31 protein-coding genes and 1 pseudogene are annotated in these 42,425 nt (G+C 34.5%); 10 read left to right on the top strand and 22 right to left on the bottom strand.

Annotated features, from left to right (window positions below; translation table 11 throughout):
* Window positions 1-631: 631 nt before the first annotated feature.
* Window positions 632-814: pseudogene (locus EKM02_RS11995) on the bottom strand (IS1595 family transposase); the annotation flags it as partial.
* A gap of 137 nt (window positions 815-951) precedes the next feature.
* Between EKM02_RS11995 and EKM02_RS11990 the strand changes: the two are divergent.
* Entirely contained in the window at window positions 952-2,304 is a 1,353-nt protein-coding gene (locus EKM02_RS11990; RefSeq protein WP_126455466.1) for a DEAD/DEAH box helicase, read from the top strand.
* Between the two features lie 146 nt (window positions 2,305-2,450).
* Here EKM02_RS11990 and EKM02_RS11985 read toward each other — a convergent pair whose 3' ends face one another.
* Entirely contained in the window at window positions 2,451-3,563 is a 1,113-nt protein-coding gene (locus EKM02_RS11985) for a lactonase family protein (protein ID WP_126455464.1), read from the bottom strand.
* Window positions 3,564-3,745: 182 nt separating this feature from the next.
* Between EKM02_RS11985 and EKM02_RS11980 the strand changes: the two genes are divergently transcribed.
* From EKM02_RS11980 to EKM02_RS11965, 4 genes are all read left to right on the top strand, one after another.
* Window positions 3,746-5,674, top strand: a complete 1,929-nt coding sequence (locus EKM02_RS11980) for a BatA domain-containing protein (RefSeq protein WP_126455461.1) — start codon at window positions 3,746-3,748, stop codon at window positions 5,672-5,674.
* 111 nt (window positions 5,675-5,785) lie between these two features.
* Window positions 5,786-7,039: a dihydroorotase gene (locus EKM02_RS11975; RefSeq protein WP_126455459.1), complete on the top strand. Its 1,254-nt coding sequence runs from the start codon at window positions 5,786-5,788 to the stop codon at window positions 7,037-7,039.
* Window positions 7,040-7,043: 4 nt separating this feature from the next.
* Entirely contained in the window at window positions 7,044-7,382 is a 339-nt protein-coding gene (locus EKM02_RS11970) for a hypothetical protein (RefSeq protein WP_126455457.1), read from the top strand.
* 4 nt (window positions 7,383-7,386) lie between these two features.
* Window positions 7,387-8,037, top strand: a complete 651-nt coding sequence (locus EKM02_RS11965) for an alpha/beta hydrolase (protein WP_126455456.1) — start codon at window positions 7,387-7,389, stop codon at window positions 8,035-8,037.
* Between the two features lie 50 nt (window positions 8,038-8,087).
* Here the strand turns inward: EKM02_RS11965 and EKM02_RS11960 are convergent, their stop codons facing one another.
* Window positions 8,088-8,588 carry a hypothetical protein gene (locus tag EKM02_RS11960; RefSeq protein ID WP_126455455.1) on the bottom strand — a complete coding sequence of 167 codons (501 nt, stop codon included), beginning with the start codon at window positions 8,586-8,588 and terminating at the stop codon, window positions 8,088-8,090.
* Between the two features lie 11 nt (window positions 8,589-8,599).
* Window positions 8,600-9,364: an MBL fold metallo-hydrolase gene (locus tag EKM02_RS11955; RefSeq protein WP_126455454.1), complete on the bottom strand. Its 765-nt coding sequence runs from the start codon at window positions 9,362-9,364 to the stop codon at window positions 8,600-8,602.
* A gap of 94 nt (window positions 9,365-9,458) precedes the next feature.
* On the opposite strand from EKM02_RS11955, the gene EKM02_RS11950 reads away from it, so the two are divergent.
* The gene (locus tag EKM02_RS11950) at window positions 9,459-10,922 is read left to right on the top strand and encodes a TonB-dependent receptor (RefSeq protein ID WP_126455453.1); all 1,464 of its coding nucleotides are present in this window, start codon (window positions 9,459-9,461) and stop codon (window positions 10,920-10,922) included.
* Between the two features lie 145 nt (window positions 10,923-11,067).
* On the opposite strand, the gene bcp is transcribed toward EKM02_RS11950, so the two are convergent.
* The gene (gene bcp, locus EKM02_RS11945) at window positions 11,068-11,520 is read right to left on the bottom strand and encodes a thioredoxin-dependent thiol peroxidase (protein WP_126455451.1); all 453 of its coding nucleotides are present in this window, start codon (window positions 11,518-11,520) and stop codon (window positions 11,068-11,070) included.
* Window positions 11,521-11,597: 77 nt separating this feature from the next.
* Here bcp and EKM02_RS11940 point away from each other — a divergent pair, with 77 nt between their 5' ends.
* On the top strand, window positions 11,598-12,248 hold the full coding sequence (locus EKM02_RS11940) for an endonuclease III domain-containing protein (RefSeq protein ID WP_126455449.1): 651 nt from the start codon (window positions 11,598-11,600) through the stop codon (window positions 12,246-12,248).
* 287 nt (window positions 12,249-12,535) lie between these two features.
* Here EKM02_RS11940 and EKM02_RS11935 read toward each other — a convergent pair whose 3' ends face one another.
* The 8 genes from EKM02_RS11935 to EKM02_RS11900 form a co-directional block, all read right to left on the bottom strand.
* Entirely contained in the window at window positions 12,536-13,120 is a 585-nt protein-coding gene (locus EKM02_RS11935; protein WP_126455447.1) for an RNA polymerase sigma factor, read from the bottom strand.
* Window positions 13,121-13,457: 337 nt separating this feature from the next.
* On the bottom strand, window positions 13,458-14,213 hold the full coding sequence (locus EKM02_RS11930) for a family 16 glycosylhydrolase (RefSeq protein ID WP_126455445.1): 756 nt from the start codon (window positions 14,211-14,213) through the stop codon (window positions 13,458-13,460).
* Between the two features lie 6 nt (window positions 14,214-14,219).
* The gene (gene bglX, locus EKM02_RS11925; protein ID WP_126455470.1) at window positions 14,220-16,520 is read right to left on the bottom strand and encodes a beta-glucosidase BglX; all 2,301 of its coding nucleotides are present in this window, start codon (window positions 16,518-16,520) and stop codon (window positions 14,220-14,222) included.
* Between the two features lie 67 nt (window positions 16,521-16,587).
* Entirely contained in the window at window positions 16,588-18,231 is a 1,644-nt protein-coding gene (locus EKM02_RS11920) for a family 16 glycosylhydrolase (protein WP_126455443.1), read from the bottom strand.
* A gap of 91 nt (window positions 18,232-18,322) precedes the next feature.
* Window positions 18,323-19,918 carry a PKD domain-containing protein gene (locus EKM02_RS11915; RefSeq protein WP_126455441.1) on the bottom strand — a complete coding sequence of 532 codons (1,596 nt, stop codon included), beginning with the start codon at window positions 19,916-19,918 and terminating at the stop codon, window positions 18,323-18,325.
* Between the two features lie 20 nt (window positions 19,919-19,938).
* Window positions 19,939-21,417, bottom strand: a complete 1,479-nt coding sequence (locus tag EKM02_RS11910) for a RagB/SusD family nutrient uptake outer membrane protein (RefSeq protein ID WP_126455439.1) — start codon at window positions 21,415-21,417, stop codon at window positions 19,939-19,941.
* 11 nt (window positions 21,418-21,428) lie between these two features.
* The gene (locus EKM02_RS11905; protein WP_126455437.1) at window positions 21,429-24,473 is read right to left on the bottom strand and encodes a SusC/RagA family TonB-linked outer membrane protein; all 3,045 of its coding nucleotides are present in this window, start codon (window positions 24,471-24,473) and stop codon (window positions 21,429-21,431) included.
* A gap of 236 nt (window positions 24,474-24,709) precedes the next feature.
* Window positions 24,710-27,511 carry a triple tyrosine motif-containing protein gene (locus EKM02_RS11900; protein WP_317124989.1) on the bottom strand — a complete coding sequence of 934 codons (2,802 nt, stop codon included), beginning with the start codon at window positions 27,509-27,511 and terminating at the stop codon, window positions 24,710-24,712.
* 188 nt (window positions 27,512-27,699) lie between these two features.
* Here EKM02_RS11900 and uvrA point away from each other — a divergent pair, with 188 nt between their 5' ends.
* Window positions 27,700-30,495, top strand: a complete 2,796-nt coding sequence (gene uvrA, locus EKM02_RS11895) for an excinuclease ABC subunit UvrA (RefSeq protein ID WP_126455433.1) — start codon at window positions 27,700-27,702, stop codon at window positions 30,493-30,495.
* Between the two features lie 5 nt (window positions 30,496-30,500).
* Here uvrA and EKM02_RS11890 read toward each other — a convergent pair whose 3' ends face one another.
* From EKM02_RS11890 to EKM02_RS11860, 8 genes are all read right to left on the bottom strand, one after another.
* Window positions 30,501-30,800, bottom strand: a complete 300-nt coding sequence (locus tag EKM02_RS11890; RefSeq protein ID WP_126455431.1) for a hypothetical protein — start codon at window positions 30,798-30,800, stop codon at window positions 30,501-30,503.
* Window positions 30,801-31,001: 201 nt separating this feature from the next.
* Window positions 31,002-32,462 carry a lipopolysaccharide biosynthesis protein gene (locus EKM02_RS11885; protein ID WP_126455429.1) on the bottom strand — a complete coding sequence of 487 codons (1,461 nt, stop codon included), beginning with the start codon at window positions 32,460-32,462 and terminating at the stop codon, window positions 31,002-31,004.
* A gap of 41 nt (window positions 32,463-32,503) precedes the next feature.
* Window positions 32,504-33,793 (bottom strand): glycosyltransferase family 4 protein, encoded by a 1,290-nt coding sequence (locus EKM02_RS11880; RefSeq protein WP_126455427.1) that lies wholly within the window; start codon window positions 33,791-33,793, stop codon window positions 32,504-32,506.
* A gap of 2 nt (window positions 33,794-33,795) precedes the next feature.
* Entirely contained in the window at window positions 33,796-34,023 is a 228-nt protein-coding gene (locus EKM02_RS11875; protein WP_126455425.1) for a hypothetical protein, read from the bottom strand.
* Between the two features lie 4 nt (window positions 34,024-34,027).
* The gene (locus tag EKM02_RS11870; RefSeq protein WP_234423190.1) at window positions 34,028-34,501 is read right to left on the bottom strand and encodes a nucleotidyltransferase; all 474 of its coding nucleotides are present in this window, start codon (window positions 34,499-34,501) and stop codon (window positions 34,028-34,030) included.
* A gap of 6 nt (window positions 34,502-34,507) precedes the next feature.
* Entirely contained in the window at window positions 34,508-34,672 is a 165-nt protein-coding gene (locus EKM02_RS14815) for a hypothetical protein (protein WP_158614749.1), read from the bottom strand.
* 66 nt (window positions 34,673-34,738) lie between these two features.
* The gene (locus tag EKM02_RS11865; RefSeq protein WP_126455423.1) at window positions 34,739-37,159 is read right to left on the bottom strand and encodes a YfhO family protein; all 2,421 of its coding nucleotides are present in this window, start codon (window positions 37,157-37,159) and stop codon (window positions 34,739-34,741) included.
* Window positions 37,160-37,207: 48 nt separating this feature from the next.
* Complete coding sequence (locus EKM02_RS11860) at window positions 37,208-37,492, bottom strand: DUF4834 family protein (RefSeq protein WP_126455421.1); 285 nt, start codon at window positions 37,490-37,492, stop codon at window positions 37,208-37,210.
* Between the two features lie 123 nt (window positions 37,493-37,615).
* Between EKM02_RS11860 and EKM02_RS11855 the strand changes: the two genes are divergently transcribed.
* On the top strand, window positions 37,616-38,500 hold the full coding sequence (locus tag EKM02_RS11855; RefSeq protein ID WP_199878490.1) for a transporter: 885 nt from the start codon (window positions 37,616-37,618) through the stop codon (window positions 38,498-38,500).
* Window positions 38,501-38,642: 142 nt separating this feature from the next.
* Here EKM02_RS11855 and EKM02_RS11850 read toward each other — a convergent pair whose 3' ends face one another.
* A complete protein-coding gene (locus EKM02_RS11850; RefSeq protein ID WP_126455419.1) occupies window positions 38,643-39,575 on the bottom strand; it encodes a peptidylprolyl isomerase in 933 nt (310 codons plus the stop codon).
* A gap of 224 nt (window positions 39,576-39,799) precedes the next feature.
* Between EKM02_RS11850 and EKM02_RS11845 the strand changes: the two genes are divergently transcribed.
* Complete coding sequence (locus EKM02_RS11845) at window positions 39,800-42,319, top strand: M14 family metallopeptidase (protein ID WP_126455417.1); 2,520 nt, start codon at window positions 39,800-39,802, stop codon at window positions 42,317-42,319.
* Window positions 42,320-42,425 lie beyond the last annotated feature (106 nt).

Below are 42,425 nucleotides of genomic sequence, written 5' to 3'. Positions count from 1 at the left end.
GGAATAAGTGGCGACCTTTGCAGCGGAATAATTGGTGTACTTTGAAGCGGAATGGGTGGTGTACTTTGCAGCGGAATGGGTGGTGTACTTTGCAGCGGAATCGTGGTGCACTTTGCAGCGGAATATCCAATAAATACACCAAAAGGCATGGAGAGGATTAAAAATGCCATTATTTTAATATTGGAAAATACATATAAGGAATAAACTGTACACTGACAGAAACATTTCTGTAAAGGTTCAATAATTGATATCGATACTTGGAAAACTCTTGATAATAATCATTCTTAACGAAAACTAATCATTACAGGTAAAACTCCATAAAAGAAGATAGTAATAATATTAGAACAGCTAAGAAATTAGATCATGAATCCGCTAAGAATCTAATTGTAAAATGAAATATTCCGACAAAATTTCAATATTAAATAAAGACTTTAAAAATATTTAATATCGAGTAATTTACAGAAGATATTAAAAAATACAGATAAATATTTCGGACATCTGCCTACCATTTTTTTGCAGGCTTAAAAAATATTTCAAAAAATTACGTTGTAAAATTCTTTTTATTTTAATTCGAAAAAGTAGTTTTACACTTTTACGTTTTGTAGTAAAGTTGTGCATTGACCGCAAGTGGACTGACATGACTACCGCATTTTTTGTATTGAAATTTCAAATCTGTCTTACGAAAGTAATGTTTGGTATGTTTACATTTTTTACATATAATTCCCATTTCAAGCCGTTTGGCTTTGAATCCCTCAATACGCGATGCTTCATCAGGATATTTCTCGAAAAATTCAAGCAGGTTCGTAGCTCCCATTTAACAAGTTGATAGCCTAAGTATAAGCTGCTGTTAGCATTGTTACAAACGGATCGTCAAAATAAAATATATATTGATATTTATCGCTTTTAGAGCATTACTTTCAAAAAGACTATATTTGGAAAAAATTTAAACAAATGACTACTTTTGAGCAATTCAATCTTCCTAAATCCGTACAAAAAGCGATAGATGATTTAGGGTTTACAACGCCTACTCCTATTCAAGAAAAAACATTTTCTGTGATAATGTCAGGAAGAGATATGATGGGAATCGCTCAAACCGGCACTGGTAAAACATTTGCTTACCTATTGCCTTTGTTGAAACTATATAAATTTACTCCCGGTCATACGCCAAAAATAGTGCTGCTGGTTCCTACTCGTGAACTTGTTGTACAAGTTGCGGAAGAAATTGAGAAATTGACAAAATACATGTCGGTTCGTACTATTGGAATCTTTGGAGGTGTCAATATCAACACTCAAAAAAAAGCAGTATATGCAGGTTGCGACATACTAGTGGGAACTCCCGGAAGAATCATGGATTTAACGCTGGATAATGTGATTCGCTTTGAAGAAATGCAAAAACTGGTAATCGATGAGTTTGATGAAATGCTGAATTTAGGTTTCCGTACCCAATTGACCTCTATTTTGGCCATGATGCCTAAAAAACGTCAAAATATACTGTTTTCAGCGACAATGACGGATGAAGTAGATGCGATTTTGAATGATTATTTTGATTATCCTCAAGAAGTTACGCTTTCGGCATCAGGAACACCTCTGGAAAAAATCAAACAAATATCCTATCAGGTTCCTAATTTCAATACCAAAATAAACCTTTTAAAACACTTATTGCAAAACAACGAAGACATGAGTCGTGTGCTGGTGTTTGTCAATAATAAGAAAATTTCTGATATGGTTCACGAACGAATCGAGGAGGATTTTGAAGGTCAGTTTGGAGTAATTCACTCGAATAAATCACAAAATTATCGTTTGAGTACTATGGCTTCGTTCCAAGAAGGAAATTTACGAGGTTTGATCACTACTGACATCATGGCCAGAGGTTTAGATATTTCTAATATCACCCACGTTATCAATTTCGAAATGCCTGAATTACCTGAATTATACATGCACAGAATTGGTCGAACCGGTCGTGCAGATGCCACAGGAACCGCAATAAGTCTTATTGCGCCACGCGAAGAAGAATTTAAAGTAGAGATAGAAGTGCTGATGAATATGGTATTAGCCATTGAACCTTTCCCGGAAACAGTTGAAATCTCATCGAAATTAATTGAACCTGAAAAAGAGAGACAACCGATCAAGTTTATGATGAAAAAACAAAAACTTGACGGAGATGGCGCTTTTCAAGAGAAAAGTAAAAAGAATAAAAAAGTCAATTTAGGCGGCCCTGGGGTAACCAAGAAAAAAACACATGGTTCTGTAAATAGAAATATGCTAAAAACCAGAGATAAAAAGAGAAAAGACAAGAACAAATAAGATCAGTGTTCAGTTTCGAGTGTTCAGTTTCTAAATCCTGATTTTTTTCTGAAGATCGAGGTCTAAAGATAAAAACAAAAATAAATAGTAAAAAGTGTTGAAAAATAATTTTCGTTTTTCAACACTTTTTTTGTGAATTTTCAAGTTTAATTCTTTGTAAAAACCAAACAAACCGGCGAACACAAAACAATCTTTTTGCCAGTATCAGCAAGTAATCCAGTCTTTTTATTTCTTTTAAAAATCACTACATCATTGGTATATTGATTTGCTACCACAAGAAAATTACCCGTTGGGTCAATGGTAAAATTTCGAGGTCCTTTTCCTAAACTACTGGTTTGCCCTTTCAATAATAATTTTCCGTTTTTTAGAATTTCAAAAATGGTGATATTATTCGCTTCACCGCGATTAGAGGCATATAAAAACTTCCCGTCAGGTGAAATATGAATATCCGCAGCACTAAATGATCCTTTAAAATCTTCAGCTAAAATAGTCGTTTCATCAATCTTTGTCAACGTTCCGTTAGAATAACTAAATACTTTTAGCGTGCCGTCCAGTTCCTGTAATAAATAAACAAATTTACCATCATTGCTAAAGGTTAAATGTCTGGGTCCACTCCCAGATTTTACTGAGGTGCTGTCTTTTAATTCTAAAACAGTATGTTCAGCATTAGGATTATAAGCGTATGAATATACTTTGTCATTCCCTAAATCGTTAGACAAAACAAACTTTTTATCTGGAGAAAAATGAACCATGTGTACGTGCGGACCTTCTTGTCTTTGTGTATTAGTTCCTTTTCCATAATGTTGAATAACTTGCTTCGCTTCAGCTAGACTTCCGTCGTCATTTTTAGCAAAAACGGAAATAGTTCCCCCTGAATAATTAGCAACAATTACATTTTTATCGTCATTGATTATGTAACAAGGATCCGCACCCTTGGAGCTTTGCTTGTTGATTAAGTCTAATTTTCCTCTTGCTGAATTATAACTAAAAGAACTCACCGTACTTTCAGTCCCATTTTCGTTTACGGAATACACAAAATTATTATTTTTTGAAACTGTTAAATAACTGGGATTTAAAACCTTTTCAGTCGCATTTTTAAAACTGAAATCACCTGTGTTTGAATCAAAATCATATACATAAATCCCTTTACTGTCACAACTTTGGGTATAGGTTCCTATTAGTAAATTCAATTTGTTTTTTTGTGCATGAACACTTGTAAAAAGGAAGATTAATAGAAGAACCGCAAACGGCTTTTTCATGTTTTTAAAATTTATTAGAAAGCTAAAATACACAATATATTCCTAATGAATGTCACTAGTTTATTCCTTTGAAAAATTATAACAACTTCATCTAAAACTGTCAACAAATTTGTATTTTTGACTCCTGAAATTCAATGAACACCGTTGAAAACAAAATACAGTAAAGTAAACTCAACCTCAGAATGCATTTTAAACATCCCGAAATTTTATACTTTCTGTTCTTGTTGATTGTTCCACTTTTGGTTCATTTGTTTCAATTACGCCATTTCAAAAAAGAATATTTCACCAATGTTCGGTTCTTAAAAGCACTTTCAATTCAAACCAGAAAAAGCTCTAAAATCAAAAAATGGTTGCTTCTCGCCTGTCGTTTATTACTTCTAACTTGCCTTATTTTCGCATTTTCGCAACCTTTTTCCGAGTCCCAAGACAGCAAAAATGCCACCAATGAATTGTATATTATTTTGGACAATTCTTTTAGCATGCAAGCCAAAGGCAAAAAAGGGGAATTGCTAAAAAGAGCGGTTCAGGAATTACTTGAGGAAACTCCGGAAAATGTAAATTTTTCTTTAATTACCAATTCCGAAAATTATTGGAACACAGATATAAAGTCGGTTCGTGATGCTTTGCAAAATCTAAAATACAGCGCAACTTCGTTCCAATTAGACAACATAATGGCAAAAATAAAAGCGCATAAATCCGCTTTTAAAAAGGATATCATTATCATTACTGATGCAATAGGTCTTGATGAACAACAACTAAAAAAAAGTGATGCAACTGATTTTCCTTCGTTTATAATTCCAAAAGCAGAACAAAAAAATAATGTTTCTATTGACAGCGTATTCATTCATAAAACAGTAGAAAATTTTTATGAAATTAGTGTCCAAATATCCAGTTATGGCAAGAATTTAAACCCGATTCCAATTTCTCTATACAATGAAAACAAGCTTATTGCTAAAACTATAACAACTTTAGACACAAAGAAAAAAAACCTCAGTTTCACGATTCCTAAACAATCCTTTCATGGTTATTTTTCTATAGTTGACGATGGTTTGTCTTATGACAACACGTTTTTTTTCAGTATTTCAAAAACGAAGAAAACCAACATTATCAGCATTGGAGAACTATCGAAAAGCAACTTCCTTTCCAGAATTTATACCAGTGAAGAATTCAATTATAACAATTATATCTTAAACAGCTTAGACTACAATAAACTGGAAGAACAAGACGCCATTATTCTTAATGAATTGGATGAAATTCCGCAAGCTTTGATAACCACTTTGAATTCTTTTGTGGAGAAAGGTGGAAATTTAATTGTAATTCCTTCGGCGATAAGTTCCATTACCAATTTGAATTCTTTTTTCTCGAATTTTGGAAACCTCACATTTAATTCTTTAGAAAACAGAGAAAAATTGATTACCAAAATCAACTTCAATCATCCTATATTCAATAGCGTTTTTGAAAATAAGGTGACTAATTTTCAATATCCAAAGACAAAAAAATCCTTTATAATATCCAGTTCCAATCCTGCTGCTTTGTTTTATGAAGACCAAAGCGTTTTCTTGACATCGATAGCAAATTCAGTTTCAGCGGTTGCTGTTTTTGCTGCTCCTATCAACAGCAAAAATTCAAATTTTCAGCAATCGCCATTAATTGTACCTACGTTTTATAAGATGGCTATGAACAATCAAAACAACGACGTTAGTGCTCTGATAATTGGGAATAATAACCCGCATTTAACCGAAGCATCGCTAAACAAAGACGCTATTTTAACGGTAAAAGGCTTAGAAGAACAATTTATTCCTATCCAGCAAATTCTGAATAATAAAGTCAAAATGACTTTCAATAATTATCCGGAACAAGCAGGAAATTTCAGTGTTTACAATAAAAAAGAGTGGATTGAAAACATCAGTTTCAACTACAATAGAACCGAAAGTGATTTGGCTCCAGCAAATGAAACTATTCTTTCTGACTATAAAACAATCCAATCAATCCCATCGTTATTTGACACTTTACAAACTGACAGAACTGATAATCAAATTTGGAAATGGTTTGTTATCTTTGCACTGTTGTTTCTAATAATTGAAATGGCAATTATACGATTCGTAAAGTAAATAACGGAGTTAAACACTTAAAATTCAATATGAAACGAGCATGACTGTACTTTAGCCATAAAAGTCAATGTAAATTTTATATTCAATCAAAAAAACAAATAGTATCTACATATGAAACTAATCATCAGAGACGCCAAAATTATCGATTCGAAAAGTACCTTTCATAATAAGACTGCAGATATTCTAATTGTTGATGGTTTTATACAAAAAATTGGAACATGGCTACCAAATCCAGATAAAGCAGACGAAATACAACTCGATAATTTACATGTATCCCAAGGCTGGTTTGACAGCAGCGTTTCGCTTGGAGAGCCTGGTTATGAAGACCGTGAAACCATAGCAAACGGACTTACTGTAGCTGCCAAAAGTGGCTTCACGGCAATCGCATTACAACCCAACTCCTTCCCTATTATTGACAATCAATCCCAAGTGAATTTTGTTTTAAACAAAGCACAAGGATTTGCAACTCAACTGTATCCTATCGGCGCTTTGAGCAAAGAAAGTGCAGGAAAAGACATGGCTGAATTGTATGACATGAAAAAAGCGGGAGCAGTTGCTTTTGGAGATTATAATAAAAGTTTGGACAATGCTAATTTGCTAAAAATAGCCTTACAATACGTTCAGGATTTTGATGGATTACTTCTTGCTTTTTCCCAAGACGAAACGATAAAAGGAAACGGAGTGGCTAATGAAGGCGCTGTTTCTACCAGATTGGGTTTGAAAGGAATTCCAAATCTTGCCGAAGAATTGCAAATAGCACGAAATTTATTTCTGTTAGAATATACCGGCGGAAAACTTCATATTCCAACCATTTCTACTAAAAAATCAGTTCAATTAATCAAAGAGGCTAAAGCTAACGGACTAAATGTAACGTGCAGCGTGGCAGTACATCATTTAGTTTTAACCGATGAAAAACTGGAAGGTTTTGACACCCGTTATAAAATTTCTCCACCGCTTAGAACTGAAACCGATAGAAAAGCATTACTGAAAGGAATAAAAGACGGAACGATCGATATGATTACATCCGACCATAATCCGATGGATATTGAGCACAAAAAAATGGAATTTGATGGAGCCAAGAATGGAACTATTGGTCTGGAAAGTGCTTTTGGAGCTTTGATGACTGTTTTGCCATTAGAAACCGTAATAGAAAAACTCACTTCAGGAAAAACAACTTTTGGCATCGAAACAGTATCAATTAATCAAGGTTCAAAAGCAAATATTACCTTATTTAATCCGGAACCAAAAAGCATTTTTACAAAATCATCCATTTTATCCAAATCTAAAAACACTGCTTTTTTAGGAACTGAACTAAGAGGTAAAGTGTACGGAATTGTGAATCAAGGAAAATTAATTTTAGCATAAAAAAATGAATACTATTAATAATAATAATTCAGAGTCAGGAAAGACGGCCGCAATCACCAGTTATATTTTAGGAATTGGCGTATTTATTGCCATGTCTATGAACTCCGAGGACAAAAATGAATTTGCTTCATTTCACATCCGTCAAGGACTGGGACTTACTTTAACATTCATATCACTGGGATTAATCATCAGCAATTTTGACAGCCTAATGATTTCGGCTCCCATGTGGATTTTCGTATTTGTTTTATGGTCTTACGGTATTACCAGTGCTATAAAAGGAGAAACAAAACCGGTTCCATTATTGGGAACGTATTATCAAAAATGGTTATCAAACATCTCATAATCCCATGAATTTATCTTTAGAATATAAAATACGAGAACCTAAAATAAAATTAGACGAAAATCCACTTTTACTTTTATTGCACGGATACGGCAGCAATGAAGACGATTTATTTTCATTTGCAACCGAGCTTTCTGATGAATATTATATTGTTTCAGCACGTGCGCCTTATAACATGCAATACGGTGCATATGCATGGTATGCAATCAATTTTGATGCGGATCAAAATAAATTTTCGGATCACGAACAAGCCAAAGTTTCAAGAGATTTAATTGCCGGATTTATTGATGAATTAATTCAAACCTACCCCATAAATGCTGAAAAAGTCACATTGATTGGCTTCAGCCAAGGATCTATATTAAGTTATGCAGTTGCACTTTCATACCCTGAAAAGGTTCAGAAAGTAGTTGCGATGAGCGGGTACTTAAATTTAGAAATTGTCGCTGAGAATTACCTAAAAAACAATTTTCATACCCTGAAAATATTTGCTTCACATGGAACAGTGGATCAAGTAATTCCAGTTGAATGGGCAAGAAAAACACCCGCAATAGTAGAAAATTTAGGGATAAATATAACCTACAAGGAATATCCTATAGGACATGGAGTTGCTCCACAGAATTTTTATGACTTCAAAAACTGGATTTTAGAGAATGAATAATTAATATTGTGCCGTATTCAGGACTTTATAAACGGAATACGATACCTTAATTATTTTTGGTACAACAACGATTGATTGACCTCAAAAGAAATACTTTCATCATCATTGACAAAATATTTCAACAAAACTTCACCCCAAATTTCACCATCACTATAATCAGCAATAATCCATCTGTGGTTTAGTATTTTTACTTTGTTAATAATAAATTTATTTGTGCTAATTTGATCTTGACCCGTATACGGATTTCCCTTTGGGTTGGCGTTTAAATCCAATAATTTTTCAGTGACGAAAGGAATCAATTTCTCGTATTGAATTGTTTTGTTAGCGCTTGTAGTATCAAAATAATTTTGAGCATTCTCATTTTTTTCCAAAGAAAAATAGTTGGCATCCACTAATTGATTCGAAACCAAACTCAGACTGTCTCTTAATTTTTTAGTGGTTTTTTCATATCTAGTTTGCTCAAATACTACTTGTTTACTCAAAAACATATACGTAAAAACAGTAGAAAGCACAGCCAGAATAGTAAGGTACAGGAATAATGAATTTTTCATTTTAAATACAATTAAATTTTAATTTCTAGATTATCATAGGCGAGATAAACATGCTCGGGGAGATTTTTTTGAACCTCCTCGTGATACCCCATGATATGACTAATATGTGTAAGATAGGCTTTTTCTGGTTGGACCAAAGCTATAAAATCCAACGCTTCTTTTAAATTGAAATGCGTTTCATGAGACTCTTCCCGTAAAGCATTTACAACTAAAACCTTTAGATTTTTCAACTTGACTATTTCTCTTTTTTCAATAGTTTTCACATCCGTTAAGTAGGCAAAATCATCAATTCTATACCCAAAAACCTGAAGATTTCCATGCATGACACTGATGGGGACAACCGTTTTGTTGCCAATGGCAAATGACTGGTTATTGACAACTTCAATAGTTGTAACAGAAGGTGCACCGGGATATTTATTGACCGTTTCAAAAACATAATCGAAACGTCTTTTTAGATTAGTTATTACCCGTTGATGTGCATAAATTGGAATTTCTCCTTGTTTGAAATTAAAAGGCCGAATATCATCGATTCCTGCGGTATGATCCGCATGTTCATGAGTAAATAAAATACCATCTACTTTCTGGCAATTTGACACAAGCATTTGCTGTCTGAAATCAGGTCCGCAATCAATTACAAAAGAATAATTCTCCCAAGAAATCCATACAGAAACGCGCAGTCTTTTATCTTTAGAATCAAAGCTTTTACAAACAGGGTGATTACTACCAATAACAGGAATGCCTTGTGATGTACCAGTTCCTAAAAAATATACCTTCAACTTTCTTTATTTTATTTGCAAAAATAGGGTTAATTCCCTTTCATTAGAAACCTATTTAACTAACTTTACAAAATATTAGCCATATTAAAAGAAAATGGATACAGAAATAAAATTAAAAGGTGATAAAATCATCGAACAAATCCCTTCAGTCAAAGATAAAGCACTCCGTATTAATTTGAACGAAAATATCTATGGAACTTTTGCAGAAATTGGCGCTGGACAGGAAACTGTAAGACATTTTTTTAGATCTGGTGGATCCTCGGGTACAATTGCAAAAGCAATGTCAGCCTATGACAAAGACTTTAGCGATGCCGTTTATGGAATTGAAGAAGACGGTCGTTATGTGACTGAAAGTCGACTCAAAAAAATGCTTTCTCATGAAGTAAATCTAATAGAAAAAAGGCTAAGCAGAGAAAAACATCCTAATAAAATGTTTTTTAGCTATGCGAATACCGTGGCCACTATTGACTTTGCCAAACAATTCAAAGGACATGGCTGGGTCGGTATTAGTTATCAAATTGAGCCGGATGAGGATTATAATGAAATTATTCTTCACATTCGATTTAAAGAAACTGATGTGCGTTTGCAACAGGAAACATTAGGTATTCTGGGCGTAAACTTAATTTACGGAGCATATTACAAGTACAATGATCCCAAACGTCTCTTGCGTTATTTGTATGACCATTTAGACAAAGATCAATTAGAAATAGACACTATAAATTTCTCAGGTCCGCGTTTTGCTGATGTTGACAATCGTTTGATGAGTTTACAATTAGTCAAAAATGGAATGACTGATGCCGTTATGTTTAATCCTGATGGAATAAACATACTTCCTGCTGCTATCTTATACAAGAAAAACATCCTTGCTTTTAGGGGTAGTTTTCGTCCGGTTACAAAAGTCAACATGGATATGTATGAGAAATCATTAAAAATGTTTTTAAATGAGAACAAGGTCAGTCCGGAAAACACATTAGTGATTTTTGAAATTACATTATCCAACCTACGATCTGATGGAGAAATCGATGAAAGAGATTTTATGGATCGAGCCGAATTGCTCTGTTCACTTGGACAAACCGTAATGATTTCAAATTTTCAGGAATATTACAAAGTAGTGGAGTATTTTGCTAATTATACCAAAGCCAGAATGGGATTAGCCATGGGTGTGAATAATTTAATAGATATTTTTGACGAGAAATATTACCGTCATTTAAGTGGTGGAATTCTGGAAGCGTTTGGAAAATTATTCTACCGCGACATGAAAGTATTCTTGTATCCAATGATTGGGGAAAATGGAGAAATCATCACCTCCGAAAATTTAAAAGTACACCCAAGGATGAAAGAACTCTATAAATTCTTTAAATTCAACGGAAAAGTAGTTGATATAGATAATTATGATCCCACTATTTTAGAGGTGTTCTCTCGTGAAGTTTTAAATATGATTAATAATGGAAAGCCCGGTTGGGAAACAATGCTTCCCCCTGGTATTGCAGAAATAATTAAGGAACACAGACTTTTTGGATTTGATCCTAATAAAGTTTTGAAGGAAATCAATTCGTGAATCAGTAGTCAAATTTTGAGTTAAATTAAAAACAAAGTCCAGAATTTAGGTCGATTAAAACCGCAGATCTGGACTTTGTTTATTATTAAAAGTTGGTTTGCATTTATATTTGCAAATGCAATAAAAAATGACTTTGAATGAATCCTTATTTTAGTATCTGAGCAGCATGCAATTTGGTTTTTACAGCCGAAATAACCTCATCAATAATCCCGTTTTCATCAATTATAAAAGTAGTTCTGTGAATCCCGTCATACTCTTTTCCCATAAATTTTTTGGGACCCCAAACCCCAAAAGCCTGTATCACTGATTTGTCTTCATCTGCAAGTAATGGAAAAGGAAAATTATACTTTTCCTTAAACCTGACCTGTGCTTTTTGAGCATCGGCACTAACGCCCAGAAGTGCATAATTGTTAGCTTCAAATTGCTCGAAATTATCTCTTAAGTCACAAGCCTCAGCTGTACATCCTGGCGTATTTGCTTTTGGATAAAAGAAAATAACTAATTTTTTACCTGCATAATCTGCCAATTGATGTAATTTTCCGTCTTGATCCAGACCTGAAAAATCAGGTGCTTTATCTCCTTTTTTTAATGTTGTCATTATTTTTATTGATTTGAATTTGAATTTTGCTAATGCCACCGAAATTGTTTTTCTTTACCAATCAAATTTAATAAATAATGAATAAACAGGAACGTGTAATTTTTGTTATAAATACGTTAAAAAAACTATATCCTACGATTCCAATTCCCTTGGATCATAAAGACCCGTATACGTTGCTGATTGCCGTTTTATTATCCGCACAATGTACGGATATTCAAGTAAATAAAATCACTCCTTTACTTTTTGCAAAAGCAGATAATCCGTTTGATATGATCAAAATGTCAGTCGAAGAAATTAAGGAAATCATTCGGCCTTGTGGCTTATCGCCAATGAAATCAAAAGGAATTCATGGTTTATCCCATATATTAATTGACAAACATGGCGGAAAAGTACCTCAGAGTTTTGAATTTCTGGAAGAATTACCCGCTGTAGGACATAAAACGGCTAGTGTCGTGATGTCGCAAGCTTTTGGAGTTCCGGCCTTTCCGGTTGACACACACATCCATCGCTTGATGTACCGCTGGAATTTAACAAATGGAAAAAACGTAGTTCAAACGGAGAAAGATGCTAAACGTCTTTTTCCTGAAGCAATTTGGAATGACCTGCATCTTCAAATTATTTGGTACGGAAGAGAATATTCTCCGGCTCGTGGCTGGGATTTAGATCAGGATATTATAACTAAAACAATTGGCCGAAAAACGGCTATTGATGCGTATTATAAAAAATAAAGGATACTAAAAAACCGCTACTTCCAAATGGAATCAGCGGTTTTTTCGTCTTTTACAATCCAAATAAAAAAGGAAAGCTGCTATTTCTACATCAATTCAATATAATTTCGAAATTTTTATTGTCTATTTTCAGTATGCTTAACGCCTTAGAATAGCTTAATAAAAAAGAAATTGTTTCTTTACTGGGTTTCATTGTTTGAGAAACTAATGATTTTTTTGAGTAAATTTTTGCCATACAATAATACATATTTGTTTTCTATTACAACGCAGCAAGTTTCAGTATATTGTCAATTAGTCAAAACAATTTGGTGTTTATCAATCACTTTTCTCAAATTCATCAAAGCGTAACGCATTCTTCCTAAGGCGGTATTGATACTCACTCCTGTTGTCTCTGAAATTTCTTTAAAACTCATATCCTGGTACATTCGCATCACCAAAACTTCTTTTTGATCAGCAGGAAGTTCTTCTATTAGTTTTTTTAAATCCAGTTCGACTTGTTCCGATATTATTTTGTTTTCTATGGTCAACGAATCATCGGACATAATTGAGAAAATGGAAAACTCTTCCGTTTCTCTGAACATAGGCATTTTTTTAGTTTTTCGGTAATGATCAACAACCAGATTATGGGAAATACGCATTACCCATGGTAAAAATTTACCTTCTTCATTATAAGAATTTGATTTTAAAGTTTTTATCACTTTAATAAAAGTATCCTGAAAAATGTCTTTGGTAATATCTCTATCCAGAATTTTAGAATATATAAAACCAAAAATTTTTGATTCATGCCTTTTTATCAATTTAGCTAAGGCATCCTCATTACCTGAAATGTATTCCTTTACCAATAATGCATCAGGGAGTTGTATATTAACCATAATTATACTTTTTAGTTTTTAATTAAAATTGGAGAGTTTTCTCTAAAAAGTAGTTTTGTATATAGGCTAAAGAGTTTTTAGGTTTGTTAAAATTTTCAAATTTAACCAATTATTATTTTAACATCCAAGTAAAATTAATAAAAATTAACAGAGGTTCATTAAAATTTGTTAAAGTTTTTCTTGTTTTTTCACATTTACAATACAAATAGCATGCCGATGAGTACAACTAAATGATTTTGTACCCAAAACCTCCTAAATTTTAAAAAAAACTAAAACAAGACCTTGCGATCCTAAAACAGAATACAAAATGATATTTTAGTTTTGATTATAGCATTAGTTACTGATAAACCTTTATGTAATCTACTATAAAATCCTGAGGAAGTATCGCATCATCCACTTCTGGTCCTCCAAAATTCCCTCCTATCGCCATATTCACGATAAAGTAGAACGGCTGGTTAAATGGCCAGATTGCTTCGGTTTTATTTTCAGGCTGAAACGTGTACACTAAAATATCATCTACATAAAATTCCATTTTATCTTCCGTCCATTCCACGGCGTAAATATGAAAACCTTCTTCAATAGTTTCAAATCTGGTTTTCTTAGTATTTACAGTATTTCCGTGACTATCCTGAGTGTGTAAAGAAGTAAAAATCATATGGGGTTCTTTCCCCACATATTCTAAAATGTCGATTTCACCAGATTTAGGCCAACCTACTTCACTGATATTTGACCCTAACATCCACCAAGCTGGCCAAATTCCTTGGCCAACAGGCAACTTTGCTCTGGCCTCAAAACGTCCGTATTGGAACTCTTTTTTACCTTTAGTAGTAATCCGAGTTGAAGTGTACGTATCACCCTCTTTTTTGGCAGTGATGATTAACTGACTATTGGCAATTGAGTGATTTTGTTTCGTGTACAATTGTCTCTCGTTGTTTCCCCAACCACAATTAGGGCAACCATCGCCAATCTCAAAATTCCAATTTTTTTCGTTTAATTTGGTCCCCTCAAAATTTTCCTCCCAAACTAATTTTCTTTTGTGCTGTTGTGCAAAAGCAAAATTGACCACAAGTACAAATACTATAATTTTTTTCATTTTATTTTAATTAGAATATTGAAAATCCCCTTCCAATTTTGTTACTGAACTACCTCCGATGAATACTTTAAAGTCTCCGGCTTCTGCTTCCCACTTTCTATTGGCTGTGAAATATTCGATTGTTTTTTCATCGATTGTAAACACCACTTTCTTGGTCTCATTAGGCTGTAGTTCGATCATTTCAAATCCTTTCAACTCTTTCACCGGACGTGTAATACTTCCTATTAAATCTCTAATATACAATTGAACCACTTCTTTTCCGGCAACTTTTCCAATATTTTTCAAATTTACGGAAACTTCAATTTTACCCTTTTTACCGAATTTATTAGATGATAATTTCAAATTGGAATATTCAAATTTAGAATAACTGAGTCCGTGACCAAAAGGATACAATGGTGTATTTTTTTCATCGATATAATGCGACCAAAATACACTTTCGGGCTCGTTCTTTACTGGTCTTCCCGTATTTTTATAATTGTAATAAATAGGAACCTGACCTACGTTTCTGGGAAAAGTCATAGGCAATTTTCCACTTGGATTGTAATCACCATACAAAACCTGCGCAATGGCGTGCCCGCTTTGTGTTCCTAAATGCCATCCTTCAAGAATTGCAGGAATATTTTCATCCGCCCAAGGAATGGCTAATGGTCGACCGTTATTTAAAACCAAAACCACATTAGGATTGACCTTGTAAACTGCCTCTAATAATTCTTGCTGGACTCCCGGCAAACCTAGATCAGCTCTACTTCTTCCCTCGCCTGATTGCAAACCGTGTTCTCCTAAAACCATTACCACCACATCAGCTTGTTTTGCTACCGCAATTGCTTCTGCAAATCCGCTCTTATCAGTCGTATTGATTTTAGTTTCCCAAATAAACTGGGTTCTTCCCTCGGTTACATCAGCTCCTTTGGCAAACGTTAGCGTATTTCCTGAATACTTTTGCAATCCTTCTAGAACTGAAACAGCCGAATTATCGTCAGCAGCAATTCTCCAACTTCCTAAAGGACTTGTTTTATCAGTTGCCAAAGCACCAATTAATGCAATTTTTAGTCCTGACTTTTTTAGCGGTAATACTTCTTTTTCATTTTTCAAAAGTACTATTGATTTCTTGGCCATATCCAAAACTCCTTCTTGAAATTCTTGTTTTCCAACGGTTGCCAATTCTCGATTTTCATCACAATATTTATACGGATCATTAAACAAACCTAATTCGAACTTTACCTTTAGAATTCGTCTTGCCGCATCATCAATATCACTTACTTTGACTTTGCCTTCCTGAACTAATGCAACTAAATGCTCCACATACGCGCTGGATTCCATATCCATGTCTGAACCAGCATTAATGGCTATTTCAGCTGCCTGCTTACTATCCTTGGCATATCCATGCGGAATCATTTCGTTGATAGAACCCCAATCCGAAACTACAAAACCATCAAATTTCCAATCTCTTTTTAATACTTCTCTTTGTAAATAGGCATTTCCTGTTGCGGGAATCCCATTCAATTCATTAAAGGAATTCATAAACGTGCGCACACCTGCATCAACCGCTGCTTTAAAAGGCGGAAAAATAGTATTCTGCAACACCGTTTCGCTTATATCAACCGTATTATAATCTCTTCCGGATTCTGCAAAAGCATATCCTGCAAAATGTTTGGCACAAGCCAAAATAGTATTCGTCGCGGCTAAATCTTCACCTTGAAAACCTTGTATACGCGCAACGGCAATCTTACTTCCTAAAAAAGTGTCTTCACCAGCACCTTCCATAACACGTCCCCATCGGGCATCCCTCGAAATATCAATCATAGGTGCGAAAGTCCAATTCAATCCTACTGCAGCGGCTTCTTCTGCAGCTATTGCAGCTGACTTTTTTATTGCTTTTAAATCCCAACTTGCTGCTTCGGCCAGCGGAATTGGGCTGATGGTTTTGTAACCGTGAATTACATCAAACCCAAAAAGCAAAGGAATTCCCAATCGGGTTTGTTCTACCGCTATTTTCTGTAACGCTTTCACATCCTTAACTCCTTTTACATTTAGCATTGATCCGACTAACCCTTTTTTCAGGTCTTCGTATTTTTTGGCTGCCTGCCCTTCTTTTGGACTGGGCCCTGTGATATCCCAAAAACCATTATACTGATTGAGTTGCCCTACTTTTTCTTCCAAAGTCATCAGCTGGAGAACCGAATCTACTTTTGTATCCAGAATACTTTCTTTGGAATAAGAAACCGGTGATTTTAAAATTTTAGTGCTGCAACCTGCAATTATTAGAGCTGTTATAGCAAAAGATGCTAACAGGGATTTATTTCTCATCATTATCCTTTTTTATTACAATTAAAAGGCCGGTAAAAAACCGACCTTTTTATATTAATTACGTATTTTATTGATAAATCCTTACATAATCAATCTCCATCGAAGATTGTGTAAAAGCAGGATCAATGGCTCCGCCAAAACTTCCTCCCATTGCCACATTCAAAATCATGAAAAAATCACTGTTGAAAGGCACTGAACTACTATTGGCAAACGTATGAAAAAGTTTATCATCCACATAAAACTGTATCGAAATTGGACTCCATATCGTTTTATAAATATGGAACTCAGTAGCTGCATTTGCTATTGTTGTTTTAGCTGTGTTTGGGTTTGCTCCAAAATTACCCGGATAATGTAATGTTCCGTGGATGACATTTGGATCATTTCCTTTGTGCTCCATGAAATCAATTTCACCACATTTTGGCCAAGTATTAGTTTTATAATCTTGTCCTAGGGACCAAATTGCAGGCCAAGTTCCTCCACCAACTGGCAGTTTCGCTCTAACTTCAATTTTACCATAGGTAAATTCATATTTATCTTCTGTTTTCAATCGTGCGGAAGTGTAGCCTGTTCCTGATTTTTTAGCTGTAATTTTTAAATTTCCATTTTGAACAATTACATTATCAGCACCGTTGGTATACGTTTGGGCTTCGCCATTACCCCAACCGCCAGCGCCAAGGTCATATCCCCATTTTGTAGGATCCGGAGCACCGGCAACATTAAATTCATCAGCAAATTTCAAAACAGTATAATCTGTTGTTGGCGTAGGTGTTACAACTGCCGCAGGAGCTGCTGTAGTAAAAGTATGGTACCATGCCAAAAATGGATTCCCGGATTGAATCACTCTTACTACCATACGATTATCGGTAATTGATAAGATTTCATACGAACTAGATCCGACAAAGTAGCCCATAAAACCACCATCTGCAAAGTTCATTGTAGTTCCTCTTGTTTGAGTGGCGCTATTCGGATTTTTAGTTACAAAGGAATCTGACTTACTCAACGTTACAGTTTTAAGACCGCTTGTATTTAAGTCATAACAGGCATCCTCGCCGCCTCCTTTGAAAGCTCCGTTATAATACGTTTGTCCCTTGTTATCCAATTCAAGTTTCAAATTGCCCCCAACTATAGAAAAAGTCATCACACTTTTGTACAAACACGTTGCAGATTTTTCATTTGCTTTAGCAGAGTAGAAATCAGGGTAGTAATTTTTTGTTCCAAAAGTAGGATCAGACCAAGCTACGTTTGGACCAACACCTAAATGGCCATCTTCGGATTGTGCCCAATACCATTTTCTGGATGCGCCACCTGTTAAGAATTGTACCGCTTGCTCATCTTTAAAATTACTAAAAACAGTTACTTCTAAAGTCACATTAGTCGCAATCCCTCCTGCTCCAGAAGCAATAACGGTCACTGTGTATGTGTTTGTACCTGGTGTTGCAAAGGTGTTTTCAAGAATCCCGCTTGGCGAATTTTGAGAAGTTCCATCGCTAAAAATGTATTTATACGATATTGCATTTTCTGCCGTGCTCGTGAATTTTACTTTCCCGGAACCATTTCCGTTTGGCAAAGCCGCTGTTTTACCAACTAACTCTGCTGTAACCTGAAGACTCGAAGGCGTATCTAACGCTCCAAAACCTAAATTATCCTCCTGACAATTGACCATCAATAGAAGGACAAAAACGGATACTAAATTTATTACTATTTTTTTCATTTTTACTATTTTTTAAAAAACATAACTGTGATACTCGTTGTATACCAATTCATTTTAAACTCATAATTACTTGCTACTATCTATCTTTTTATTAATTATGAAAATAAACATTATCAACATAAACAGTGTTATTTCCGGCAGGCGCACCTACATAAATGAGCTGTGCAATGTGCGCTCGTGTGGTTAATCCTGCAAAAGAACTCAATGGAATATCTAAACTTACCCAAGATCCTTTTGCTGGAGATGAAACTGTTATTTCATGTTCTTTGTCGTCGCCCCCGCCAAAAGCTCCATTGGCACCAAAATCGACTAATTTTATTTTGAATTGTGTAAAGTCTGATGACCAAACGTCCGTATGAAAATGGGTCATTGCAGTAGCATTAATAGGACTTGTGGTTGCTTCGATACCAACAAAATCCAAGGCACTGTATTTTTTTGTTGCATTTCCATTAATACTCAAATCCGTCAAAGTGGCACTTGACCAGGAAGTTCTCCAGGTATCAACAGGGACATTTGCATACGCATCACTGAACATTGAAATTACTTTAGAAGCTCCTAAAGTAGGAGATGGCGCTGCACTAATTGAGCCCACCTGATTGTAAAAGAAAACATTATCTACATAAACCGTAGTATTTCCTGAAGGTGCGCCAACAAAAATTAATTGCGCAATGTGAGAACGAGTAGTCAATCCAGTGAAATTACTTAACGGAATATCTAAACTCACCCATTTTTCTTTCGCCGGATTTGAGATTGTGATTTCATGTTCTTTATCATCGCCTCCGCCAAAAACTCCATTAGCGCCAAAATCAACCAGTTTAACTTTAAATTCTGTCAAATCTGAAGACCATATATCGGTGTGAAAGAAAGTCATCGCCGAAGCATTAATTGGCTTTGTAGTTGCTTCAATACCTACAAAATTTAAGGCGCTGTATTTTTTAGTTTTGTTACCACTAATATCAATGTCTTCGAGATTAGCCTGTGACCAAGAAGTTCTCCAAGTGTCAACAGCAACATTTGTATAACTATCGCTAAACATAGAAATCACGTTCGCTGCTGGAATTGTAGGAACTGGTGCAGCAAATAAATTGGTTACAGTAATGGCTTGTGTTTTTTGTGTGGTTGCTGCACCTCCGCTCAAGGCAACTACTTTTACTTGATACGTTCCAGGATTCAAATATGTGTGTTTAATGACTTGACCTTCCATAAAATCAACGGGGACTTCATTGGTTACATCTCCAAAATAAACCTGAAAAAACGTTTCTAATTCAGCTTTTGCAGTTACAGTAATTGATAGGTTACTTCCAATAGTAATCGTGGGTTCAAAATTTCTTGGTGCCAAAAAAGAAACCGTTACTTCTTGAATCGCTTCAGTTTTTTTACCATTTATAGTTACCCCAACAATTTTCGCCTGAAATTTACCCTCTTTATATTTATGGGTAAAGGTACCACCCGGATTTACGTAAGCAGGCGCTGTGGTGGCATCACCAAAATAAATTTCGAACTGAGTTACGCCTTCCCCTTTTGGCAGAAAAGTAACATTTCCTGAATTATCTTGTGTAATGGTCGTCAGAGCAGATATATTTGAAGGCGCATTTACACCATCCAGATCTACGTCATTATTTTCGTCTGAACATCCCAAAAAGATCGTTAGAACAAAAAGACTTAGTATTAATTTTAATTTTTTCATATTGTAAATAATATTAGTTTTTAATATCCGGGATTTTGTGCCCAATTGCCATTTGCGAATTGAATTTCCTCGATAGGAATTGGAAACAATTCATTTTTATTGACTTTAAATCCAGTAATCTCCAGAGCAGCTTTACCTGTTCGTACTAAATCAAAGAAACGGTGGCCTTCACCAACTAATTCCACTCTTCTTTCTGCTAGAATAAAATCCGTCAAAGAGGCTCCAGAGGATGAAATATCATGATTTAAATCGCCAAAAGCTCGTCTTCGAACTTGGTTCAAATAGCCTCTTGCTTTCGTATCATTCAGTCCTCCGCGATTGTAAGCTTCGGCCGCCATCAAAAGAACATCTGCATAGCGAATGGCTCTGTAATTATTAGGATTTGTGAGGTTTAAATCACCTTGTGCATTAGCACTTCTTTTTCTTGGAATATATTTTCTGTTGAAAAAACCGGTGTGTTCATATCCTTTTCCAAATGTGGCTCCTGTGGCTGTAGCCCAAGCTTCGATATCTAATATCGCAACTGCTTTTCTATTATCGCCTGCTTCAAATGCGTTTACGACTTTTTGAGTTGGAACATTAAAACTGAAACCTGAGGTAAATAAATTACCTGAATAATTTCTTGGTCCACTAAAACCAACGGCTACATTGCCTTCACTACATTGGAGACATCCAAAACCTGCTCCTTCAACATCCGTATATTGTACTTCAAAAACTGATTCTAAACCATTTTCTCCTGCATTTTCAAAAATAGTATTGTAATCTGAAACCAATGAATACGACGAAGTTGCAATCAAACTTTCAAGGGTTGTGGCCGCTTGTGGGTATTTATTTTGGTACAAATATGCTTTACCTAATAATGCTAAAGCAGCTCCTTTCGTGACTCTTCCTTTTTGTGCTGCTGTTGCTGATACGTTTTGAGAAGCAAAGATTAAATCTGCTTCGATAGAAGCGTAAACTTCCGCAACAGAGGAACGTTTAATAATTTTCTCGTCTCCAGAGCTGAATCTTACATCGCCTTTTAGTGGAATTCCACCAAACCATTTTACCAATTCAAAATGATAATAGGCTCTAAGAAAACGAGCTTCACCAATCACTTGATTTTTCCCTTGAAAATTAGTTTTATCTTTGAATTCTAAAATATAATTAGCCCTTTGTACTCCAGCAAACATCCAGTCCCACAAGTTTTTTAGATTACTGTTGACAGGAGTATGGATCATATCATCAATTTGCTGAAATCCTGGTGTATCCGATTGACTTTCGCCTCCGGCCAAGGTATTGTCTGAGGCTATTTCGCCTAATATTGCATTGAGATACGTGGATTGCAACAAATCATAGGCAGCAATCAAAGCATTGTCATAATCTGATTTCGAATTAAAATAGTTCTCAGAATCGATCGAATATTCTATTGGTCGGTCCACAAAATCATCACTGCAGGAAATGGTTACAGTTGAGAAGATTGTTATCGATATAAGGGTAATAAATAGATACTTTTTCATTTTAGTAGGAATTAAAAATTAATGTTTAAACCTAACAAATAGGTTCTTGGGATTGGATAAAAACCATAGTCAATTCCGCCGCCAATTGGAGCACCATCAGAAGCGCCTGGATCAAAACCTTTGTATTTTGTAAACGTATACAAGTTATTGACTCCTGCATATAATCGTAGTTTTGTGATTCCTGCTTTTTCAGAATATTTAGAATTTATCGAATAACCCAATTGTATGTTTTGAATTCTTAGATAGGATGCATCTTCAACAAAATAGCTGCTAAAAGTAGAATTTCCTGTGGCACTTGTAGTTACTCTTGGCGTCGTATTAGTACTTCCCTCACCAGTCCATCGATCTAGAACATAATTAAGACGATTGACATCAGTAAGATTTCTTTCATAATTTCGAACCATATCATTCCCTACAGAAGCAAATGTATAAACAGCAAAATCAAAATCTTTATAATTCATTTGTAAATTGAATCCCATTGTAGCAGCTGGAATTGGGTCTCCAATATTTGTTCTGTCACTCGCATCCAATATTCCATCTCCGTTCACATCTACAAAACGAAGATCACCAGGGCTGGCATCAGCTCCTAAAGATAATTGAGACGGATGCGCATCAACTTCTGCTTGATTTTGAAAAATTCCATCTGTTTTATAGCCGTAAAAATAACCAATTGGCAGTCCAACTTCCATTCTTGAAGGTGGCTGTTGACCTACTCCAAAGGATCCTCCTTGTAAAAATGGTACTCCATTTGTGCTTAAAACTTCATTTTTAAGAAAGGTAACATTGTACCCCACACTCATTGAAAAATTATCAGAGAATTTATTTTTGTAATCTATAGCAAACTCAAATCCGGAATTTCTTACTGTCCCTCCATTGATTGTTGGAGAACCTGAACCAGGAGCTTCGGTCCCATTAATTCCTGAAACCGGTATATTCGTGATTAATAAGTCCGCACGTGTATCAATAAAATAATCGGCTACGATAGACACTTTATTTTGGATCAATTTAAGGTCTAAACCAACATCAAATTTTCTGGCTTCTTCCCACTTTAAATTTGGGTTCGGAATTTGTCCTACTGATAAACCATTGACCAATGCACCATCAAAAACATACGTCGCTTCCCCCGTTAATTGAGAAACATATCCATTATTACCAATTTGGTCATTTCCTAAAGTACCGTAACTACCTCTTAATTTCATGAAGTTAATTATTTTATCTTCTCCAAAAAATCCTTCATCTGATACTACCCAACCTGTTGTAAACGAAGGAAAATAACCCACTTTATTTCCGGGTCCAAATTTAGTTGAAGCATCACGACGTATCATGGCAGAAAAAAGATATTTTCCTTTATAATCATATTGCGCTCTTGCAAAATAGGATAGTCTTCTTTCATCATAATTATAAGCACTATTTGGAACTGTTTCAACGATTCCTCTTGTCAAACTTATATCAGCAAATTCCCATGAATTATATGGGACATCATATCCAGTGGCAAACAATCCGTTTCCAAATTGTTTAAAAATAGTGTTTCCTACTGTTGCCACGACATTATGGTCCTCCCCTATTTTCTTAGTATAGGTTCCAAATAAATCAAAGGAATAATCATTATCATTAATGGCACTTTGAGACACAGAACTTCTGGGTACATCAAACACTTTTCCACCATAATCAATTTGCTTGGCAAACGATTTAGATTCACTGTTTGAAGTATTAAAACCAATGGAACTCGAAATCGTAAAATCCTTGAAAACTTTATAATCCAATCCAAAATTACCGTTGACTTTCTTGAAGTTATAGTCATTATAGGTATTTGCAATTTGTGCCAATGGATTTATAATTTCTATTCCTAACCCAGTATTAGAAGGCACTTTTGTAAAATCACCATTTGCATCATACGGATTTAACGTTGCTGGAGTGTTCAAGGCATTAAACAAAACAGAACCTAAACCTCTTTCGTTCAATGACTTTCTATTGAAATAAGTATAGATTACGTTTGTTTTTAATTTTAATTTATCAGTAATATCCGCTCCTAAAGACACTCTGGCTGTATTTCGTAAAAACCCAGATTTACTTCCGCCAATAATTCCCTCTTGATCCAGATGAGAACCACTTACTGCGTAAGTAATTTTATCAGAACCACCTGAAAAAGAGATATCGTGATTGATAATAGGCACACTAGTGCTAAAAATTTCATTTTGCCAGTTTGTTCCTTTCCCCAAACCGGAAACAGTAGGAAAAGGAATTGCATTCCCACCATTTGCATAACTTTCATTCAACAGTAAGGCATAATCAGTTGCATTCAATACAGGTAAGGTTCTTGAAGTTTCTTGAAAACCGGTATACGTATTGTAACTAATTCTCGCTTTTGAATTCTTTTTACCGGATTTAGTGGTGATAAGGATAATTCCATTAGCACCAATAGTTCCATAAATAGCAGCCTGAGCATCTTTCAGAACCGTAATGGACTCTACATCATTTGGATTTAGTAATCCAAGTTCACCAACATATCCATCAATAATTGTTGTAGGTCTGTTATCTCCATTGGTTGCAATCCCCCTGATACGAATATCCAAAGCTGCACCCGGAGCACCAGAAGTGGTAGTGACATTCACACCCGAAACAGTTCCCTGCAACGCTTGCTCAATTTTAACTGGTTTCAAAGCTTCCAAAGTTTTACTGTCTACTACAGATACAGCGCCTGTAACTTCTCGTTTTTTCTGAGTTCCATAACCAATAACGACAACTTCGTCCAAAGTACTGGAATCCTCTTGTAATGTGATAATAAGTGCGCTATTATTAGACACCACTTTAAAGTCTTGATTTTTAAATCCTAAATAAGAAAAAGTAAGTGTTGCACCAGAGGGAACTTGTTTTAAGTAAAAGCGGCCATCCATATCTGTTGCTGATCCTATTGTTCCATTTTTGACTTTAACATTTACTCCCGGTATAGGTAAACCAGAACCTGCTTCTTTAACAACTCCTCCAATATCATATCCTTGGGCGAAACCAAACGAGGATAGAAATAGAAAAAGGATTAGTAGATAGTTTGACTTCATAATTTATGTTTTTTGTGAATTATAAAATTAATCGGAACCATTAATAATAAATTAAAAAGAACCTCAACAAAAAACATACAATGCAAAAATTTTGGTATTTAATTTACAATACTGAAAAAAGTACTGAATATTAAGAAGAAATTATGATAGTTGTTTTTCATCTAAAATAAAAAAACCACAACAATAACGGTATTGTTGTGGCAATGTATAGTTGTATTTTTGAGAATTGAAGAAAACTATACAGATAAAATGTACTCAACAAGACCCTGTTCATGCGATAATTCCATTTTTTTACGCAAACGATATCTTTTTATTTCAACACTTCGAACCGAAATGTTTAACAAAGGAGCCACTTCTTTAGATGAAAGATTTAGTCTTAAGTAAGCACACAAACGCAAATCATTTGGAGTTAAGGATGGATGAGCCAATTTCATTTTTTTTAAAAAATCCTTATCTGCATTATCGAAGGCTTCCTTAAAAACACTCCAGCTATCCCCTTCTGAAATATTCTTATTAATAGTAGAGATGACTGATTTTATACTTCTATTGCCGTCGTCAGGTGTTTTCTTTAGGTCTTCTTTGATAAAAGCTAATAACTCGTTTTTACTGTTTAAACTCATCGTAGATACTGCTAATTCTCGACTTTTAGTATCTACATCCTGAGAAAGTTGCTCGTTTCTAATTCGCATTACTTCCTGTTCATTTTCAAGTTCTTTAATTTCCAATAAAAGATTATTCTCCTCTATCAATTTCTCTTTCTGTTTTTGGTAGTAATTTTTATAAGCCTTGTGAATAAATTGAGCCATCACAAGCACCAATATGAGGTACACAAATAAAGCAATGTTAGTAAAATACCACGGTTTTTTAACGGTAAAAGAATACTCTATACTGTTTTCCAGGGCAGAATTCGCAAATTTAGCTTTGACCTTAAAAGTGTAATAACCCGGTGGCAAATTTTTAAAACTCACTGTTGGTTTTGCGTTCCATTCACTCCAATCCTCCTGAAATCCTTCTAATAAATACTGAAATTCAGCATTAATATATTTATTAAATTCAGGAACAGTATAATTAAAGCTAATGTTATTTTCATCATAACTAAAACGCCCTTCTTCCTTAATAGCACGGTTTACAAAACTTTCATTCAGCTTATTTGTCGTTATTGCAGCGAACGAAATATTATGATTTTTAAAACTCAAATCATTGATGTTCAATACATAATATCCATCTGTCGTCCCAATCAAATAATTCGAATTAGATATTTGGGTGATATTTTCAAAACCCAACATAGAATTGGTCAATGAAGCCGGAATAGGAATTACATTTTGTTTGAGTTGATTACTCAATTTACTTGATGAAAAATAATGAATATAATTCTTTGAAAACAACCATATTTTATTAGAATTATCCACTATCAATTTCCCTGATGTATATTCCTCTTTTTCGAAAACAGCACTTAACAACTCGTCTTTGGCAAATCGTTTTGTTGTATTGTTGAGTTTAAAAATCCCTTCTTTATTGGCATAATAAATCGTATGATTAAATTTTGTCAAACTTGCATTCTTCCCTTTTTTAGGAGAAGAATACGTAGTAAAGGGTTTAGTTTTAAGTAGCGTATTATCTAGTTGCAACCTAAAAACACCTTTATATTCATGGCTCACATACACTTCAAGCGCAGCTGTTATTTCAAAATATCGCGAAGAATAATTAAATCCTACAATTTTATTTTTAAAAATCCATTGGTTGTTTATTTTTTTTAAAACAGAAATTCCGTAATAATTTCCTTGAAGCACAAGTTCTTTTTGATTGGGAACCGTCTCAAATTTCCAAGTTCCTGATGCTGAAAACACATTTTTTGCAACGGCGTTCTCAATCACAAAAGTTCCGGAATCATGACCACAAAAAAGCGTTCCGTCATATTCAAACAAAGACCAAACCTGCCCCTTTGTGCCATTTATGAATTTGAATTGCCCATTAGTTTGGTGATCTTTATAAAACAACCCTTGATTTGTTCCTATATATAAATTTCCCTTATATAATTTTGACGTGTACACTGTCCCTAAAATTCCGGTATCATCGACAAAATTTTGTATCGGAGATTGCAAATTGATACAATTGATTCCGTTATCTAATCCTACCCATAAATTTTGATCCGCATCTTCAAACAAAGACAAAACAGTATTGTTACTTAGTCCTTTGTTTTGAGTAATATGATACTTAATGTTTCCTTCATTGGTCAAAATAAAGATTCCATTAGAAACTGTTCCTAAAGCGAAACTTCCATCAGAAAGCAATTGACTGCTATATACGCTGCTGGTAGCTAATTCGGAGTCAACTTCGGTAGAAAACTTAGTCAAAGTAGGACCTATAAGTTTGTAAAATCCGTTGAGCTGTGTCTGGATCAAAAGTCCTTCCTCAATACTAAAAACATTTACGATCCTATTGCTTTGCAAAATAGGATTATTTGAAACCAAGCGCCCTTTTCCGCTTTCAATTTCAAATAGACCGCCATGAATCGTTTGAAAATAGATACCATTTTTAGTTCGGAATGATTTAGTGATTTTATAATTTGGCGCAATTACCTTGAACGTACCTGTTTTAGTATCGTAAATATAAATTCGATCTAATGATTGAAAGATTACCCACTGGTCATAATTTAAAACATTCCAGAATTGTTCGTCATCTAGAATCTTGTTTTTTATTCTGTTACTAAGTGAAGTGTATTTTAGTTTCCCATCTGTCTGTCGTGTCCAGAAGCCAAATTCCATGTAACATCCGGTGTAAATTTTGTTTCCTATGACTTTTACGGAACGAATAATTGTTTCATTAGGTGATGGATACAATTCCCAATTTGAACCATTGAATTCTAACAATCCGTCATTATTAGCAAAAAAAACATAGCGGTTTTGATCTTGTGCGATCATCCAGTTTTGGTTACCAGCGCCATAAGTACTCGATGTGTATTTTACAATTGGGGGTAACTCTTGAGAAAAAGCACAAAAGGACATTAAAAAAATAAAAAAAAGTAGTTTTGTCTTCAAGGGTATCATTTTGTTAATTTATTCCAAAAATAGATTTAAAATTAGCATTTATTTATGGGATAGAAAACATAAAAACTATACAACTGAGAAAAACAGGAGTAACAACCCCTTTTTAATCATTATTTGTGAGTTGTTCAATCCCTTTTCTCTGTTGAAAATTGATTACTTTTGTGAAAATTATCTTTTTTATGCAAGTTGACCTTTCGAAACTAGATCCAAAGAAAAATATTATTATAAAAGGAGCGCAAGTACACAACCTAAAAAATGTAGATGTCGCAATTCCCAGAAATAAGTTAGTGGTTATCACCGGACTTTCGGGTTCTGGAAAATCAAGTTTGGCTTTTGATACTTTGTATGCTGAGGGACAGCGTCGCTATGTAGAAAGTTTATCTTCGTATGCGAGACAATTTCTTGGACGATTGGATAAACCAAAAGTGGAATACATAAAAGGAATTGCTCCAGCAATTGCTATTGAACAAAAAGTAAATACTACCAATGCCCGCTCTACCGTAGGAACCTCAACCGAAATATACGATTATGTAAAATTGCTTTTTGCCAGAATTGGACGCACTTATTCGCCTATTTCTGGTCGAAAAGTCAAAAAAAATAACGTTACAGATGTCATTACCGATGTCAAAACATTTGAAAAAGACAGCAAATGGTTGCTGCTTGCACCGATTCATCTAGAAGAAGGACGCAAACTGGAAGATAAGCTAAAAGTACTTTTACAACAAGGTTTTGCCCGAATATTAGTAAATAATGAAATGGTACGACTAGACGATTTGTCGGATTCATTAGACAAAAAACAAATTTTCCTAATCATTGACCGAATTGTGATTAATCACGATACTTCAGGCGAAGAAGAGTTTTACAATCGATTGGCAGATGCTGTGCAAACGGCTTTCTTTGAAGGAAAAGGAATTTGCTATTTACAGGAATTAAACGCTGATAAAAAATATTCTTATTCCAATAATTTTGAGTTGGATGGTATTACATTTCTAGAACCAAACGTTCATTTATTTAGCTTCAATAATCCGTATGGAGCATGTCCCGTTTGTGAAGGATATGGAAATATTATAGGAATTGATTCCGAATTAGTCGTGCCGAATACCACATTGTCCGTTTTTGAAAATGGAATCTTCCCTTGGCGAGGAGAAAGTATGAGCTGGTTTCGCGACGAATTAGTAAATAATGCCTACAAATTTGATTTTCCAATACACAAACCGTATTATGAGTTGTCTGAGGATCAAAAAGAACTACTTTGGAATGGAAATAGTTATTTCCAAGGATTGAATGATTTTTTTAAAGAACTGGAAGAAAAAAATTATAAAATTCAAAACAGAGTAATGCTCTCCCGATATCGAGGCAAAACCAAATGCCATTCCTGCAAAGGAAAACGCTTGAGAGTAGAAGCTTCCTACGTGAAAATAAACGCAAAAACAGTTTCTGATTTAGTTGATTTACCGATTAAACATCTGGTTACTTTTTTCGAAAACATTGATTTAGATGTGTATGAAAAGCAAATTTCCAAACGCTTAATATTAGAAATCAACAACCGTTTGTCCTTTTTAACCGAAGTAGGATTGGACTACCTTACATTAAACAGAAATTCTGCAACACTTTCCGGAGGAGAATCACAACGCATCAACTTAGCCACTTCGCTTGGAAGCAGTTTAGTAGGATCTATGTATATTTTGGATGAGCCCAGTATTGGTCTGCACCCTAAAGATACGGAACGTTTGATAAAAGTATTGCTATCGTTACGCGATTTAGGAAATACGGTCATTGTGGTAGAACACGATGAGGATATCATGAAAGCCGCTGACATGATTATTGATATAGGTCCGGAAGCAGGAACTTTAGGCGGACATTTAGTCGCGCAGGGAACCTATGATGAAATACTAAAATCTACTTCACTTACAGCGAAATATCTAAACGGTGATTTAGAAATTAGCGTCCCTAAAAAACGAAGACTTTTCAAGAATTTTATTGACATAAAAGGAGCACGAGAAAATAATTTACAAAATATTGATGTTACTTTTCCACTGGATGTATTAACGGTTATTACAGGAGTTTCTGGAAGTGGAAAAAGTACGCTTGTTAAGAAAATCCTTTTTCCGGCCATGCAAAAAAAGTTGGAAAACGCAGGTGAAAAAGCAGGACAATTTACTGAAATGACCGGTTCTTTTACTCAAATTAAACACATAGAATACGTAGATCAAAACCCAATAGGAAGAAGTTCCCGTTCTAATCCGGTGACGTATATCAAGGCGTATGATGATATTCGAGAATTGTATGCTAGAGAAAAATTATCAAAAATAAGAGGCTATCAAGCCAAACATTTTTCTTTTAATGTTGATGGCGGAAGATGTGAAACATGTAAAGGAGAAGGTGCTATCAATGTAGAAATGGTTTTTATGGCTGATGTACAATTACCTTGTGAAACCTGCAACGGGAAACGATTCAAGAAAGAAGTGTTGGAAGTCGCTTTTGAAGGTAAAAACATTCACGATATACTAACGATGACAATCGATGACGCTATTGCCTTTTTTATAGCAAATAAACAACCTAAAATAACTCAAAAATTACAGCCTTTGCAAGATGTAGGATTGGGATATGTTCAATTAGGGCAATCCTCATCTACTCTGTCTGGAGGAGAAGCACAGCGTATAAAACTGGCTTCATTCCTGGTAAAAGGAGCGACAAAAGACAAAGCCTTATTTGTTTTTGATGAGCCTACAACGGGATTACATTTTCATGACATCAAGAAACTAATGGCTTCCTTCAATGCATTGATTGATAAAGGACATTCGATTATTGTTATCGAACACAACCTTGATTTAATAAAGTGTGCCGATTGGATTATAGACTTAGGGCCTGAGGGGGGAGAAAATGGCGGGAAATTGCTTGCAGTAGGAACTCCTGAACAAGTTGTAAAAATAAAACAATCAATTACAGGGCAGTATTTAAAAGATAAATTGTAAACGGATTACCCCATATAACATTTCTCCTCAAAAGCATTTCCATCTTCATCAATAGCTACAAGTATTTTTTTAGCTTTTGAGGAAACCTGTGTAATATAAATCCAGGCGATGGACCACAGTCCTAACGTAATGCAACATATACAAAAATTAAAAAGATGATCTACTTTTTGTCTTTTTTTCAATAAAATAGCGAAGGGCAACTTGTCGTTTCGTTCCAACACTATAAATCCATGACTGGTCTTATTTTCCAGGATGGAGGAAAACTTTACAAAATTCTGCTCGGTTGTACTTGTATTGCTTTTCATATTATTTCAGATAATTTACCGCTGCTTTTTAACAAACAGTGATAAAATGACAATTACAAAAATAATGGCAATTTTAGAACTTCACAATACCCACTTTTAGTGATATTTTGCATTTCTATTTTTTATTAAATATAAAAAAAATAATTATAAATACATGAAAATAAGCGACTTAATACGTATAAATCCGAAAATAAATAATATTTAGGTGAATTTTTTTACAACCAAATTCAGAGCTTCGTTTATCTCTATTGAAATAACAAACTTGTAATTAATATAAATATATAAAATGGCTACTAAAATAGATTTTAATCCTATGCTTATGATTGGATGAAAAGGAAATTCCCAGAAATAAAACATCAAGAACAATACAAAAGTTATCGCAAGAGAATATAATGTCTGTATTGTAAACGGATACAAGTGCATACGCTTGACTACAAAAAGCAGTTTAGCCAAACTATACAGCGTTATTGATAACAAAGTAGCTACAGCAGTTCCGGTTATAGCATATCTTGGTATAAAAAACATGTTCAGTCCTATTGTTAGAAAAACAAGTAATAAACCTAAAAACAAGACCATACGGTAGTATTTTGAATTAAAAATAATAGCATTATTATTTCCTAAAATCAAATCAAAATATTTAGAAATCCCTATCAAAAATACCACTAGAATTCCTCCGCTATACTCTTTTGGAACCATTATATACAACTGGTTGATATTGACAAAAATACACAGCATTACAAAACCGCCTACAACTTGCAAATTAATTGATGTTTTTTTGTACAAATCATTTAATTCATCCTGTTTATTCTCATGCATTAACTTAGCCGTTATGGGATATGTAATTTGATGCATCGCCCTACTGGGAACTGCTATGACAGATGCAATATAAGTAGCAACGGAGTAATAGGCTATATTCTCAATTTTAATGTATTGATTCAGCATAATTTTATCAATATCCAACAACATAACCGCAACACTACCTGATAAAATAATGAAAAAAGTATATACTAAAACATCTTTCACATTTTGAGGGATGGAAAACTGAAATACAGGTTTTTTTATTCGGAAAGCATAAAACATCGTTATAGCAAAAGCCAAAAAATAAATAATAGCAGTAACATAAATAAATTGTACCACTGTAATCCATTTATAATAGACTCCAATCAAAGCAAATAAAGAAAATAATCTCAATCCTACCTCTTTTACAAAATTTCCAAAAACCGAATGCATGTGCACTCTGGCCCAAGCATAAAAGATCTCGAAATAAGCCATACTAAGTCCTATAAATGGAATAAGCCATAAATAATCCTTAACTACAGGATTTTCTTTGCTCAAGTATAATGAAATAGGTTCAAAAAAGAAAAATCCAATCAATACTAAAGGAATACACAACAACAAAGGAATTAATACAGTAAACGAGAGAAACTGAGAGCGTTCTTCCTCTGTTTTATACTGGGTATAAAACTTCACCAACGTATTTTGCATACCAAAAGCCAGCAAAGGCATAATGATATTTGCCCAAGAAAGAATATAGTTTGTTAACGCATAAAATACTGTTCCTAAAAAAAAGGGATACAAATAAAGTGTATTTATTGCCCCAATACCAAAACCAAAATAGGTAATTATCGTATTCTTTAAAGATTGATTTAATACTATTCCCATTTCTTTATCATTGCGAGACACAAAGCAATCTCACTTTTAATTTATATTTTATTAAGCAGTTTAACCAATTCTTTAGTAAGATTTTTTCTGGAATAACGCTGTAATCCAACTCCGTTTACCTGTAATTTACCTTCCAAAAACTGATTATAAAAGTCCAAAATTACACTTTTAAGTTTCATTTTCTCCGAATAATCAAAAAATATGCCCGTGTTGGTAGTGGTAATAATTTCGGCAAAATCAGAACCGTTGGGTCCGATAGCAATGATAGGCCTGTTAGAAACCATATATTCAAATAATTTTCCAGGGATAATACTTTTAGTCTCTTGAGAATTAATTTCGACAAGCAGCAAAACCTGAGATTTTCTTTGATGTGCAATCGCTTCCGAATGTGAAACGTAGCCCAGATTATTCAAAAAGGAATTTAGTTTAAATTGCGAAATGGTTTCTAAAACTTCCTGACTTACTGCTCCGATTAGCTTTATTTCTACATGCGATTTGAACTCCGGAATCTCATTAATTAATTCGATCAAACTCTCCCATAAAATCAGAGGATTTCTCTCGGAGAGAAAAGAACCAATGTGTGCCAAAGAAAATTTAGAATCCAACGCTTGTTTTTCGACTTCCTCTGTATCATACCCATTGGTAATTACCGCAATGGGTTTATCTGTAATCGCCTCAAATTCGGTTTTGGTGGTTTTGCTTGTTACGATAATAGTATCGGCTGTATTCAAAACCTGATGTTCTAGTGATTTGTGTTTTTTAGCAGCAAAAAGCGATAATCGCAAGGATTTGTGATAGCCAATTGTGGTCCATGGATCTCGGAAATCAGCAAACCATTTTAAATCTAATTTCTGTTTTAATTCTAATCCAATAAGATGCAGACTGTGCGGTGGTCCCGAAGTAACAATGGTATCAATATTATTTTCTACAATATATTTCTCCAGATAAGCAACTGATGGTTTTACCCAAAAAACACGCGCATCGGGAATAAAAAGATTTCCACGAATCCAAAGAAAAGTTTTGTCTAAAAAAGATTGCTTTTTCTGATTTGGAATAATTCCTGAACTGATTTTTTTAGTTTTGTTTTTCGAAAGAAACGAAGCCAGTTGATACGGTTCGAAAATTTTCTGTTTCAAAATAATCGCTTTAACAGAAACTTCTTTAACCAAGTTTTCATCAACAATAGGATATGTTGGATTCTCCGGAATATACACAATCGGCTGAATGCCAAAATCTGGCAAATACTTAACAAACTTAAGCCAACGTTGTACCCCAGGTCCTCCAGCCGGTGGCCAATAATAGGTAATTATTAAAATTTTTTTTGGTTCCAAGTTTAGGATTTTGTTGTAGTTGATTTTAAATCCGTAAAAAACAAAGTACTGTTTTGATACAATCCTTTTGAAATAATGTAAAAAGCCGGTAAAGCGGGGATTACTGAATAATATTTAAATTTGTCAGGTATAAATAAGTAAATACCAAACAATACTCCAAAAATAAAACTTAATAAAAAAAGCAACAACAATATTTGTTGAAACGATTTTAAACCGAATAATTCTATCATAATTTTAATAAATATTTTTGCTATTTAGTTTCTCCAACTCTTCAATATCTAGTTGATCCTTAAGTCTATTAGCTGCTTTTTTGGAAATAATCAAATTATCATAATCAATAAAAAACACTGGAATTCCATCTATATCTATGATGTTTGCTTTTTCTAAAAGTGCAGCAAAAGGTTGATTTTCTAAACCTTTAACAGAAGTCATAATATCCAGTCTAAAATTAATATTTAGAGTAAAATCTGTCCAACCGGGAATGAATTGCATAGTTTTAATACTTTCAAAATCACCCAATCCCATTTGTTTAATGGCCTTTCTCAAATTTTCACGATTAGCTATTGTATCTTCAATGAAAATATCAATATCTCCTGTATTTCTTCCGTAGCCGTAAATATTTACTGCAAATCCACCGATGGTTAGATAGTTTACCTTGTTTTCTGATAAATACTTCCAAACATTTATTATTTGTTTCTGCATATTCATTTCAAATTATTTTGATTTTGAATATTTTTTTGCTGCCTTTAATAAGCAAGATATTTCGATTATTGCCATCAGTTTTTCAAAACGTTGCTGATAAGTCAATTGTCTTGTTTCCTCAACATATCTAGCCTCCTTTACTGTTGGATGTTCGTGATTTAATTTGACTTTACCCATTGCATTAAAAATTTAGAATGTATTCGAAAATTTATTAGATCAAATTTACAAATAAATATCAGACAGCTAACGCCTTTTTTTTCTTTCAAAATAAATCCCACCAATCAAAAGCAACAACATTCCTATGGAACTTACCAACGTAATCGTGCTTCCGGTTTTTATAACTTGAGGTTCAAACTTAAATTCTATTTTGTGTTGACCCCCTGGAAGAACTAGTGCTCTCAATACATAATCAACAGGAAAATGAACCGTTTTTACGCCATCAACATAGGCATTCCATCCCTTTTCATAATATATTTCAGAAAAAACTGCTAAAGCATATTTAGTATTATTAGCAGTATATTTAAGATAATTGGGTTTGTATACGTCTAATTGAATGGTTCCACTGGTATCCCATTTTCTTTTCAATCCAACATTTCTAAACTTAGATCCATGCTCATGCCGGTTAAATATTGCGACATCTTTAGTATTTAGTTGTCCTAACGATTTCATCTCGTCATCAGGGGTATTAACTACTTTCACACTGCTTACAAACCAGGCATTCCCATTGGCATTTGGGTTCGAAGTTGGAAATTCTTTTCCTTCCTTATCCGTCTGAATTACATACTTGACATTTAGCATGTTTAGGATTTCCATATTATTATTGGCAATTTGATAATCAAATAATTGTTGCATTCTACGTGGCTTCACGGCACTGTAACCACCTATTGATTTATGAAAATAAGAAGCCCGTGCGCTGGACAAGTTTCCACTTACTTCAAAAACTCTGTAATGAGTTGTATCCTTGAGAATTTCAACATCGGAAGCTGTTTCCTGAAATGGGACTTCCACTTCCCTGCCGCTGACAAAATCTTTTCCTGACACATAATTTTTATCAACAAAAAACAAATCAAAAACCATCAATAAGCCTACAAATATAATAGCGGTTTTCTGAGCAAACCTATTTTTAATAAACAACCATAAAATACCCGCTGTAATTACTATCAAGAAACCAGATCGCAGTAAATCAGCACTATACAAACTCATTCGGTCCTGTTTTAAGGCATTAACAAAGTCAGGCCCGTAACTTTGTTGATAATACGCATCATTACCTCCAGAGAAACTAAACATACTTTTACTAAAAAACAAGATCAGTATTAATCCCAGCCCTAAAACACCGGTCTCCATTACGGCTTTCTTTTGTAGTTTTTTGTCCAATGTAAAGAAAGACTGTAATCCCATAATAGCCAGAACAGGAAAACACAATTCAAGAATAACTTGTATGGAGGAAACTGCTCTAAATTTATTGTACATAGGAATATAGTCAATAAAAAAATCAGTCACTAAAGGAAGATTCTTCCCCCATGAAAGTATCAAAGCAACTACAGCTCCAGAAAGGAATACATATTTTATTTTGCGTGTATCAATAAACAAGGCCATAATAGCCAAAAAGAAAACCACTATACCAATGTATGCGGGAGCAGCAACTATGGGTTGATCTCCCCAATAGGTTGGCATTCCCGAAACAAAATCAGTTGCCTGATCTTCTGGTACGCCCTTGCCCACCATTAGTTCAAACATATTACTGTCTTTTCCTACTGCCTCATTATTTGAGCCTCCAAAAAGTCGGGGCGCTATCAGATTAAAGCTTTCCATAATTCCATAACTGTATTCCGTTATGTACTCATACGTCAAGGCGCTATTACTATCCTTTTTTGAACCATCAGGATTAAAGGTTAATTCACTTTTCCCTCGAGTACTAAAATCTGCATATTCGGCAGTAGCTAATAAATTAGTCGCATTGGTGCCAATAGCAAATATTCCCGCAACCGCAAGTATTCCAAATGAATACAGTAGCGATTTATAGTCTTTTTCTTTTACTTGCTGGTACACAAAATATATAGAAAGAATCAATAAGAAAATCAATAAATAATAGGTCATCTGGAAGTGATTCGCATTGATTTCTAATGCTGTCGCAAAAAGCGTAATCAAACCTCCTAGTATGTATTTTTTTTGAAACACCAAAATAAATCCAGCAATAACCAGTGGCATATACGCAATAGCGTGTGCTTTAGCATTATGACCAACTCCAAGAATAATTATCAAATAGGTAGATAAACCAAAGGCTAATGCACCAAAAAAGGCTTTTAAAGGATCCACTTTTAATACCAGCATCAAGCCATAAAATCCAAGAAAATATAAAAATAAATAATCCGCAGGACGCGGTAAAAATCGCAATGCATCGTCTATCGCACCAATATAATCGTGAGGATATTTGGCTCCTAGTTGATAGGTTGGCATACCTCCAAATGCGGAATTAGTCCAATACGGCTCCACATCATTGGTGGCTCTAAAGTCATTTTGCTCTTTGGCCATTCCTGTATATTGCACAATATCAGACTGGAAAATTTGCTTTCCTTGTAACACAGGATAAAAATATATCAGAGAAATCACAACAAAACCAAGTATGGCTAAGGCGTGTGGATAGAACTTATTTATTATTTTCAATGTAAAATGGTTTGGATTATAGTAAAAATGATGCTGATAACGACAAATTTAATCTATTTCTTCGTAATCAACATAATCGCCCACTTTTTTGGTTTCGCGTGGGTTTTTAGTATTTGCTGTTGTGTAAAGAACTTCTTCCTCCTTAGATTGCGTTTTTTGCCACGTATTCTCTTGTGCATACTGCTGTTGCTTCTGCATGTTTTCGCCTGCTTTCTGCACTACTTTTTTTACTAATAATGGCAGAAATAATTTCGCCAAAAATCTAAAAATATAATAGAAAGCAATCATATAAAAAAGTGCTTTTATAAAACCAGTAAATGAAGCTGTTTGCATATAATTGTAATTTTTTCCAAAATTAATAAATCAACTGTTCAAAATTAAACTATCTCTCTTAAATAAATAATAAAATATACTACATTTGAAAAGCGTTGTTACTTTTTAACTAAAAAAAATAAGATGTCCAAAATCAAAATCTTACTAATTGTAGCTCTCTCAATGATTCCAAGTATTCATTATGGGCAACATACGGATCAAATCAATTCGAACAGACCGGGTGAAACCATGTCGGCTTTTGCTGTTGGAAAGTCTGTTATCCAAATAGAAACTGGTGTTTACGGGATCAAACAAAACCATCGTTTATTGAACTATGATGCAAACGGTTTTGGGATTGATGCCACATTGCGATGGGGATTATTCATGGAAAAGCTGGAATTGATAGCCGATATACAATACCAAAACGAACAATACACTTCTTTATTCAACAAAACCAATCGTGCAGACTTAAAGCAAACGGTTCTGGGAGCTAAATATTTAGTGTATGATCCTTTCCGGAATTATGAAAAAAAAACAAACCTCTACAGCTGGAAAGCCAATCAAAGTTTTGACTGGCATCAATTAATTCCTGCTGTATCTATATTTGCAGGAGCTAATTTTACGATGGCAGACAATCCCTATTCTTTTTCCCCTGAATCCAGTATATCTCCAAAAATTATGTTGATTACCCAAAACCACTTAGGCGATGGCAGGTGGGTTTTTGTGACGAATATCATTGCTGACTATATTACTACTGAATTCCCGAGTTATGGCTACGTGGTAACTTTGACTAGAGGGTTTAATAACAAATGGTCCGGATTTGTAGAAAATCAGGGGTTCAAAAGTGATTTTTACAGCGATGCAATTGTTCGTGGTGGCGCTGCTTATTTGTTAAATAAAGACATGCAAATTGATGCCTCAATAAGTACAAGTCTTAAAGATACTCCATCTGCACTGTATGGAGGTATTGGTTTTTCCTGGCGCTATGATGCCAATTACCAAGAAGTAAGAATAAATATTGACAATTAAGTATTCCGATAAAAAAGCCTTAAAAAAGCGAAAAAATATAAAAATAAGTACAGTAAAATAAGCGGTATAAAAGAATCCCAAAACTTTCGTTTTGGGATTCTTTGTATTTATCTTTTCTAGTCGCTGAAAAGAGTACTAAAAACTATTTTACTTCCATCAATTCGACATCAAAAATCAAAGTAGCATTTGGCGGAATTGCTCCTCCTGCACCACGAGATCCATACCCTAAATGAGATGGAATTACAAAACGTGCTTTGTCACCTACACGCAACAAGGCAATTCCTTCATCCCAACCCTCAATAACCTGACCTTGCCCCAATCTAAATTCAATTGGTTTTTTTCTTGGATAAGAAGAATCAAACACTTTTCCATTCTCTAATGAACCTTCATAGTGAACAGCAACGGTTTTTCCGCTTTCTGCTTTTTTACCTTCTCCTCTTTGGATGAATTGGTAACGCAGTCCACTTTCTGTTTTTTCAAAACCCGCAGCTAATTTTTCCATCGCAGCTTCAGCATCGGCTTTCAAAGTGGCATCACGTTTGTTCCGTGATCCCTTAAAGCTAATAAAAGCTTCAATTGCATTCCAATTTTTAGCTTCGTCTCCTACTCTAACGATCTCTAAAGTCTCTAAAACATCGCCTTGAGCGATAGCATCAACGACATCCTGACCTTCAACTACATGGCCAAAAACAGTATGCTTATTATCCAGCCATTCCGTAGGAATGTGTGTAATGTAAAATTGAGAACCATTCGTTCCTGGTCCTGAATTGGCCATCGCCAAAACACCCGGACGATCATGTTTTAGACTTGGATGAAACTCATCATCAAATTTGTACCCTGGATCTCCAGTTCCTGTTCCTTGTGGACAACCGCCTTGTACCATAAAATCAGGAATTACTCTGTGAAATTTTAATCCATTATAAAACTTAACTCCTTGTGGTTTAACTTTATTTTCTAAGTTACCTTCTGCTAATCCTACAAAGTTCCCAACTGTACCAGGAGTCAAATCGTGCGTTAGTTTTACTAAAACAGCCCCTTTTGTGGTGTTGAACTTAGCATATATTCCGTTTTCCATTGCTTTTTAATTTTTATTGAAATGCAAATTTACAAAATTAATTTATTTGAACCTATTCACTAAAACGTTACATTTGATAAATCATCTTGAAATTTCTTCCAATTTTCTGTCGTAAAAAGGATCCTATTTAAAGCTACTTGAAATTTAATCTTTGATGTAATTCTAACACAACCTGTATTCAAATGATTCTTTTTATACCGTCACCACTAAAAACCTATTTATCTATGAAATCTATTTATTACCTTTTATTCTTTTTTAGTTTCATTTGCAATGCGCAAGAAAGACCAGTACCACTAGCGTATTTTTTGCCGCAAAACGAAACGTACAATGACAAAATTCCGACACCTAAAAGTGTTTTTAATTTTGAATTAGGAGAAATGCATACTGATCACAATCAAGTAGTTCGCTTTATGGAAGCTATTGCAAAAGCTTCTGACAGAGTGCAAATAGAAACAACCGGTTACACTTATGAAAACCGTCCACTACAATTACTTACCATTTCAAGTCCTGAAAATTTAGCAAAAATTGATGAAATTCATAGAAAACACCTCGCTTTATCGGATTCAGATACTAATGCTTCGGATGTATCTAATTTGCCTATCGTACTCTATTTAGGCTATTCAATCCATGGAAATGAATCCAGCGGAACCGGTGCCGCAATTGCTCTGGCCTATTATCTTACAGCCTCAGAAAGTCCTGAACTAAAAAAAATGCTGGATAATACGATTATTCTATTAGATCCAAGTTTAAATCCAGATGGTTTGCATCGTTTTTCAACTTGGGTGAACAGCCATAAAAGTAAAAACTTAGTAACAGATCCTAATGACCGAGAATTTAATGAAGCATGGCCAGGCGGAAGATTTAATCACTACTGGTTTGACATGAACAGAGACTGGCTTCCCGTTCAACTTCCAGAAAGTCAGGCGCGCATTAGGACTTTCAGGAAATGGATGCCAAATGTATTGTGTGATTTTCACGAAATGGGAACTAATTCGACTTACTTTTTTCAGCCGGGAGTTCAAAGCCGCACCAACCCACTCACTCCTGAATTAAACCAAAAACTAACCAAAAAAATTGCAGGCTACCATGCCAAAGCATTGGATAAAATTGGAAGTTTTTATTATGTCGAAGATGGTTTTGATGACTTTTATTACGGCAAAGGATCTACCTATCCTGACATCAATGGAGGTATCGGTATTTTATTTGAACAAGCGAGTTCAAGAGGACATGCCCAACAAAGCGTAAACGGAATAATCACTTTTCCATTTACCATCAAAAATCAATTTACAACCAGCTTGTCATCAGTACAGGCTGCGTATGAAATGCGAAAAGAGCTGCTGGAATACCAACGCGATTTTTTTACTAATTCCAGTGCCGAAAGTAAAAGAAACAAAACAAAAGGCTATGTATTTGGAGATGAAAAAGATGCTACTAAAATTCAAGAACTCGCCAAAATACTTAGCCAGCATAAAATTGAAATGCTGCAATTGAAAGAAGACATCACCATCAACAAAAAGAAATTCAGTAAAGATTTGAGTATTATTATTCCCATGGAACAAAAAAACTCAAAGCTCATACACGCTATTTTTGATAGACAAACCAAGTTCAAAGACAGTATCTTTTATGACATTTCAGCATGGAATTTTGATCTGGCTTTCAATTTAAATTTTGAGGAACTGAATTCCCTTTCACAAGCCGGGGCACGTTACGAAAATGTATTGAAACCCGGAACGGTCAATCAAAAAAGTGATGTAGGATACCTAATCGAATGGACAGACTACAATTCTCCTAAACTTTTATACCAATTACAGGCCAAAGGACTGCGTATAAAAACCACTAAGAAACCATTTGTCCACAACGGAAAAACTTTTTCCTATGGGAGTTTGTTAGTACCTGTTCAGAATCAGACAATGAGTTCAGACGAAATGTATGCCTACCTGAACCAAATTATCCCGGAATACGCTATTGCTATTACCGCCGTAGAAACCGGGTTTACTGATGGTGCCAATTTAGGAAATCCCAATCTAGTCAATCTTACCATGCCTAAAGTAGCTATGGTCGTGGGACGTGGTGTTGATCCATCAGATGCGGGAGAATTATGGCATTTATTTGATCAAAAAGCACAAATTCCATTGACTAAAATAGATATGGAACAACTACAAAGAGTGACTCTAAGTGGTTATACGACTTTGATCATGGTCAATGGAAATTATGGTGGACTTTCACCAGCTACAGCAGCTAAAATAGAGCAATGGACTCAAAGTGGAGGAACTTTAATTGCATATCAGGATGCTATTAAATGGTTGAATGATAGTAAATTGATTGAATTGACTTTAAAAACTACTAAAAATGAAGCTAAAGCAATTTCATTTGAACAAACTAGTGATTTCAAGGGAGCACAAGAGATTGGCGGGGCAATATTTGAAACCAGATTAGATTTATCACATCCTATTAATTATGGAATGCCACGAAATATGATGCCTATTTTCAGAAACTCCTCTATTTTTATTGAACCCAATAAAAACAGTTTTGGTAATCCAATCCAATATACTAAAAATCCATTGTTGAGCGGTTACATTTCGAAACCAAAACTGGAGTTGTTAAAAGAAACGGTACCGTTTCAAGCCATTCGAAAAGGAGATGGAGCCATTTTAATTTTCACAGACAATACTAATTTCCGAGCCTTCTGGCTGGGAACAGAAAAATTGTTTTGGAATGCTGTTTTCTTTGGCAAACTCATGTAAAAAACTATATTCTTTTTAAAGTATTTCAGATGTCTTGTCCTGAATAACCGATACAGATTATTAGATAAAAATATTTAATTAAACACTTGCAAAAACGTTTTTGCAA

The sequence above is a fragment of the Flavobacterium sp. RSP49 genome, from assembly GCF_003968735.1.
GTDB lineage: Bacteria > Bacteroidota > Bacteroidia > Flavobacteriales > Flavobacteriaceae > Flavobacterium.
This window is presented reverse-complemented; position numbering and strand designations above follow the sequence as displayed.

Bases quoted from the DNA above. Each gene is read 5' to 3' on its own strand.
- EKM02_RS11990 (WP_126455466.1), top strand. From the start codon at position 952: ATGACTACTTTTGAGCAATTCAATCTTCCTAAATCCGTACAAAAAGCG.
- EKM02_RS11985 (WP_126455464.1), bottom strand. From the start codon at position 3,563: ATGAAAAAGCCGTTTGCGGTTCTTCTATTAATCTTCCTTTTTACAAGT.
- EKM02_RS11980 (WP_126455461.1), top strand. From the start codon at position 3,746: ATGCATTTTAAACATCCCGAAATTTTATACTTTCTGTTCTTGTTGATT.
- EKM02_RS11975 (WP_126455459.1), top strand. From the start codon at position 5,786: ATGAAACTAATCATCAGAGACGCCAAAATTATCGATTCGAAAAGTACC.
- EKM02_RS11970 (WP_126455457.1), top strand. From the start codon at position 7,044: ATGAATACTATTAATAATAATAATTCAGAGTCAGGAAAGACGGCCGCA.
- EKM02_RS11965 (WP_126455456.1), top strand. From the start codon at position 7,387: ATGAATTTATCTTTAGAATATAAAATACGAGAACCTAAAATAAAATTA.
- EKM02_RS11960 (WP_126455455.1), bottom strand. From the start codon at position 8,588: ATGAAAAATTCATTATTCCTGTACCTTACTATTCTGGCTGTGCTTTCT.
- EKM02_RS11950 (WP_126455453.1), top strand. From the start codon at position 9,459: ATGGATACAGAAATAAAATTAAAAGGTGATAAAATCATCGAACAAATC.
- bcp (WP_126455451.1), bottom strand. From the start codon at position 11,520: ATGACAACATTAAAAAAAGGAGATAAAGCACCTGATTTTTCAGGTCTG.
- EKM02_RS11940 (WP_126455449.1), top strand. From the start codon at position 11,598: ATGAATAAACAGGAACGTGTAATTTTTGTTATAAATACGTTAAAAAAA.
- EKM02_RS11935 (WP_126455447.1), bottom strand. From the start codon at position 13,120: ATGGTTAATATACAACTCCCTGATGCATTATTGGTAAAGGAATACATT.
- EKM02_RS11930 (WP_126455445.1), bottom strand. From the start codon at position 14,213: ATGAAAAAAATTATAGTATTTGTACTTGTGGTCAATTTTGCTTTTGCA.
- bglX (WP_126455470.1), bottom strand. From the start codon at position 16,520: ATGAGAAATAAATCCCTGTTAGCATCTTTTGCTATAACAGCTCTAATA.
- EKM02_RS11920 (WP_126455443.1), bottom strand. From the start codon at position 18,231: ATGAAAAAAATAGTAATAAATTTAGTATCCGTTTTTGTCCTTCTATTG.
- EKM02_RS11915 (WP_126455441.1), bottom strand. From the start codon at position 19,918: ATGAAAAAATTAAAATTAATACTAAGTCTTTTTGTTCTAACGATCTTT.
- EKM02_RS11910 (WP_126455439.1), bottom strand. From the start codon at position 21,417: ATGAAAAAGTATCTATTTATTACCCTTATATCGATAACAATCTTCTCA.
- EKM02_RS11905 (WP_126455437.1), bottom strand. From the start codon at position 24,473: ATGAAGTCAAACTATCTACTAATCCTTTTTCTATTTCTATCCTCGTTT.
- uvrA (WP_126455433.1), top strand. From the start codon at position 27,700: ATGCAAGTTGACCTTTCGAAACTAGATCCAAAGAAAAATATTATTATA.
- EKM02_RS11890 (WP_126455431.1), bottom strand. From the start codon at position 30,800: ATGAAAAGCAATACAAGTACAACCGAGCAGAATTTTGTAAAGTTTTCC.
- EKM02_RS11885 (WP_126455429.1), bottom strand. From the start codon at position 32,462: ATGGGAATAGTATTAAATCAATCTTTAAAGAATACGATAATTACCTAT.
- EKM02_RS11875 (WP_126455425.1), bottom strand. From the start codon at position 34,023: ATGATAGAATTATTCGGTTTAAAATCGTTTCAACAAATATTGTTGTTG.
- EKM02_RS11870 (WP_234423190.1), bottom strand. From the start codon at position 34,501: ATGAATATGCAGAAACAAATAATAAATGTTTGGAAGTATTTATCAGAA.
- EKM02_RS14815 (WP_158614749.1), bottom strand. From the start codon at position 34,672: ATGGGTAAAGTCAAATTAAATCACGAACATCCAACAGTAAAGGAGGCT.
- EKM02_RS11860 (WP_126455421.1), bottom strand. From the start codon at position 37,492: ATGCAAACAGCTTCATTTACTGGTTTTATAAAAGCACTTTTTTATATG.
- EKM02_RS11855 (WP_199878490.1), top strand. From the start codon at position 37,616: ATGTCCAAAATCAAAATCTTACTAATTGTAGCTCTCTCAATGATTCCA.
- EKM02_RS11850 (WP_126455419.1), bottom strand. From the start codon at position 39,575: ATGGAAAACGGAATATATGCTAAGTTCAACACCACAAAAGGGGCTGTT.
- EKM02_RS11845 (WP_126455417.1), top strand. From the start codon at position 39,800: ATGAAATCTATTTATTACCTTTTATTCTTTTTTAGTTTCATTTGCAAT.